This window comes from Roseivivax halodurans JCM 10272, assembly GCF_000521785.1.
GTDB lineage: Bacteria > Pseudomonadota > Alphaproteobacteria > Rhodobacterales > Rhodobacteraceae > Roseivivax > Roseivivax halodurans.
The window spans coordinates 1-45,411 of record NZ_JALZ01000020.1 but is presented as its reverse complement, the minus strand read 5'-3'; the positions used below and the strand labels follow the sequence as shown (position 1 = coordinate 45,411).

Sequence of the window (45,411 nt, the reverse complement as noted above, 5' to 3'; positions counted from 1 at the left end):
TTCCGCCAGGTGGACGATCCCAAACTCCGGCTGCGTTTAATTGGTGATGGGCCCGAGCGCGCAGCGCTGACGGCGCTTGCGGCAGGCGATTCCCGCATCGAGATCTGCCGGTTCGCCGCCAATCCCGCCTCCGCCATCGCCGGCCTCGACGTGGTCGCGATGCCCTCCCGGTGGGAGCCGTTCGGCCTCGTCGCGCTCGAAGCCCGCGCGGCCGGTCGCATGGTCATCGCTTCTCATGTCGACGGCCTCGTTGATCAGGCTTCGGAAGGTGTGGTTCCCGTTCTGTCTCCAACGCCCGAGGCCTGGGCGGCCACGATCCGCACAATCACCCGCATGGCGTTCGATCAAAAGCGTGCCATAGGCCACGAGGCTCGAACCGCCGCGAAATGGTCGACGCTCCTTGTCACAACCGGGGGAGTGCGCCCCGACCAACACGTCTCCGCTTGAGGTCTCTGAAGGTCCGGAAAGTGTCAGCAGGTTCCCTAAGTCCAAACAACTGCCGAGCTGGGCTCCGCCTTTGTTAAGAACGAACGGAGCCCCGAAAACCACGACGACCTCTGAGCTCGTCGGCATCAAACCGGTCATCTATCGACAACGCGCCACCTGGCGCATGGGTTTGAAACGGCCACGCGGCGCCGCACCGGATAACTGCACACCTCGGCACCCATGAAGTCTGTTTCCGCAGGTTGGCCGATGCTATCATGCCTTCGCAGCGACCGTCGGGTTCCCGCCCTTCCTGCCTAGGCAGGCGGCCTGTTCAGAGCTGAGCGCCAATTTCATGAATTGGCTGAGTCCGGCCCTCCCCATCACTGATCTTCAAGGTTGAGTGCTGGGGCGGTTGACAGTCAGATGGCTCTGGATATCTACTTTCTCTACCTGGGCGTCGTCGCAGTCTTCTTCGCCACGCCTCCCGACACAAGTCAGTTGCTGATCATCTCGAACAGCATCCGGCACGGCCTGCGGCGCAGCGTGTACACGGCGGCGGGCGACCTTTCGGCCAACTGCGTGCAGATGGTGGCGGCCGCGTTCGGTCTCGCGGCGATCATCGCCACGTCGGCCACCGCCTTCCACCTGATCAAGTGGTTCGGCGTGGCCTACCTTGCCTGGATCGGCCTCCAGTTGATCCTCGCGAAGGAGGACGCCACGGGAAGAACAACACGAGCTAGTGGGACGCCGGCCCGGCTGTTCCAGCAGGGGTTCGTGACCTCGATGGCCAATCTCTTCGCGGTCGTCTTCTTCGGCGCCCTCTTCCCCCAGTTCATCAATCCCGCCAGCCCGGTCGTCCCGCAACTGTTCGTCCTCGGCCTGACCTACCTTGTCATCGACGGGGTAATATTGCTGCTCTGGGGATGGCTCGGCATCCGCGCGGCGCGGGCGCTGAGGCGACGTTCACTCGGTCTCGTGAACAAGATTTGCGGCGGGTTGATGATCGCGGCCGCGGGTTTGCTCGCGGGCAAGGATCTCCAACCCCACAGTTGAGCGACGCCGGCCAGTACTGCACCTGCTCGCTGCCTGCAGGTGATAGCTGACACTCTGCGGCCGTGCGGCGCTACCTTTCGATCGCGCTGCCATCCTCGGTCCAGTCGGACCAGCCCGGAAACCGCAGGGGCTCGACGTCGTGAAGGCTTGCCAGATGCGACGCCCAGGCCCCGAGGTTGCCACGCAACCTCTCCTCCAGGCTGCTCTGATCCTCGTAGCTGTAGCCATGCCCCTGCACGCCATAGGAGATGAACGGCGGCAGGACCGAGAACCCCATGTAGTGCAGCGAATACTGCACCGGCCAGAGCATCGTCTCGAAGTCCCCGCCGCGGCTGCCCGGACCGAAAGCGGCGCGGGGCGCGCCCGTGGTGACGGACACCATCGCCCGGCGCCCTTTGAAGTACCCCGTATCGTAGCGCATGCCGCTCGTGTAGAGGCCGCCGCTCACGAAGACGCGGTCCATCCAGCCCTTCAGGATCGCCGGCGGGCCATGCCACCAGAGCGGAAACTGCAGGATGAGCAGGTCAGCCTCGTCGAGGTAAGCGATCTCCGTCGCGACCTCATCTGGCAATGTGCCGGTCTTCCAGGCATGACGCTGCTCGGCAAGCGGAGTGAAGTGATCGGGCTCCGACCGGCTAGCGTAATGTCGCCCGCTTTCCACGGGATCGAAACCCGTCGCATAGGGGTCGCTCACCGTCACGGAGCTCCCCTGCTCCAGCAGCGTGCGCTCCGCCGTGCGCGTGAGAGCGCCGTTGTAGGAGTTAGGGTCGGGATGGGCATGGACGATATGGGTGTGCATCTGCGGCCCCTTCGTATCTGGTGGCGTTGGACCTGACTTGCGCTTTCGTTTTTGATATGTCGTCAGACACTTTCGAAAGCAGGTATTGCACAGATGAACAATTCGCTCGACTGGAACGACTACAGGACCGTTCTGCGGATCGCAGAGGCCGGCTCCCTGTCAGCTGCCGCAAAGCGAACGGGATCGAGCCATCCGACGATGTTCCGGAGGATCAATGCGGTGGAGGACAAGCTCGGCGTGCGGCTCTTCGAGCGCTTTCGCACGGGCTATCGGCTCACAGCGGCGGGCGAAGAGGTCGCGGCCACCGCGCGCGAGATCGAAGGGCTCACGAACGAGACCGAGAGGCGCGTCGGCGGGCGCGACCTGCGCCCGTCCGGCGTCGTGCGCCTGGCCACAACCGATACGTTGCTCAGCGGTCTCCTGGCACCGGAGATCGCCCGGCTGAGGCACCTGCAGCCCGAGATCGTGGTCGAGGTGTCCGTGTCGAACGAGATCTCCGATCTCTCCTTCCGCGAGGCAGACATCGCGATCCGCCCGGCCGCAGCGCCGCCGGAGCACCTCGTCGGCCGGCGTCTCGGCCACATCCGGCAGGCGGTCTACGCCTCAAAGGAGTCCGGCACCGAAGGGGCAGGACAAGATTGGCAAGCCCGGCCTTGGATCGGCCCGAGCGCCTCCATGCCCTACCCTTTGCTTCAGGCGTGGACGCGCGCCAATGGATGCGACCGCTCCTGCGTGACCAGAATGGACAGCGTGCTCGGCATGCAGGCAGCTGTCCGGGCCGGTCTGGGCGTCGCGGTCTTGCCTTGCTACCTGGCCGAGCCAGACCCTGCCCTACGGCGCCTCGGCGGGTCGATCGAGGATCTCGCCATCGATCTCTGGCTTCTCACCCATCCCGACCTTAGGCAAACCGCGCGCGTGCGGGCCGTTCTGGACTACTTCGGCAGCAGGCAGAGCGCGATTAGCCTGCTGACTGGTGGTCTCGAATGATCAATGCGCTGACGTAGCAGCCACCCAGATCGGGCATTCATCAAGGGTCGCCCGAAAGGCATTTGAGCGGGACAGAGCGGACCTCTGGTCCTGCCGGCTTGCAATGTAAAACGTTCGTTTTACATTGCGGTTCAAGGACGCCAAAGGAGGTTCCCATGGACATGACCAGCCAACTCACCGCCGCCGCGGAGCGGCTCTTCGACCGGCACGGCTACATGGCCACCGGCATGGACCGGCTGACGGAGGCTGCGGGGATGTCGAGCCGCACTCTCTACAAGCATGCCGGCAGCAAGGCCGCGCTCATGGCGCGCGTGCTGACCGAGCGGCACCGGCGCTTCATGGCCCGGATCGACGTGCGGACCATCGACGCCCTGTTCGCTGCTCTCGAGGACTGGGTCCGGGTCGAGGGCTCCCGGGGCTGCCTGTTCCTTCGCTCGCGAGCGGAAACGGGTGGCGATACGCCGGAGATCGCCGAGGCGGTTGCGCTGCACAAGGAAGCGTTCCACAGACGGGTCAGCGAGGTCGTCGCGATGGACCGCGGACGCGAGGACTTGGCACTCGCAGAGCAGGTTCTGGTTCTCGTCGAGGGCGCGACCCACGCGGCGGTCTATCGAGGAGCGGATGCCGTCTCAGCGGCTCGGGCGGCGGCCGCCGTCCTGCTTGAAAGAGCGCGCGCATGAGCCCGGCCCTTCGCATCGGCGCGACAGGGTTCGCCCTCATCGCGGTCTGTTACGGCTTTGCCCGTTTCGCCTTCGGCCTGTTCCTGCCGCAGATCGACGGCGAACTGGGCCTCGGCCCGTCCCTCGGCGGGGTGATCTCGGGGGGCTCTTTCGCCGGCTACTGCGTCGCCATCGTCGCCTCGGCCATCCTGACCGAACGGCTTGGCGCGCGCGCCGTCGCGACAGGGGCCGCCCTCGTCGCGGCGACCGGCATGGCCGGCATCGCGCTCGCGCCATCGCCGCTCATCCTGGCCATCGCTGTCGTGGTCGCCGGATCGAGCACGGGCCTCGCCTCTCCGCCAATGGCCGCCGCGGTCGCCGCCGCGGTCAGCAAGGGCCGGCAGGACCTGACGAACACGGTGATCAATGCGGGCGTCAGCGCGGGCGTGGCGCTGTCGGGGCCCATCGCGCTCGCCATCACGGGACAATGGAGGCTGGCCTTCGGAGCTTTCGCAGCCATGGCCCTGGCATTGGCCCTAGCGGCGGCGATCTCGCTACCGGCCGCCTCGGGCAGCGACCGCGCAGGTGGCCTTCCCACGATGACGGGTCCGGTCCTGCGGCTGGTTTCCGCGTCCTTCTTGATGGGGGCAGCGAGCACCGCGCTCTGGTCTTTTGGCGGTCAGATCGTCTCCAGCCAGATGGGCTGGGGGCCGACCGGTACGGGCCTTCTCTGGACGTGTATCGGCATCGGCGGGTTGGCCGGAGCTTGGGCCGGAACGCTGGTTGGCCGGTTTGGTCTCGACCGTGTTCACTGGGCCTTCCTCGGCCTGATGGCAGCCAGTATCCTGTCGGTCGGCTTCGGCTTCGGCCCGATCCCCACGCTCGTCGGAGGAGCCGTTTTCGGCGCGGCCTACGTGATGCTCACAGGGATCTACCTCATCTGGGGCACTCACGCCCTACCGGACCGGCCTGCAACCGGCCTCATGGTCGGCTTCCTGACCATCGCCGTGGGCCAGACCGTCGGCGCTCCTCTCTTCGGACTTCTCTTCGCGGGGCCGGGCGTCGCGTCTGCCGTCATAGGTTTCGCCGCCGTCGCGCTGATCGCCGGGGCCTTCCGGTCAGGGTCGGCGGTCGATGGCGCAATTGCGTAGCCTGGGCGCGAGTGGAACTTCCTCAAAACGTCTTTAAAGGGCTCGAAGCCAACATGCGGCGCTGCGACACGCAGATCTTGACCTTGGAGCTTCGGCGCAATCTATCGGATGACCGCTCACAGCCCTTGCGCGACATTCGGCACAGGCACAGTGCTCGCTTTGCCGCATGCGCGAAATTCGAAGCCCATCTTCCCGGAAGCGGACGCTCGTCAAGGCAACGCCGCATACTCGGATGCGGCGGAGCGCACCAACGGCGGTAGCGCGCAGTTTTTCCTTCCGCGGCCTAAAGGTTGAACGAGCTGAGTCCACGTGATATTTGAGATTAGGATCATCGCATCCACTGTGAAAGGCCATCGCGCCTGCAGGACATAGGCCGCGTCGTCGGCACTACAAAAGGAGCCTTAAATGGCTATTCGACCTTATCGCTTTGAGGTCGCTGAAGCGCGAAGCTTCAAGCATCCTTATTTCCCCAACATTCAGAAACACGTTTTTTTGGTCAAAGCTTCTAAGCTACCAAAGGACATCCCTGAAAAAGCGAACCTCAGGGAAGCAACCGGCATGAGCCGTAGCGTCTATCGCGATGTCAGATCCAGTTTGCAGGGCAAAGAAGCTCTGGCGGGAACATTTGATCTCTTAAACTTGGGGATCACCATTATTGGGGAAGACGTAAAAACAATCGACAAGCGCATCTTTGATGTCTTCATTGATGACGAATACGGCATTGCCAACGGTGGTCATACCGCCAGACTTATCTGGGAATGCCAGGAAGACGACTCAATCGCTGAAGGGCAGCACGTCGAAGTTCGAATTATTACCGGAGTTGAAGGTGCCGACGAGCACACCTTGCGTGTCGACATCGCGCGCGCACAGAACACAGGCATAGCGGTACGGCCCGAGTCAGTGCTTGAATTGGACAAAGCGTTTCAGGGAATCAAGGACGTTATTGCTCCGTTTTCTTGGTCAAAAAACGTAGCTTACAAAGAAAGTGATCCGCAGGACATCGATGTCCGAGAGTTGATTTGTGCCATGGAAGTCATGAATGTAATCGACTTCCCGAACCGCGGAGGAAAATATCCGATCTCTGCGTACGAAAAGTGGTCTACTCCGCTGAAGAATTTCGGAAAAGATTTCAACTCGCATCGAGATAACCCTGCTGAACGAAAATATGCCAAGTTCGAACCGATGTTGCCGGAGATCCTTCATCTGTACGATATCATACGCCGCGACTTTTTGCGCGTCAGGGGCGAGATCAACGGCCAAAAGGGGGCCATCCCCGCATACATTGAAGTAGCTGGCCCCAAGTCAACGGGCTTCGAATTTCCGTTCGGGGGTTTGGACCCTCACGACAAACGGCTGACCAAAGGCGCCGCGTATCCTATTCTTGGAGCGTTTCGCAACTACGTGCGGATTAACGCTGAAACCGGTCTGGCTGAGTGGGACGGTGGCTTCGATCATGTCAAAAACGTCTGGTCCGAAATCGCCCCTGATCTGTTCAACGAAACGCACGCCACGGTGAAGGAAATCGGCGCCGCTCCTAACGTTCTGGGCAAGAACAGAAACCATTGGGCGGGTCTTTATAAAACCGTTGAGAACTTTCATCTGCGAGAACAGCTTGACCGCCTCTCCGCCGCAAAGGGGGCCAAATGATGCCTCCAGAGAAAGATAAACTGCTCATCAAAGTTGCCCAAAGCTTCGAAGCCAACGCCACCGGTCGACTGGCGATAGTGATAGTACTTATCGTGGCATGTTTGCTCACGATGCCCGCTTTTCTTTAGGCCGAAACGGAGCAGCACTGTCCTGTGCTGCTCCCATCCAGCTTGATCTTACATTGGGGGCAAGAAGTTGGCTTTATGTGAAGGGGCGAGCTCGCCTGCCACATTCGCCTTGGGCTGCCTGCTTACCTCGGCTCGCGTGACCGGGGGTGGACTTGATGCTCCACCGTCGGAGTCAGCGCGCTGCGTCGCCACAAGGCGGCTTCGAGCCCATAGTAACCGAGGTTTAGCCAGCTTGACTTTGCAGGTGCAGCGACGACCGCAGACGCCGCTCTAGGCAGAAAATGCTTGCTCCGCAAGCGGGGTCAGGCGAACCTCACGTCAAACGGCATGCCACTTGGGGAATGCTGGTTTAGCGCTGATAGCCGCAGCATTTTCTATCGCCCGAATTACTCGCCTCACTAATAGATATTTAGGTTTCAGATGCTTATTTACACCATCAAGAAACATGTCGCAGCAGTTCGAATAACAGCCGTACTGCTTTTCGGGATCGCAATGACCTGTTTGGCGCTTCCAAGAGCCGCAGTTTCCCAACGCGCCATCTCTGCCGACTCCGATGAGCTGGTATTCCTTGCGGCGGGAGAGCCTCGCCTTGATTTTCAAGTTGTCTATGTTCCCGATCAGGGATCGGATGCGAGCCGTCTGCAGAGCGAACTGGCTCTCGCCGGGATCAGATACTCGCAGTACGTGTCACTCTCGGACAAAAACTTGGTGCAGGCATTGCAAGCCAGGAATGCGGTTTCTCTGGTACCTGCAAAGCTGTTCGGCAATGTTGCGGTGGCAGGCCTCCTGAGTGACGACCACTTCGCATTCCAAGTTACTCAGAACGGCGCTGAATCCGTTTCAATTCCGCTTCCTGGAGGCGGGGAAATCGAGGCTCTGGAAGAGGGTTCATTTCCTGAGGGCAACCGTCCCACGGTAACAGCGAGCGCCGGTCAGGTTCCGATACTCATCGGGCGTGACATCCCCGACGATGGTGCGCTCGATGTCTTCCTGTATCGCATTCAGCCCAACAGGTCTCTTGTGGCAACATTCCTGCAGCGAGGAGGCTTCGAACTTGGCGCCATGACGGTCATCGACCAGAACGATTTGAGGTCCGCCTTGCAGGCAAGCGGAAGTGTCCTGATGCTGCTTGCTCAATATCAAGATGATGCAGTCATTCGAGATCTCGGATCGGACAGCGCTGAGCTTGATTTTCTGGCTGCTACCAGCTTCGGCGTGTTGCCGGTCTGGCCGGTCGTGTTCGGTGCGGAGTCCAGCTCTGGTTCCAGCGCTGAAGCGCCGGACGAACCGGTTTCGACAGGCGCCGAAGAAGATGCTGGTGAGACAGTAGATGATACGGCAGAAGCGGGTACATCAAATCCGGAATCCGTTTCGGAATCATCGGCGGCTACTGACGAGCCGCCAGCCAAAATGTGGCGCGCCATGACCGCTCAAGAAAGACATGAGACGATTCTCGCGGAAGCGCTTTCGGCGATGCCTGACATGGAGATGACTGAGGTGGATGTATCTTCGCTATCAGAGCTAGAAACGGATGTTGTATTCTCGCTCCTGAACCAGTGCCTCAGAAGCGATTTCCAAACGCTGGATTGCGGCTGCGCTGCCGTGGAAGCCTTGGAAATGGCCCAAGCTGAACCAAACCCGCTTGACCCACGTCAAAACGAGTTGGCCATTAGCTACCGGAGACACCAGAGGGTATTCGAAAAGCAGGGTGTCGGTCCAGGCGTCGGATTTAAGCTTGATCTTGATACGCAGTGTCTATCGAGGAGAAATCTGACATCGAGCACATTGTCGTTCTGCATGAACAACCAAGTGCCACAACTCAGTATGACAGGCATGCTGGGGAGTGGAGACAGCGGCGAAGGGTTCTGTGGTTGCTACGTCGACACATATCTCGAACAGTATACAGGGTTCCTCGAGGAGGCAGGCCATATTCCAAGATTTAACCGCGATACAAGATTTAAGTCTGAAGCAATCGCTGTGTGCTTGCCTAACTAAGCAACGTCGTCCCGCTGGACGGGGCAGGGTGAACGTCTGCTGTCGTACATCGCCACTTTTCTCCATTCGCGCAGCAAATGGCTGGTTTTGCTCTTCATGGCATTCGGGCGCAAATTCAACGAATCTCAGCTTTCCGACCTCACGCACGATGAACTTCGCGGCCGCGGTACATACTGAGCAAGCGCAGCGAACGGCAGAAAGGTCCGCACTTCTGCCTGTCGCGCTTCATTAGATGATGCGCTTGCAGCGATAGTCAGCTCCTGCACGCCGCATTGCGGCACGAACGGTCGTCTGAACGCGACCCGGAGGCTGAGTTTGCAAAGGTCGCTATCTGCGCATCGCCGCCGATAAGACACCGCGCAGCATCAGGCCTTTGTGACATGAGGCGGAACTGCGGGCGGGCGAAGATAACAAAGTTGCGTGCAGGCGCCTCCCGAGCAAGTGTGGAGTGGTCACGACTTTCCATGCGCCAGAACCATGAGCTTGCCCATGACCCCGGACAAACTGCGTTGCCTCTACGGCAATGTCTCGGATCGTCAGGGACCTACGCTGCTTCAGCGCTTCGTCGTAGGGCGGCAGATCCTGATCTTATAGCCCGGTGGGATGGGTCTGCTCATGCGGACCAGCTACTACACCGGATTCTCAAGAAGACTCCCTCGCTCGATCGTTTCGCAGCAAAGCTCATCGATCACTCAATGCGAGGGAGGCTATAAGGTCATTACTATCACCCGAAATCGCATCTGCCAGCACCCGGGCCGATGTGGGGCCGAGCGTAAAGCCGTGATGGCCGTGTCCGAAGTTGAGCCACATGTTGGATAGTCCGGGTGCGGGACCTACGACCGGCAGCATGTCGGGCATGCAGGGCCGCGTGCCGGTCCATTGAGGTTCGTCGATCCGAGGACCGGTCTCAAACAACTCGCCGATCTTCGTCGCGCCGTAACCCAGCTGTCTTGGCAGCGGGACCGCACCGAGATCCACTAGCGCAGCTCCGCTGGAGAGGCGTAACCCGCCCCGCATCGAGGCCGCGACGATGCCACAGTCCGTGTCGAGCATCGGTCGGCGTAGAGCGCGCGGTGCATGGTAGTGCGCGTGATAGCCGCGCTTGTAGATCATTGAAATCCGGATTCCGAAGCGGCGCAGCAGTTCGGGCGACCAGGGACCGAGGGCCACGACCACCTGCTCACCGCTAACACCCCCGTCCGGTCCGTACACGTTCCAGCTTGATCCCTCCCGCGACAGCGTCAGGGCGTCCGCTTCGACGATCCGGCCGCCGCGTTGGCGGAAGAGTTCCGCATAGGCGGCCGTCAGACCGCCGGGATCGGAACAGCTCCAGCTTTGCAACATGTGGATTGCGCCCGCGGGCTCACCGGTCAGTGCCGGCTCCTCGGCCTTCAGAGCCCCGGTGTCGAGCACGCGGGAGCTCACACCGTAGCTCTGCCGCATCCGCTCCGCCTCGCGAGCTGCGGCGTCCAGCGCCCGAACGTCGCGGTAGACGAGCGTCATCCCCTCCCGGATGATCAGGTTGTCCGCCCCCGCGGCCATGATCAGGGGCGCGTGGTCCTCGGTCGCGCAGCGGGTCAACTGGGTGTAGACCTGCGCGATCCGCCTGTGCCGCGCCGGCGCGGAATGACGGAAGTAGGACCAGAGCGCGGGAGCCATGCGAAGCACACCCGACACCGACCATGTGACGTCATTGCTCCGCCCGAGAGCGTACTTGAGCAGAGTGGGTAGATCCCGCGGGAGGGCGTAGGGCTCGGCCGCTTCTGCCTGGATCACACCGGCATTGCCGAAACTGGTCTCCTGACCCGGGGCGCGCCGGTCGACCAGAGTGACGACGTGCCCGCGCGACTGCAACTCGAGAGCGGTTGATACGCCGATCATCCCGGCGCCAAGAACGAGGAAGTATGACATACGAACCATCCCTTCAGGACCCACCGTTCGCTAAAGCGAGGTGGGTGTTCAAGGGACCGGAGGTGATAGCAGCGATGCGTTGATTTCAACAACGAGACATGTGTAAGCCATACCGGGGCGTTGTTGCGGAACCTGAGCCGGTGAGGATTCACAGCCGGAATCCGGCAAGTTAGTAGGGCGTCATGCCGAAGCCGACGCCAACCCGCTACCGCACCACGAATTGGTCCGCCTACAATGCCGCGCTCCGCATGCGCGGTGAGTTGCTGATCTGGTTCGACAAGAGCATGACATGGCTCGCGCCGCACGACGGGCGCGCCAGCAGGCCACTGATTTTTCCGAATGAGGAGGATCAGCAGAATGCGATCCAGCTCTGCATGTCGATCAAGGTTCTGTTCAGGCTCCCCCTTCGACAAACCGCCGGGATGGTCGCCGGCCTCTTGCAGCAGGCAGGGCTCGACAGACCTATACCGGACGCTTCCACGCTCTGCCGGCGGCAGAAAACCTCTCGCGGTGCAGATCCCATATCCCCGCGCCGATGGCCCGCTGAACCTGCTCGTGGACAGCACCGGCATCAAGTTTCTCGGCGACGGTGAATGGCAGGCGCGCAAGCACGGCGTGCAGGGCCGCCGTCAGTGGCGAAAGGTTCATCTCGCCATGGACCCTGCCACGTCCGACATCCGGGCGGTCGAGTTCACTTCAAGTCGGGACGGAGACAGCCCTGTGCTGCCCGAACTGGTCGATCAGGTACCTCTGGCGGAACCCATTGGCACGGTGACAGCCGACGGTGCCTACGACACGCGCCGCTGCCACACGGCCATCCTCGAACGCGATGCCGTTCCGTTCGTCGGGCGATCCGTCCCCCGGACGGATCGCTGATCCTCCTCACTCCCAAACCGCAAGAACGGCAGACCTTGGAAGGACGACGGCCCGGCGGCCCGCGTCAGGAACGCGACCCTGCGCCACGCGTCACTACGGCAAGGCGTTCTGGAAGCGGTGGACCGGCCACCATATCCGAACTCGCGTCGAGGCGAGGATGCGGTGTTTCAAAGTCTTCGGCGAACGAATCGCTGCAAGAGACCCAGACCGCCAAACCGCTGAAACTCAAATACGCGTCGCCCTCATGAACCGCTTTTCCGCGCTCGGCACTGCCGAGATCGTGCGCGTCTCCTGACATCAAACGGGAAAGGGACGGGTGTGCCTGAGATAAGTGTTCCGCAACAAGGCCCCGTCAGCACCAACGCGTCTTTCCACAGTAGCTGGGGGAAGACGCCAACCATGCCCCGTCTCTCGAAGACAATCGTCGCATCGACCGCGGCACGCTGGCGCTTGTTACAGTGTCGAGGGCCCTCGGGTCACAAGTTAATCGCCATTGGAAGAGCTACTGGCAAAAGGGGGTGCGCGCCATTCCATGAAAAGTTTAACTTCGCTGATTATTCCGGCCCGTTCCTGTTCTTGGCCGGAAGTTCAGGAACACTTCCGGGCGGTTCAGGACGAGGTAAGCGGTAGAGGATCAAGAGCTGTTTCGAGCCCCATTGCGGGTCTTCGAGGATCAGGTCGTCCGGACCTGCCTCTCTGCGCATGGCTTCCCTTGTTTCCTCTACTACCTCCCGATTTGATGCTGGCTCGCCCAGTCGACGAAGAATGTCGAGGCAAGCAACCATCATCACGGACTCTCCTGAGGCCTCATAACGCCGAGCCATCTTACGAAGTTCATGGATGCCTGTACGCGTGAAGTCTGAGTGGTCACCCATGTCGTCGGCCTAAAGAAAAGACGCCTTTGCAGGAATGGTAGCACTCGTGTGGGCGGCTTGCTACTGACTTGCGTCCTACTTCATAAAAGGGTCATCGATGGCGTTAACGGCCTCGCGTCTTGTGGATGCCTAACCTCACAATCTCGATCCCTCAGGCAGGAACGGCCACGGCTCGCGGCTCGTTGCGGTCGTGCGAGCTCACAACCGCACGACGACCCATGCCGACACCCGAACCAAGAACGGAGTTCCGACGCCTCCTAGACGAGTGGCTGAGGGACTACCCCTCCCATCCGGCATCACTTGAGATGTTGGAGTACTCCGATTTCCGTCTTTGGCTGTCGACTGAAGGCCATGCGGATCTGGTGCGGAATGCTTCGCTGGCAGATGGCGAGCGAAAGTTCAGGCAGTACTTCCGTGAAGAGCTATCATCTGCCATCGCGAGAAAGCCGCGCTGGGTCTGATCTCCAACCCATGATCTCGCCCATGGCCAGATGCATTTTACGCTATTGTCGCCGTCGTGCCCCCATGCTTGCGCCCCTGCCATTCGCCCTCGCCGTGGAGCTTGACCCCGGTGCTGTCCACGGGCAGCTTCAGCGGTTCCTTGACGCAGCGATAAGGGACTTGGTCGGCCTGCGTCTCCTGGCTGCGACACGGCGCGAAGAAGTCCGGAGGGGCCAGTCCAGCCCTGCAATTTCCAGCAGGCTAGCCACCATCCCAGACGTCTGGCGAAGCGGCAGCTAGACCATGCCTTGATCGACAAGCAGTGTGGGATGACCGCATCGGAAATCACCGCCGGACATAAGAGACGTCCTTCAAATACGGACCGGTTAACCGATTGGATTCGAACAGTTAATACTGTGTCGTCGGCGATGTGCAACAACGCCTTCCACGTGCTATCCGCGTGGCCTGCCGAAGCCGTGCATCTCTTTGGCCCATTGGTAGCCGACGATCATCCCCTTTATTCGGGGCAGCATGAACAGAGAGAGCGCTCTGGCGAGCCTGCAGAGCAGGAGAGCGAGAATGGACCGAAATCAGGGAAAAGATGAGCGGCAGCTTTAAACATGCGATCTCGGAGCGTTGTCGATTTTCGGATTTTCGGAATATTATAGAGAATTTAACTGCATCGGCCTGTCACGAGGCGGAGTAAGCGATGAACTCATGTCGCCTGCTCCACGGGTGCGTTTGATCCCGCAGACAGGCACGAGGCCAACGCAATCGCGCCGAGGATGAGCAGAGCGAGGAAAACGCCCATCGCGGGGATCAGCCCCATGGTTTCGGCAAGCACGCCGCTCCCGATGACCGGCAGGGAGAACCCTGCATAGGCGTAGACGAACAGCCCCGCGGTGGCGCGAGACCTGTCCCGGCCTGATCGGTCCGAGACCTGCGACAGCGCGGCGAGGTAGACGAAGCCGTAGCTGGCGGCGCTCGAAAGAGCCGTTCCGGCCAGAACGGGCGCGATCGCCTGCATCCAGTTCCCGAAGAGGATGAGACCGAAACCCGACGGGATCAGGGCAAGCCCCAGCGCCAGCGATGTCTCGTCGCTCAGGCATTTGGCGATGGGCTGACAGAGAAAGCCGATGAAGATCGCGAGGAAGATCACCGCACCGGTCCATCCCGACAGGCCCTGCATTGCGAGTTCGAGCGGGACGACGGCGATGATCATGCCTGTGGCCGACCAGGCAAGCGCGAGGGTCGCGCCGAAGATCCACGTGCCTTTCGGAAACACGGGAAGACGCAGGAGCGCCCCGCTTTGCGGCTGCGCGACTTTCGGCGCGCAGATGATGCCAAGCGCCAGGAGCGGCGCCAAGACGAAGAGAACCGCGAAGCTGGCGGGAAAGAACGACGGACCGGCCAGCGACAGGCTGATCCCGGTGGCGAGCGCGCCGCCGCCGAAGCCGAGCGAGGTTGCCGATGTGACCGCGAGCGCCGCGCTGCGGCTCCGCTCGGTGCCCATCAGTTCGATCATGAACGCCGTTCCTGCCGTGGTGGCGAGGCCGGTGCCGATCCCGAGGAGCGTGCGGGCGAGAACGAGCGTCGTCCAGGACGGCGAGACGACAAGCAGGGCTGTCGCCGCCGCGCCGAGAAGGAGCGCCGTCACCACGGGAATGCGCCGTCCGATCCGGTCCGACAGCCCGCCAAGAAAAAGCACGGTCGGCATCAGCCCCGCCACATAGGCCGCGAAGGCGATCGTGACGGCCGCAGGTCCGCGCCCGCTGGCCGCGGCGTAGGCGTCGTAAAGCGGAGCCTGAAGGTTGACCGCGTAGGTGACGAGGAAGAGTGATAAGGCAAGGCAGAGCGCAGCGGCGGAGCGGGACATGGGCGAGCTTTCGGCTGGTTGTTCGCCGATCGTTGACACCCGCAGGGATTCGATACAATATTTTTATTGTACTAATTACAGTTGCCCCCATGCCCCGCACTCAGTTCATTGCCCTCGCCGACCATGTTGCGGCACAGATTGCCGGCGGCAGCCTGCCGCCCGGCGCGAAGCTGCCGCCGCACCGCGCCTTTGCTGAACGGCACGGCGTCGCGCTCGCGACCGCGACGCGCGCCTATCGGGAGCTCGAGCGCCGCAATCTGATCGTCGGCGAGCGTGGCCGCGGCATGTTCGTGCGGGACGCGGCGGTCCCTGCGGGCGTCGGCGTGGAGCAGGCGGCCTCCGACGGGCTGATCGATCTGATGTTCAATATGCCGGGTGGCGCCGCCGACGCCGATATGTTGCGCGCAGGGCTGAAGCGACTGGCCGCGGGCGGCGATCTCGACGCGATGCTGCGCTATCAGCCACATGAGGGGCGGCCACACGAGCGCAAGGCCCTTGCAGACTTGGCTTCCGCGCGCCTCGGACCGGTCGTGCCAGAGACCCTGCTGGTCACCTCGGGGGCGCAGCACGGTCTGTCGCTGGTCATGCTGGGTCTGCTTGGACCCGGCGACGCGGTCGGGACCGACCCGCTCACCTATGCGGGGATCAAATCGGTCGCGGCCTTGCGCGGCACGCCGCTGGTGCCGGTCGAGGGCGACGCGGGCGTGATGGACCCGGACGCGCTCGATCACGCGTGCCGGACGCGCGGGCTGCGCGCCGTCTACATGATGCCGAGTGTGCAGAACCCTCTGGGCGCGGTCATGGACGAGGACACGCGGCGGCGGATCGTCGAAATCGCCTGGCGGCACGACCTGCTGATCATCGAGGACAGCGCCTACGCCTTCCTCGAGACCGATCCACCGCCGAGCCTGCGTGCGCTTGCGCCCGAGCGGACCATCCATGTGGGCGGCGTCTCCAAGAGCCTCGGAACGGGGCTGCGTGTCGGCTTTCTGATCGCGCCCGAGACGCATCTTGGCCCGCTGACGAGCGCCATCCGGGCGACGACGTGGAGCACGCCCGCGCTGATCACCGCGCTCGTCACCGCCTGGATCGAGGATGGCACGCTGGAGGCCAGCGAGGAGACACGGCGGCGCGACGGAGCCGAGCGTCAGCGCCTCTGTCGGGAGATGCTCAGTGATCTCGCCCTTGTCGCACATCGCAACGCGGGCTTCGCCTGGATACCCCTGCCCCGGGGGCAACGCGCCGACCCGCTGGTGGCCCGACTCCGGGAGCGTGGCGTCGCGGTGTCCCCCGGCGCACCCTACGCTGTCGGCGACCCGCCGCAGGCTATCCGCATCGCCTTCGGGGGTGTGCCTCTGCCTGATCTCGAAGCCGCCCTGACGACGCTCCGCCAGGAATTGACCCATTCGCAGGAAACACGGGCATGACACTCTTTCACGGCCTCTCGGCCTTTCCGATCACGCCGACCGATGCCAGCGGTCGCGTCGATGCCGAGGCGCTCGGCCTCGTGCTGGATCGCCTTGTCGCGGCACGGGTCGACTCAGTGGGCCTTCTGGGCAGCACCGGCGGCTACATGTATCTCAGCCAAGACGAGCGGCGGCGGGCCATCGACACAGCGACCGACCGGCTGGCGGGCGCGATCCCGTTGATCGTCGGCGTCGGCGCGCTCCGCACCGATACAGCCGCGGCGCTGGCGCGCGACGCAAGGGATGCAGGGGCGGACGGACTGCTGCTGGCCCCTGTCTCTTACACGCCGCTCACCCACGACGAGGTCTTCGCACATGTGCGAGCCGTCGCAGAGGCCGGAGACCTGCCGCTCTGCCTCTACAACAATCCCTCGACCACCCATTTCACCTTCACGCCCGAACTGATCGAGCGATTGTCCCGGCTGGACCACGTCGCCGCGGTGAAGATGCCCCTGCCCGCGGATCGCATCATCGCCGACGAGCTCGACGACCTCCGCGGCCGTGTGCCACACGACTTTGCCATCGGCTACAGCGGCGACTGGGGCTGCACCGAGGCGCTGCTGGCTGGCGCGGACGCCTGGTTCAGCGTCCTCGGCGGCATCCTCCCGGGGCTGTCCATGCAGATAACGCAGGCGGCACGGCGCGGCGATGCCGAGGCGGCGCGGGCGATGGACGCGGGGCTCACCCCCCTCTGGGATCTCTTCCGCGCGTTCGGCAGCCTCCGCGTGGTCTACGCCATGGCGCACGAGCTGGGTCTCACCGACGCTCTTCCGCCGCGCCCTGTTCTGCCTTTGCCGCGCGACGAAGCAGCGAAGGTTCGCGGGGCACTGAAGGAGATCGAGGACGTCGAGTTCAGGTCGCAGACGATTTGAGTCCGGCGACGACACCGCCGGGCCTGGGGTCAGCCGCCGAACCCGAGGACAGGGTAGAGCGATCCCACCAGCAGTGCCGCCATGGTGATGTTGAAGACCTTGAGCCGGGTGGCGTTGGACAGCCACTGGCGGACCATCGTTCCCATCCATGTCCAGATCGAGATCAACGGAAAGCTGACCAGCGCGAAGGCGCCCGCCACGATGACGACCGACAGCAGCGAGCGGTCGGGCGCGTAGAGCGTGATGGCCGACAGGCACATCGCCCAAGCCTTCGGGTTCACCCACTGGAACATCGCCGCCTGCAGGAAGGTCAGCGGACGGCCATCGGCATCTCGATCTTCCATCGGCGCGGCGGTGGCGACCTTGAACGCGAGCCAGAGCAGGTATCCCACGGACAGGACCTTCAGCACGAAGCTCAGAGCGGGCACCGCCTCGAAGAGAGCCATCAGTCCCGCCCCCACGAGGAGCGCCATCAGCGCCACGCCTCCGACGATGCCGAGCATATGGGGCAATGTGCGCCGGTAGCCGAAATTCGCACCCGAGGCCATGAGCATCAGGTTGTTCGGCCCGGGCGTGACGGTGGCGACGAACGCGAAGCCCAAGAGCCCGCTCATGACGGTGAAATTCATGGTGATCCCCTCCGATTGCGTGGCCGCAACATTATCAGGGGTGGCTCGCAACTTCTGATCTTCTTCACTATGATGCACCTGGCTTGCGCAACTATTCACTGGCCATGGACGAGATAGATCAGAAAATATTGCGCGAGCTACGGCGCGATGGCCGGATCAGCAATGTCGGCCTGGCCGAGCGCGTCAGCCTCTCCCCCTCTGCCTGCCTCAGGCGCGTACAGGAACTGGAGCGTGCGGGTGTGATCCGGGGCTACCGCGTCGTGACCGACCCCGAGCAAATGGGGCGCGGCTTTGCGGCCTACGTCATGGTCGGCCTGTCCTCCCACACCAAGGCAGCGCAGGAGGGCTTCGAGCGCGCGATGGCCGTGGCGCCCGAGGTCGTCGAATGCCACAACATCGCGGGGGCGTTCGAATACCTGCTGCGGGTCGAGAGCGCCGATCTCTCCGAGTACAAGCGTTTCCACACCGACGTGTTGGGCACGCAGTCCCACGTGAACGCCATTACGTCCTACATCGTGATGGGATCGCCCAAGGATGAGCGAGCTACGTGATCTAACGCTCTCTTCGACGGAGCGGCTTTAAAGTTCGCCAGAGGACCAGAACTCTAATCAGGGCTAGCTATCGCAACAGTTTGTTTAGAAAGGGCCATCAGGTCGTTGATCCCGCCAAACTTATAAAAGCTACGGTTTCGAATGCAACCAAGGCAGCACCGAGCACGTCACCGGTGTAGCCGCCGATCCGCCGCCACGCCAAGAGGATCACGACCGCGACTGCTGCCATAGACGCCAACACCGCCATGGCGGACGATAGCCCCGCGCCGACTAGAAGCGCAAAAGCCATTCCGCACCCGACGCATAGCGATTTCATGGTCCCGCCTCCGGCCAAATGCCCAAGTCCGTCGCCGCGCGCCGGCGGGAGGATTTGCATCACCCCCAGCATCGCCAATCGGCTGCTGACAGAGATCGCCAGCACGGGCAGCAGTGTCAGGACCGGTCCCATGGAAGAAAGACTTGCGGCCTGGCATCCGAGCGCGAGGATCAGAGCGATAACGCCGTAACTGCCGATACGGCTGTCGCGCATGATCGCGAGGCAACTCACGGCGTCACGTCCCCCGCCGACCCCATCGGCGAAATCTGCCAGCCCGTCATGGTGCAGCGCGCCGGTGATCAGCGCGTTTGTCACGAGAAACAGCATGGCCGCGACGGGCTCCGGAATGCCCGCCTGAAGGCTGCCGGCGCAGATCACCCAGCAAACCAGTCCCACGGGGAGCCCGACGAGCGGATAGGCCCACTGGGCCCGGGACAAGGACGGCACCGCTTCGGGGAGCCTGCCGGCGGGAAACCGCGTCAATAGCATGACCGCCACCTGCAATTCGGCGACGCGACGGCGCAGGCTCATGCTCCGCCGATCCCCGCTTCGGCGAAGGTTGCCATGCCGTTGTGGCATTCGAGCGCGCCGCGGAGGATCGAGAGGGCCAGCGCGGCGCCGGTTCCCTCGCCGAGCGCCATGCCGAGATCGAGAAGAGGCGACTTGCCGAGAGCGGCGCAGAGGCGGGCATGCCCGGGTTCGGCGCTGGCATGCGAGACGATGCAATGATCAAGCAGCGCGGGCGCCGCGGCGTAGAGAGGCGCGGCGGAAGCGGAACAGATGAAGCCGTCCAGAAGGACCGGGATCCGGGCGGCGCGCGCCGCGAGCACCGCGCCGCAGATGGCCGCCTGCTCGCGCCCGCCGAGCGCCGCAAGGATCCCGAGCCCGGTCGCGTCCGCATGCGCCTGCCGGCCCTTGGCCACCACGCTCGATTTCAGCGCGACCCGCTCGTCATCCGCGCCGGTGCCGCGTCCGACCCAGTCGCCCGGCTCCCCGCCGAAACAGGCATGCGCCAGCGCCGCAGCCACGGTCGAGTTGCCGATCCCCATCTCGCCCAGCAAGATCACATCGGCCGCTGGATCCACCGCCTCGGCGCCGTGCCGCATGGAGTCGAGGCACTCCTCCTCGCTCATCGCGGGGCCGGTGGTGAAGTCCGCCGTCGGGCGCTCGAGATCGAGCGCCACAACCGACAGCGTCGCCCCCGCCGCCCGCGCAAGCTGGTTGATCGCGGCGCCGCCCCGCTCGAAATTCGTCACCATCTGCGTCGTGACCTCCTGCGGGAACGGATTCACGCCGTGGCAGCAGATACCGTGGTTTCCGGCGAAGACGAGCGATTGCGCGGACATGACACGGGGGCGCGGATCGCCGTGCCAGCCGGCCATGAACACCGCCAACTCCTCGAGCCGGCCGAGCGATCCGGGCGGCTTGGTGAGCTGCGCCTGCCGGTCCCGCGCGGCATCGGCGGCGGCTTTGTCGAAGGCGGGCATCGCATCGAACCAGCCGGTAATGGCGGAGAGGCTGTCGAACGCGGGAAGATTGATCATTACGGTTTCACCTTGATGGGGTATCCGGCGACGCAGAGATGGACCTCGTCGCACATTCTCGCCACCCGCTGGTTCACGAGTCCCGCCGCATCGCGAAACCGGCGCGCGAGGGCATTTTCCGGCACGATACCGGCGCCGACCTCGTTGGTCACGATGACGACCGGGGCCCGCTGGGCCTCGATCGTTCGGACCAGCGCGTCCGTGGCACCGTCCCAGTCGAGATCCGCAAGCATGAGGTTCGACAGCCACAACGTGAGGCAATCGACCAGCCGCGGAGCCTCGCCGTCGCTCGCGTCGAGTGCGTCCGAGAGCTCCACCGGCGCCGAGATCGTCCGCCACTCGGCGCCACGGCGCGCCTGGTGGCGCGCGATACGCTCGGCCATTTCGGGATCGTGCGCCTCCGCGGTGGCGATATAGATCGCCCTAGGTCCCAGCGCGAGCGTCGTCTGCTCGGCGTGGGTGCTTTTTCCGGAGCGTGCGCCACCGGTTATGAGGATCGACTTGCCCATGACGACGTGACAAAGCAGAAACCCGTTCGGGGGAAAAGGGCTTACCGAAATGCGACCCGTGCCGGGTGACCTTCTGCTGATCCGCCATGCGCAGGCCGACCATGGCGACCGGCTCTGCGGACGCACGGACGTCCCGGCGATCCTGCCGCCGGCGCAGGAGCTCGCCGGATTGTCGGGCTGGCTCTCGGACTGCGAGATGGTGGCGAGCCCCGCCGCGCGCTGCGTCGCGACCGCCCATGCGCTTCGCGCAAACGGTGACATCGCCACCGACGCGCGGCTCTGGGAGCAGGATTTCGGCGATTTCGACGGGGTGCCCTTTGAGGGTCTGCCCGCTCTCGGAGAGATGAGCCGCGAGGCGATCGCCGCGCATCCCTGGCCGGGCGGAGAGAGCTTTGCCGACATGGCCGCGCGCGTATCTCCGGCCCTGAAGCGATTTATCGAGGCCGCCGCGAGACCCCCCCTGGCAATCGTCGCGCATGCCGGCACCGTGCGGGCGGGGCTCGGGCTCGCCCTCGGCGCGCCGGCGCATGGCCTCGCCTTCGACATCCCGCCGCTCTCCGTCACCCGGCTGCGCTGCACGGCCGGTGGGATCGCGATCCTCGGGGTCGCCCTGCCGCCCTCGGCCTTCGCATGATCGAGGTCGCGGGACATTTCGGCGAATGGCTGCAGGGGCGGCTCGGACAGGGGGGCCCGGTCGCGCTCGTCACCATGATCTGCACGGCGCTCTCCGTCCGCCTTCTTCCGGGCGACAGTACTCTCGTCCAATGCCCAGAAGTCCTCGGGGAGGCGCGGCTCGGACGCCTCGCCGCCGCCCTCGGAAAGCCCGTTCCGGGCGGCCGGCTCGAGGCGGACATGCCGCCGGGCGGAGGCGCCGGGGCCTCGACAGCCGCGCTCGTCGCTCTGGCCCGCGCCGCCGGGTGCCGGGATGCGGAGATCGCCGCGATCTGCCATGCGGTCGAAGGCGCGAGCGATCCGCTGATGCTGGAGGCGCCGGATTCGGCTCTCTGGGCACCTCGGGAGGCGCGGAGGCTGGAGACGCTGCCGCCCCCGCCCCGCGCGCGTATCGTCGGGGGCTTTTTCGGTCCGCCCTGCCCCACGGATCCCGCCGATCACGACTTCCCGGATATCGGCGATCTCGTTGCGGAGTGGCGAATGGCGCCGACGCTCCGGATTGCGGCCCGACTTGCCGGCCTATCCGCCGAACGCTCTACGGCGCTCCGCGGGCCTGCGGGCGACCGAACCGCAGAGATTGCCGCCGAGACCGGTGCGCTCGGGCACCTCAGAGCGCATACCGGCTCCGCCCGCGGCCTGATCTTTGCGCCCGGGGCGCAGACGGACGAAGCGGAACGGGCGCTCGCCCGGGCGGGGGCCAGCTCGGTGGTCGTTTTCGACACCGGGAGCCGGCCGTGAGTTTTGCCGGCATCATGCTCCTCGGCGCGCTGATCGACATAGGCGTGGGCTGGCCGCGCCGGCTCTTTGCCCGGATCGGCCATCCCGTGACCTGGATCGGCAGGCTCGTCGCTACGCTGGACGCGCGGCTCAACGATGACGCCGCGCCGGACGCGCGCCGCCGGGTCATGGGAGCCATCACGGTCGCTGTGGTGCTCGCCGCAGTGGTCCTTCCCGCGATCATCGCGCAGCTCGCGCTTCCGGGCGGCATACCCGGGCTCCTGCTCGGTGGCCTTCTTGCCTGGCCGTTCATCGCCATACGCTCGATGCACGATCACGTGGTGGCGGTCGCGCGCCCGCTCGGCTCGGGCGACACGGAAGGCGCGCGCGCCGCCGTGGCCATGATCGTCGGCCGCGATCCCGCGCGGCTCGGCGAGGCCGGCATCGCGCGCGCCGCCATCGAGAGCCTGGCGGAGAACACCTCGGACGGGATTGTCGCGCCGATCTTCTGGGGCGCCGTCGCGGGCCTGCCGGGCATTGCGGTCTACAAAGCGATCAACACGATGGATTCCATGATCGGTCACCGGACGCCGCGGCACGAGGCGTTCGGATGGGCGGCGGCGCGACTCGATGATCTGGTCAACCTAGTGCCCGCCCGCCTGACGGCTCTGCTCTTCGCGCTCGCCTCCGGCCGGCCGCGCCGCGCGGCATGGGTGATGTGGCGCGACGCCGGCTTGCATCGCTCACCAAATGCAGGCTGGCCCGAGGCCGCCATGGCAGGCGGCCTCGGCATCCGCCTGTCGGGCCCGCGGATCTATGTCGCGCGCGTCGCGCAGGAACCATGGGTCAACGAAGGCGCTCCCGATCCCGGAGCGGGCGATATCGTCCGCGGCCTTGCGCTCTACCGCCGGGCGATGCTTTGTCTCGCGGCATGCCTGGCCGGCCTAGCGCTGGCATAACTTGGCGAGGCAAGAATGAGGGATCACGGCGGGGATACCGACGCGGCGGTGGCGCGCTACGGGGCGGGCGACTGGCTCGACCTCTCGACCGGGATCAACGCGCGCCCCTACCCGATGCCCGAGCTGTCCTCCCGCGCCCTGACCGCCCTGCCGACCCGGGCCGAGATCGACGCGCTCAAGACAATCGCGCAGCAGGCTTACGGCGCGAGCGTTCGGCCCGTTCCGCTCGCCGGGGCCCAGGCGGCGATCCAACTCGTTCCGCGCCTCGCGCGGCCGGGCGAGGCGCGCATCCTCGGGCCGACCTACAACGAGCATGCCGGGGCACTTTCCGCCGCGGGCTGGCGGGTATCGGAGGTCCGAGAGACGGGCGCGCTCGAAGGCGCGGACCTCGCCGTCGTCGTGAACCCCAACAACCCCGACGGACGGCGACACGATCCCGCCCGTCTGCGCGCGCTGTCGCGGCGTGTCCGCCTCCTGATCGTCGACGAGAGCTTTGCCGATCCCGAGCCCGAGGTGTCGCTCGCCGGCACGCTCGGCGCCGCGGAGGACCGGATCGTCGTCCTGCGCTCCTTCGGCAAGTTCTACGGCCTCGCGGGATTGCGGTTGGGCTTCGCGATCACCGGGGCGGCGCTGGCGGTGCGGCTGCGCAGCCTCGCGGGCCCGTGGGCCGTCAGCGGCCCCGCGATCGCCGCAGGCTGCGCCGCGCTCGGCGATGCGGCATGGCAGGCGGAAACGCGCGCGCGTCTGCGCGCCGATGCGGCCCGGCTCGACGCCATGGTGGCCAGCGCCGGCTGGAGCCTCGTCGGCGGCACGCCGCTTTTCCGCACATACGAGGTGCCGGATGCCGCCGCCGCGCAGGATGCGCTGGCCCGTCACCTGATCTGGACGCGGATCTTTCCCTATGCGCCCCGATGGATCCGCCTCGGCCTGCCGGGCGACGAGGCCGGCTGGTCGCGGTTGCAAGCGGCGCTGTAACGACGCCTTACCGCGCCGCGGCGATCAGCCCGCCGACATCGAGATGCGCCTCCACATGGGCCGCAAGCGCGTCGAGCACCCCCTCGACCCCCGCATCGTAGGCAAGATCCGAGCCCGTGCCGTAGGCGCCGAGCCACGCCGCGCGGAAGGCATCGTCCCGAAACATGCCGTGCAGGTAGCTCCCCGCGACACGACCGCTCGCCCCCGTCGCGCCTTCGGGCGTGCCATTCACATGCGCGAACGGGCGCGCGCGGTCCGGGCCTTCCGTGCGGCCGATATGGATCTCGTAGCCGGTGAAATCCGCGCCGCTCGCCGCATGCCGGGCGGAGACTTCGGTCAGCGTCTTGTCCGCGTGCATCACCGTCTCGACATCGAGCAGCCCGAGCGCCGGATCGGTGCCGGGCGCGCCCTCGATGCCGGCCGGATCGGCAATGGCGCGGCCGAGCATCTGGTAGCCGCCGCAGATCCCGAGCACGTGGCCGCCGCGCCGGACATGCGCGGCAAGATCCAAGTCCCAGCCCTGCGCGCGCAGGAAGGCGAGATCGCCGCGCGTGGACTTGCTGCCCGGCACGATCACCACGTCCGCGTCGCCGGGCAGCGCCCGCCCCGGCGCCAGCATCTTGAGCCGCACCCCCGGCTCCTGCGCCAGCGGGTCTAGGTCGTCGAAATTGGCGATCCGCGAGAGCTGCAGGCAGACGATGTGCAGGCCCTCGGTTCGGCGCGGCGCGGCCACGTCGAGCGCGTCCTCGGCCGGCAGGCGCCAGGCGTCCGGGAACCAGGGCAGCACGCCGAAGCCGCGCCAACCCGTCCGCGCCTCGATCATCGCGTAGCCATCGTCGAAGAGGCTGGGATCGCCGCGGAACTTGTTAATCAGGAACCCGGCCACGCGGCCCGCATCCTCGGGCGACATAACAGCCTGCGTGCCCACGATCTGCGCGATCACGCCGCCCCGGTCGATGTCCCCGGCGAGGATCACCGGGGCATCAGCCGCCGCGGCGAAGCCCATGTTGGCGATGTCATTCGCGCGCAGGTTCACCTCGGCGGGGCTTCCCGCGCCCTCGACGAGGACAAGGTCGTGCGCAGCGCGGAGCCGCCGGTAACTCTCGAGCACATGTCCCAGCAGCTTCGGTTTCAGCGCCGCGTAATCCCGCGCCCGCGTCGTGGTCAGCCGCCGGCCCTGCACGATCACCTGTGCGCCCACATCCGTCTCGGGCTTGAGCAGCACCGGGTTCATGTCGGTGACAGGCGCAAGGCCGCACGCCATGGCCTGCAGCGCCTGCGCCCGGCCGATCTCTCCGCCATCGGCGGTCACAGCGGCGTTGTTCGACATGTTCTGCGGCTTGAACGGCGCGACGCTGAAGCCACGCGCCCGCGCCGCACGGCAGAGCCCCGCGACCAGCATCGACTTGCCGACATTCGAGCCGGTGCCCTGGATCATCAGCGCGGACGACATGCGCGGCGCCCTCAGAACTCCACCCCGGCCTGCGCCTTCACGCCCTCGCGGAAGGGATGCTTGACCATAGCCATCTCGGTCACGAGGTCCGCCGCCTCGATCAGCTCGGGCTTGGCGTTCCGGCCGGTCAGCACCACATGGGTCATCTGCGGCTTCTCGGTCAGCAGGAAGTCCACCACCTCGTCGATGTCGAGATAGTCGTAGCGCAGCGCGATGTTGATCTCGTCGAGCAGCACGAAGCGGATGCCGGGATCGCGGATCTGCTCCTTGGCGATCTCCCAGCCGTGGCGGGCGGCGGCGATGTCGCGCTCGCGGTCCTGCGTCTCCCAGGTGAAGCCCTCGCCCGACACGAAGAAGCGGCATTCCTCGCCGAATCTCTCGCGCAGGAAGGTCCGCTCGCCGGTCTCCCAGTTGCCCTTGATGAACTGCACCACCGCGCAGGGCATGCCGTGCGCGATGCAGCGCATGATCATGCCGAAGGCGGACGAGGACTTGCCTTTGCCCTTGCCGGTATGGACGACGATGAGGCCCTTTTCCCCGGTCTTGGTGGCCATCATGCGGTCGCGGGCCTCCTTGATCCGTTTCATCTTTTCGTTGTGGCGGGCAGTGATGTCGTCCACGGGTCTCGGCTCCTCGCTCTTGACAAGATCGGCGTCTCGCGCGCATGTCAGCCAAAGCTGGTGCCCGTGTAAACGGGTGAAAATGGGAATGCGTAGCCCGGGCCACCCGGGACAGGCGCAGCCGCCCCCGCGACCGTAACCGGAGAGGTCGCCCAATGGTCACTGGCCCCGCATCGGGCCGGGAAGGCCGGGCAACCGCAGGATCGCAACGCCGCGATCCGGGATCCGCAAGCCGGGAGACCTGCCAGCGCGATACGACGAAACCGGACGGGGTGTTCCGGTGTCGGGAGGCCTTTGCGGTCCGCGCCCGATGCTTTTGCGCGACGACCCCGTGATACCGCCCGTCACCCGGCCCGCGTCCCACCGACGGAAGTGGGGCCGAATTGACCGAAACCGACGAGGCGAAACCCGCCGAGCTCTTGGTCTGCATCAAGTGCCGCCGCGGCACGGAGATCCCCGAGGACGACCGCCGCCCCGGCGCGCGGCTCTACGACAACCTCAAGTCGAGCGATGTGCCCGACGGCGTCACCGTCACCCCGGTCGAGTGCCTGCAGAACTGCGAGGGCGGCTGCACAGTCGCGCTGAGGGGGCCGGGGCGGTGGACCTATGTCTACGGCGCGCTTCACGAGGACACCGACGTGGAGACGCTGCTCGGCGGCGCAGCGCTCTACCGCGAAACGACCGACGGCCTCATCCCGTGGCGCCAGCGTCCCGAGCATTTCAAGCGCAACTGTGTGGCGCGCGTTCCGCCCCTCACCCCCGCTAAGGAGGCCGCCAATGGCTGATCTCGAAAAACTCCCCGTCACCGTCGTCACCGGCTTTCTCGGCTCGGGCAAGACCACGCTGATCTCGCACCTGATGCGGAACCCCGGCGGCAAGCGGCTCGCCGTCGTGGTCAACGAGTTCGGCGACGTCGGCGTCGACGGCGAGATCCTGAAGGGCTGCGCGATCCCCGAATGCCCTGCCGAGAACGTGCTGGAGCTGGCCAACGGCTGCATCTGCTGCACCGTGGCCGACGATTTCATCCCGACGATCGAGGCGCTCCTGAAGCTCGATCCGCGCCCCGAGCACATCCTGATCGAGACGAGCGGGCTTGCCCTGCCGAAACCGCTCCTCAAGGCGTTCGACTGGCCGGATATCCGCTCGAAGATCACCGTGGACGGGGTCATCGCGCTCGCCGATGCGGAGGCCGTCGCGGCGGGCCGCTTTGCCCCGGACGTCGCCCGCGTCGACGCGCAGCGGCTGGCGGACGAGAGCATCGACCACGAAACGCCCCTGTCGGAAGTCTTCGAGGACCAGATCTCCTGTGCGGACATCGTGCTGCTCACCAAGCCCGACCTCGCCGGCCCCGAGGGCGTCGCGAAGGCCCGGGAGGTCATTGCCGCCGAGGCGCCGCGCCCCCTGCCGGTGGTCGAGGTGGCCGAGGGTGCGGTCGATCCGCGCGTGATCCTCGGCCTCGGCGCTGCCGCGGAGGACGACATGGACGCGCGCCCGTCGCATCACGACGAACCCCACGACCACGATCACGACGACTTCGAGAGCGTGGTGATCGACATCCCCGAGCTGGGCGATCCGGCCGACCTCGTGGCCCGGATCGAGGCACTGGCCCGGTCGCGCAACATCCTGCGGGTGAAGGGCTACGCGGCGGTGGCGGGCAAGCCCATGCGGCTGCTCGTGCAGGCGGTCGGCGCGCGCGTGCGGCATCAATACGACCGCCCCTGGCGGCCGGACGAGGCGCGGCAGGGACGGCTCGTGGTCATCGCCGAACACGACGACATCGACCAAGCGGCCATCCGCGAGGCGCTGACCGAGGCGCGCGAGGCCGCCGAGTAGACGCGATGCACGTCGTCTTCCGCGAAAGCCACGGCCTCGAAGAGAGCGAGACGCCGACCGATCTCGGGCAGACGCCCGGCGATCTGGTGGTGCTGTCGTTCTCGGACAGCGACCTTGGGGCCTTCGCGGCGGGATGGGAGCGCGGGGGCGGGCGCGACGGGCACATGCCCTCGCTGCGTCTTGCCAACCTCGCGGCGCTGAAGCACCCGCTCTCGGTCGACACCTACGTGGAGCAGACGCTCGCGGGCGCGCGCGGCATCCTGATCCGGCTGATCGGCGGGACGTCCTACTGGTCCTACGGCCTCCAGCAGGTCGAGGCTCTCTCCCGCGCCCGCGGCATCGCGCTCGCGGTGCTTCCTGCCGACGGCCGCCCCGATGCGCGGCTCGACGCGGTCTCGACCGTGCCGGTCTCGACCCTGCGGCGACTGGCGCATCTCACCGACACCGGCGGGGCCGTCGCGGCGCAGGCGGCACTCGCGCAGATGGCCCTCGCCGCCGGGCTCTATGCGGCGCCGGTGCCTGGGATCAAGGCGCTGCCGCCCGTCGGGGCATGGACATTGCGGGACGGCGTCTGCTGCCCCGTGCTCGGCCATGTCGGCGAGGCCGGAGGGGGGCTTTCCGCCCCCCGCGCCTGCGGCGCCCCCCCGGACGTTATTTCGGTCAAGAAGAAGCCGCTGGCGCTGGTGGTGTTCTACCGCTCCTACCTCGTGGCGGCCGATCTCGAGCCCGTCGAGGCGCTTTTCGCAGCGCTCGAGGCGCGGGGCTTCCGGGTGCTTGGCCTTTTCGTACCCTCGCTCAAGGCGCCGGAGGCGGGCGCATGGCTCGCGGGCCAGATGGGCGCGCTCGGGGCCGCCGCCATCGTGAATGCGACGGCGTTCTCAGGGAGGAGCGACGGTGGGCGCTCGCCGCTCGATGCCGGGGGCGTGCCGGTCTTCCAAGTGGCGCTTGCCACTTCAAGCGAGCCGGACTGGGCCGCGTCGGAGCGCGGCCTCTCGCCCGCGGATCTCGCGATGCACGTGGTGCTGCCGGAGGTGGACGGGCGACTGTTTGCCGGTGTCGCCTCGTTCAAGGAGCCGGGCGCGCGCGATGACGCGCTGCAGTTCTCGCGGTTTCGGCACGCGGCTTGCGCAGAGCGCGTGGAGGCGATCGCTGATCGCGTGGCGGCATGGTGCCGGCTCGCTGCGACCCCAGCCGGGAAAAGGCGCGTCGCCCTCGTGCTTTCGACCTATCCCGGCCGGGAATGGAACCTTGCCCATGCGGTGGGGCTCGATGCGCTCGCCTCGGCCGAGGCCATCCTCGAGGATCTGCGCGGCTGCGGCTACGACGTTTCGTCCGGCGCCCCTCTCGACCAGGCACTCCGCGGCGAGCGGATCACTTGGCCGCTCGAGGGGTACCGGGCCGCGCTCGACCGCATGCCTAGATCGCTACGGGACGATCTTGAAGCCGAATGGGGCGCGCCCGAGGACGATCCCGACGTCGGAGCGGAGGGCGTCAGCTTTTCCGCGGTGAGGTGCGGACACGCGCTCGTCGCGCTGCAGCCAGAGCGGGGGATGCCGGACGCCCGCGGGGACGAGTATCACGACCTCTCGCGGACGCCGCGGCACGCCTACGTGGCGTTCTACCTGTGGCTGCGGGAGCAGGTCGACGCCATGGTCCATGTCGGCGCGCACGGCACCCTCGAATGGCTGCCGGGCAAGTCGGTGGCGCTGTCGGACACATGCTGGCCCGAGGCGCTGACCCGCGATATGCCGGTGATCTACCCGTTTATCGTCAACGACCCCGGAGAGGCCGCGCAGGCCAAGCGCCGGATCGGCGCGGTCACGCTCGGGCACGTGCCGCCGCCGATGCGCCGGGCCGAGACGCCGGATCGCCTCGTCCGCCTCGAAGCCCTGCTCGACGAGTTCTCGAATGCCGACGGCCTCGATCCGAAGCGCCGCGGCCGGCTGATGGACGACATACGCGAAGAGGCCCGGGCGCTCGGCGTGGAGGGCGACCTCGGGATCGATGCCGCGTCCTGCCCGGCCGACGCGGTCACCCGCATCGACCGCTTCGTCTGCGACGTGAAGGAAAGCCAGTTCGGCGACGGTCTGCATGTCTGGGGGCGCAGTCCGGCGGCCGCGGCGCCGTTCGATGCCGCGCATTCCGCCCAATCGGAGCGGCAGGCGCTACGCGACGCCCTCGCCGGGCGAAGCATCGAGGCGGGCCCCTCCGGCTCGCCCTATCGCGGCCGGACGGACGTGCTGCCGACGGGGCGCAACCTCTACACGACCGATCCGCGCAGCGTGCCGACGCGCGCCGCTTACGCGCAAGGCGAGCGGCTTGCCGATGAGCTGATCCGCCGGCACCTGCAGGACGAGGGCGACTGGCCGCGCGGGCTGATCGTGGATCTCTGGGGCTCTTCCACCATGCGCACCGCGGGAGAAGATTTCGCCATGGCGCTCGCCCTCCTCGGCGTACGGCCCGTCTGGGACGCGGGCTCCGAGCGGGTCTCGGGGATCGAGGTCGTGCCGATCGCGGAACTCGACCGTCCGCGGATCGATGTCACGCTGCGCATATCGGGCCTTTTCCGGGATGTCTTCCCGACCCTCTCGGCGCTCTTCCAGCAGGCGGTCCGGGCGCTTGCCGCCCGCGACGAGGCGGCCGACTGGAACCCTTACGTGGACGCGCCGGGCGCGCGGGTTTTCGGCCCGGCGCCGGGCAGCTTCGGGCTCAGCATGGGCGCGGTGCTGGGCGACTATTCGGACGACGGCCGGCGCGCAGCGGGCGAGGCCTGGCTCGCAGCCTCGTCCTGGGCCTTCGACGGCGAGCATGCGGCGGCGGATCGCGCGGGGATTGAGGCGCGGGTCTCTGCGGCGGACGGGTTCATCCACGCCCAGGACCTGCCCGAGACGGACCTGCTGCTGGCTGAGGATTACTCCAGCCACGAGGCCGGATTTGCCGCGGCTCAGGGCGTCGCGGGGGGATCGGCGCGGCTCTGGCACCTCGACAACACCGATCCGGCTCGACCCCGGGCGCGGGCGCTCACCGAAGAGATCGCGCGCATCGTGCAGGCCCGCGCCGCGAACCCGGCCTGGATCCGGGGCATGCGGCGGCACGGTTTCCGCGGCGCGGCCGAGATCGCCGCCACGCTCGAGAACATGGCGGCCTTCGCGCATCTGGCGGATGTCGTGCAGGCGCATCTCTTCGATCTCTATCACGAGGCAACGCTCGGTGATCCGGACGTGGCGGAGTTCATGGCCGCCGCCAATCCCGGCGCGCTACAGGCGATGCAGGACCGGTTCGAGGCGCTGCACGAAGCGGGGCTCTGGCAGACCCGGCGCAACTCGATCCTCGCAAGCCTCGGGGATGCGCCATGAGCGCTCCCGTGGTGAAGGGCTGGTGTCCGGGGGCGCACCGGCCGATGATGTCGGGGGACGGGCTCGTGGTCAGGGTGCGGCCTTGGTGCAGCACGCTATCGGCGGGCGAGACGCGCGGGCTGGCTGAGCTTGCGGCGAAACACGGCAACGGCGCGGTGGATGTCACGAGCCGCGCGAACCTGCAAATCCGCGGCGTGAGCGAGGAGCGGTTCCCGGCGCTCCTCGAGGGGCTTGGCGCGCTCGGCCTTCTCGATCCCGACGAGGGCAGCGAGGCGCGGCGCAACATCGTGCTCGATCCGTTCCGGGGCGATGACGATCTCCAGGACCGGATCGGGGCGGCGCTGACCGATTGCCTGACGCGCGCCGAATTCGCGGACCTGCCGTCAAAATTCGGGTTCGTCGTCGATACCGCACGCCCGCGGCGGCTCGGAGATGTCAGCGGCGATATCCGGATCGAGAGTGGCTGCTGCGGCCTGATGGTGCGCGCCGACGGGACTCTCGCGGGGCGCCAGGTCGCTGACGCCGAAAATGCAACACAAGCGGCGCTGGCGCTGGCGCGATGGTTCCTCGCGTCGGGGGGCGTCGGGGCCGACGGTCGCGGCCGGATGGCACGGCACATCGCATCGGAGGCAGAACTGCCTACGGAACTCGCCGGATCCGAAGCGCCTGCACCGGCGGCCCCGCGCCCCGACCCCGGGCCCGTCGCGGGCGGACTCGCGGTCGGCGCGCCGTTCGGACAGTTCACCTCGGCGCAGCTGACCCTCATCGCGGATTCACTTTTGCCCGGCGGGGAGGTGCGCGTGACGCCCTTCGGCCTTCTGTACCTCACGACCCCGCCCGAGACTGACGCCTTCGCGGGGTCCGAGCTCGTCACCGCACCCGGCGATCCGCTGCTCCGCGTGGCGGCCTGCGTCGGGGCACCTCACTGCAGCCAGGCCGAGATCGCCACGCGGGACATCGCGCGCCGCCTCGCCGCGGACCTTCCCAAAGGCGCTCGCGCGCATGTCTCGGGCTGCGCCAAGGGCTGCGCCTGGCCCCGCGCGGCCGATCTGACCCTCGTGGGACGGGCCGGCCGCGTCGATCTCGTCCGGAGCGGCACCGCCCGCGACACCCCCGAGCGGCGCGGGCTGAACCCTGCCGATCTCGACCAGCTCCTCGGAAACTGACATGCCCTACACCTACGAAACCGACGGCGCGGCGATCTACGCCGAGAGCTTCGCGACCATCCGCGCGGAGGCGGATCTTGCCGCCTTCGACGCCGAAGCCGAACCCGTCGCCGTGCGGATGATCCACGCTGCGGGTCTCGTGGGGCTCGAGCGCGCTATCCGTATCTCGCACGGCATGGTCGCGCGGGCCCGCGAGGCTCTGACCGCAGGAGCCCCGATCCTCTGCGACGCCCGCATGGTGAGCGAGGGCATCACCCGGCCGCGCCTGCCCGCGGCCAACGAAGTGATCTGCACGCTCCACGATCCCTCGGTGCCGGGGATGGCCGCAGACATGAAGACCACCCGCTCGGCGGCCGCGCTCGAGCTGTGGCGCCCGTTTCTTGCCGGCGCTATCGTCGCCATCGGCAACGCGCCCACCGCCCTCTTCCACCTCCTCGAGATGCTCGAGGATTCCGCCTGCCCGCGCCCCGCCGCGATCGTCGGATGCCCCGTCGGCTTCGTCGGCGCCGCGGAATCGAAGGACGCGCTCTGGCGGGCGCAGCCCGCCCCGGCGCTGATCGTGAAGGGACGCCTCGGCGGCAGCGCGATCACCGTCGCCGCCATCAACGCCATCGCGAGCCGCGCGGAATGACCGCGCCCGGCACCATCCGCGGCGTCGGCCTCGGCCCCGGCGATCCCGACCTGATGAGCGTGCGCGCCGACCGGCTGGTGCGCTCCGCGCGCAACGTCGCCTTCTTCCGCAAGGCGGGGCGCCCCGGACGGGCACGCGCCATCGTCGCGGGCCTGCTGAGCGAGGACGCACGCGAGATCGCGATGGAGTATCCGGTCACTACCGAGATCCCGCTCTCCGATCCCGCCTACAACGCCTGCCTCTCGGGGTTCTACACCGAGCAGACCGGGCGGCTGCGCGCCCTTGCCGAGGCTGGCGAGGATGTCGTCGTTCTCTGCGAGGGCGATCCGTTCTTCTACGGCTCGTTCATGCATCTGCACGACCGGCTGCTGGGTCACGTGCCGGTCGAGGTCGTGCCCGCGATCACCGGCATGTCGGCGGCCTGGACCGCGACGGGCCGGCCGATGACCTGGGGCGACGACCTGCTGAGCGTCGTCATGGGCACCCTGCCCGAGGCCGAACTTGTGCGCGCGATGCTGAACGCCGACGCGCTCGTCGTGATGAAGGTCGGGCGCAACCTGCCCAAGATCCGCGCGGCCTTGGCCCAGGCGGGCCGCGCCGACCGGGCCGTTCTGGTGCAATATGCCAGCATGGAGGGCCAGAAAGTGACCCCGCTGACCGAGGCCGAGGACGGACCGGCGCCCTATTTCTCCATCGTCGTCGTGCATGGCGAGGGGCGGCGGCCGTGAGCGGGTCGGTCGTCATCGCGGGGCTAGGGCCCGGCGCGGAGGCGCTCGTGACACCCGAGGTACGCGCGGCCCTCGATGCCGCGACCGACGTGGTCGGCTACATCCCCTACGTGCGGCGCATTGCGCCCCGCGCGGGCCTGACGCTCCACGAAAGCGACAACCGGGTCGAGGTCGACCGCGCGCGTCACGCCCTGACCCTCGCCGAAGGCGGCGCCCGCGTGGTGGTGGTCAGCTCCGGCGATCCCGGCGTCTTCGCCATGGCATCCGCGGTCTTCGAGGCGGTGGAGCACGGCGCGCCCGCCTGGCGCGATCTCGATCTGCGCGTGCTGCCAGGGATCACCGCGATGCTGGCGGCGGCGGCCCGGGCCGGCGCGCCGCTCGGGCACGATTTCTGCGCGATCAATCTCAGCGACAACCTCAAGCCCTGGACCCTGATTGAGCGGCGCCTGCGCCTCGCGGCGGAGGCCGATTTTGCGATGGCCTTCTACAACCCGCGCTCCGCCTCGCGGCCCGAAGGGTTCACCCGGACGCTCGAGATCCTGCGGGAGTGCTGCGAGCCCGGCCGGGTGATGATCTTCGCCCGCGCGGTCTCGACCCCCGAGGAAGAGATCAGGGTCGTATCGCTCGCCGAGGCCACGCCGGAGATGGCGGACATGCGCACGATGGTGATCGTCGGATCGAGCGCCACCCGCCTCATCCCCCGCAGCGGCGCGCCGCTCGTCTACACCCCGAGATCGGCGCCCGCATGAGTGACCCAGTCCAGCACCGACGCCGCGTCATGCAGCTCCTTTCGCTCTGGCTGGGCGGGCCTGTCGATCATGACGACCGGAAGACCCAGCTCGCGGGCCGCGGCGATCTTGGCGTAGGCCCCGGTGCCGCCGGAATTCTTCGACACGACGATGTCGAGCCCGTGCTCTTCCATCAGCGCGCGGTCGCTGCCGGTATCGAACGGCCCGCGATCCACGATGACCTCGTGGCGCGGAAAGGGCGGCGGGGTCTCGGGCGGATCGACCAGCCGCAGAAGGTAGCGATGCTGCGGCAGGCCTGCGAACGCGCCGAGATGCATGCGGCCGATGGCGAGCATGACCGACGCGGCCGGCCTGTCGAGCGCGGCGACGGCGCCCGCGAAATCCGCAACGCGCGTCCACCGGTCGCCGGGCTGCTCGGCCCATTCGGGGCGGGTGAGCGCCACGAGGGGCAGGTTCTCCGCGGCGCAGGCCGCGACCGCATTCCGGCTCATCGCCGCGGCGAAGGGGTGCGTTGCGTCGACGACATGCGTGATCCCCTCGGCGCGCAGGTAGGACCGCAGACCCGCCACGCCGCCGAAGCCGCCCGTCCGTTGCGGCAGGGGCTGGCGCAGGGGGCGGGCCACCCGTCCGGCGAAGGACACCGTCCCCGCGAGCCCCGCCTCGGCGGCGGCGCGGGCAAAGGCGGTGGCTTCGCTCGTCCCCGCGAGGATCAGAAGGTTCACGCCCATGTCTGAAGGTCCCTGGCTCACGATCGTCGGTCTGGGCGAGGATGGACCGGACGGGCTGCCGGCCGCAAGCCGGGCCGCGCTCGACGCCGCCGAGGTGGTGATCGGCCCGCCGCGCCATCTCGCCCTCCTGCCCGATCTCGTGGCCGACCGCATGACCTGGCCCGTACCGTTCTCGAAGGGTCTCGATCTGCTCGAGAGCTACCGCGGACGGCGCGTGGTCGCCCTCGCCTCGGGCGATCCCTTCTGGTTCGGCGCGGGGCGGGTGATCGCGGAGCGGCTGAGCCCGCAGGAATGGTGCGCCCATCCGGGCGTCTCGACCTTCGCCCTCGCCGCCTCCCGCATGGGTTGGGCGATCGAGCGCACGCTCTGCCTGGGCCTCCACGCAGCGCCGCTGACGCGCCTGCGACCGCACCTTGCGCCCGGCGCGCGGCTCCTCGTGCTTTTGCGGGGCGGCGAGGCCGTGCCCGAGCTGTCGCGCTACCTGACGGGCACCGGTTTCGGTCGGACGCGGGTGACGGTGCTCGAGGCGCTCGGCGGTCCGCGCGAGCGGCGTACCGAAGCCCATGCCGATGCGCTCACCGGCGCGTTCGGCCATCCCGTCTGCGTCGCGCTCGAGATTACGGGCGGCCTCGGCATGCCCTGCGTGCCTGGCCGCGAGGACGACGTCTTCGAGAGCGACGGGCAGATCTCCAAACGCCCGGTGCGAGCCCTGACGCTCTCCGCCCTCGCGCCAAGGGCCGGCGAGCGGCTCTGGGACATCGGCGGCGGATCGGGATCCATCGCGATCGAGTGGCTGCTCGCCCATCCCACGACCGAGGCGGTGTCGATCGAGGCCCGGGTGGACCGCGCGACGTGCATCGTGCGCAACGCCGACGCGCTGGGAGTCGATCGGCTCAATGTCGTGCAAGGCGCCGCGCCCGAAGCGCTTGAAGGCCTCGCCCCGCCCGACGCGGTCTTCGTCGGAGGCGGGCTCAGCCGCGCGCTTCTGGACGATCTCGTCACCCGTCTGGCGCCCGGAACGCGCCTTGTTGCCAACGCGGTGACGCTAGAATCCGAGGCCCTCCTGGCGGCATGGCACGCCGAGCGCGGCGGCGATCTCATGCGCATCGAGCTGGCCGAGGCCGCCCCCCTGGGTCCGCGCCGCGGCTGGCGGTCGTCCTATCCCGTAGTCCAGTACCGGGGCGCGCTGTGATCGTGGCGGGCTTCGGTTTCAGGCAAAGCGCAACGCGGGAGAGCCTCGTCGACGCGCTCCGACGCGCCTGGGTCGCGCCCGGCCCCGCATCCCTGGCCACGGCCACGGTCAAGGCGGCTCATCCAGCCCTCGCCGCGCTCGCCGCCGATCTCGGGATCGGGGTGGAGGCCATGCCGGCAGACGCGCTGGCATCTCAGACGACCCTCACACACTCACCCAGATCCTGGGCGGCGCACGGCACCGGCAGCGTCGCCGAGGCGGCGGCGCTCGCCGCGCTCGGCCCCGGCGCGCGGCTCCTCGGCCCCCGCAGCGTCTCGGGTGACGGGCGCGCCACCTGCGCTCTGGCATGGAAGGACATCACATGAGAGTTCACTTCATCGGCGCCGGACCCGGCGCGCCGGACCTTCTGACCCTGCGCGGCCGCGATCTCATCGCCGCGTCTCCCGTCTGCCTTTACGCCGGATCGCTCGTGCCCGAAGCGGTTCTCGAGCACTGTCCGGACGGGGCACGCGTCGTGAACACCGCACCGATGGACCTTGATGCCATCATGACCGAGATCGCGGCGGCCCATGCCCGCGGAGAAGACGTCGCGCGGCTCCATTCGGGCGATCTGTCGGTCTGGTCGGCGATGGGAGAGCAGATCCGGCGGCTCGACGCGCTCGGCATCCCCTATACCGTCACGCCCGGCGTGCCGTCCTTCGCCGCGGCCGCCGCCAGCCTCGGCGCCGAACTGACCCTGCCGGAGGTGGCGCAATCGGTCGTGCTGACCCGCACGCCGGGGCGGGCCTCGTCAATGCCCGAAAGCGAAAGCCTCGCCGCCTTCGCCGCGACCGGGGCGACGCTGGCGATACACCTCTCAGTGCAGAACCTCGCCTCGGTCGTGGGCACGCTCGTGCCCCATTACGGGCCCGACTGCCCCGCGGCGGTCGTCTTTCGCGCAAGCTGGCCCGACGAGGAGGTGATCCGCGCGCCGCTCTCGGGGCTGGCCGAGGCCGTCGGGCCTGAGATAACGCGGACCGCGCTGATCCTCGTGGGGCGGGCGCTCGGGGCCACGGGCTTTGCCGAGAGCCGGCTCTATGCAGCCGGTTACGACCGCCGCTACCGGCCGCAATCTGCTGGCAGCATCTGGTCGGGCTGGAAGGACGACACCGGCCCAGCGGGAGGTGCGGCATGACACATTGGCCCCCGGGTCTTCTCGTCTCGGCACCGTCCTCGGGCACGGGCAAGACCACTGTGATGCTCGGGCTCCTGCGCGCGCTCGCCGAGGACGGCGCCACGGTGCAGCCCTTCAAGTCGGGACCGGACTACATCGACCCGGCCTTTCACCTCGCCGCGTCGGGGCGGGCGTCGTTCAACCTGGACAGCTGGGCGATGGACGACGCACTCCTGACCGCCATCGCGGCGCGGGCGGAGGGGGCGGATCTCTGCGTCGGCGAGGGCTCTATGGGCCTATTCGACGGGGTCGCGACGGCGGGTCTCTCGGGCTTCGGCACCAGCGCCGAGACCGCGGAGCGGATGGGCTGGCCGGTGGTCCTCGTCCTCGATGTCGGCGGGCAGGCGCAATCGGCGGCGGCAACGGCGCTCGGCTTTGCCTCCTACCGGCCAGGGCTGCCCTTTGCAGGCGTGATCCTCAACCGCGTCGCCAGCCCCCGGCACGAGCGCCTGACGCGCCTCGGCATGGAACGGGCCGGCCTGCCGGTTCTGGGCGCCCTGCCCCGCCGGGGCGATCTGGCCCTTCCCGAGAGGCATCTCGGCCTGATCCAGGCGGTCGAGCATCCCGACCTCGAAGCGGCCATCGCGGGCTACGCCGCCTTCCTGCGTGCGCATGTCGATCTCGGGGCGATCCGGGACGCGGCGGGCGGCGGGCCGGCCGCCACCGCGGGCGCCTTGCCCCCGCCGCCCGCGCAGAGGATCGCGCTCGGCCGCGATGCCGCCTTCTCGTTCACCTATCCGCATATCCTCGAGGCCTGGCGCGCGGCGGGCGCGGAGATCCTGCCGTTCTCGCCCCTCGCCGACGACGCCCCCGACCCCGATGCGGATCTTGTCTGGCTGCCGGGCGGGTATCCCGAGCTTCACGCGGCCCGCATCGCCGCTGCGGACACGTTCCTCGCCGGTCTGCGGCGCCATGCCGAGACTCGGCCAATCCATGGCGAATGCGGCGGCTACATGGCGCTCGGCGAGGCACTGATCGACAAGGACGGCACCCGGCATGCCATGGCGGGCCTTCTCGGGCTCGTCACCTCCTACGAGAAACGCAAGTTCCACCTCGGCTACCGGCGCGCCGTTCTCGACGCTCCTATGCCGGGCCACCCGGCCGGGGCGGCGCTGCGCGGACACGAGTTCCATTACTCGACGATCCTCGAGCAGCCGGACGCGCGGCTCGCCCGCGTGAGCAACGCCGATGGCGAGGCCGTTCCCGAGACCGGCTCGCGGCGCGGGCATGTGACCGGCACCTTCTTCCACCTCATTTCGGCGGAGGGCGCATGGCGGGCTTCGTGAGCTTCGTCGGCAGCGGGCCGGGCGATCCCGAGCTTCTGACACTGAAGGCCGTGGACAGGCTGAAGCGCGCCGACGCTATCCTCTTCGATGACCTCTCCTCCGGCCCGATCTTGGGTCATGCACGCCCGGGCGCGGATCTCGTCGGCGTCGGAAAGAGGGCCGGACGCCCTTCGCCCCGGCAGGATCACGTCTCGCGCCTGCTGGTCGATTACGCCCGCGGCGGCGGGCGGATCGTAAGGCTCAAGTCGGGCGATTGCGGCGTCTTCGGCCGGCTCGAGGAGGAGCTCACCGCTTTGCGCGCCGAAGGCATCGACCACGAGATCGTGCCGGGCGTGCCCTCGGCCTGCGCGGCGGCGGCGGCGGCCGGGCTTCCCCTGACCCGGCGCCTGACCGCGCGGCGCGTGCAGTTCGTGACCGGCCACGACGTCACCGGCGAATTGCCCGAGGAGATGAACCTCGCCGCGCTCGCCGATCCCGCCGCCTGCACCGTGGTCTATATGGGCAAGCGGACCTTCCCGAAACTCGCGGCGCTGCTCAAGGCCCACGGCCTGCCCGGCACGACGCCTGCGCTTCTCGCCGAGGGCGTCTCGACCGTCGATCAGTCCCTGACCCGGACGGACGTGGACACACTTGCGGCGCGGCTCTCGCAGGCGCGGAGCGACCTGCCGGCGCTGATCCTCTACGGGGCCTTGGCGCACGAGACCGGACATGACTGATCTGTGGCTCGTCGGGATAGGCACCGGCAATCCGGACCACCTGACGCTCGAGGGACGGCGCGCGCTGCGCGAGGCGGCGCTCGTCCTGATCCCGCGCAAGGGCCCCGGGAAGGACGATCTGGCCGCCATCCGCCACGGGATCCTCGAAGCCGCCGGAGCGAAAGCCGCCGTCGCGGAATTCGACATGCCGGTCCGGGACGAAACTCTTCCCTACGGGGACCGCGTGGATCACTGGCATGACGAAATCGCAAACTGCTGGTCGGACACGATCGCGCGCAGCGATGTTGCGGGACCGGTCGCGCTGCTTGTCTGGGGAGATCCGGGGCTCTACGACAGCACGCTTCGGATTGCCGGACGTTTGTCGCCCGCACCGCGTGTCCACGTCGTGCCGGGCATCACTGCGTTGCAGGCGCTGACGGCCGCGCACCAAATTCCCTTCAATACCGTGAACGGCGCCGTCACGATCACGACGGGGCGACGCCTCAGGGACCACGGCTGGCCCGGCAACGCGGAAACCTTGGCAGTCATGCTCGATGGCGAGTGCAGCTTCCTTCAGCTACCGCCCGACCACCTGACGATCTGGTGGGGCGCGTTTCTTGGTATGGCGGAGCAGGTGCTGGAATCCGGCCCACTCGATCTTGCGGCGCCAAGGATCGTCGAAGCCCGGGCGACCGCACGGGCACGGCACGGATGGATCATGGATACGTATCTTCTACGTCGGGACATACCATCTTGAAGTTTTGCGAACATTGCCAGTGGCGACACCGCTTGGTATCAAGATCACGTCCGAAGGTCCGTTTTTGGAGAAATTGGGAAGCCGGTGAAATTCCGGCGCTGCCCCCGCAACTGTAAGCGGCGAGCGCTCCTCCCCACGCCACTGATCCCCGCGAGGGATTGGGAAGGCCGAGGTGCGCAGCGACCCGCAAGCCAGGAGACCAGCCGGAGGACGGAGACGACCTTGCAACAGGGGCGGAGGGCCCCGGAAAGGAACATCGATGTTCATGCGTACCATCGCCGCGGCCAGCGCGGCGCTTCTCCTCGCCATTCCGGTGACAGCACATCACGACGGCGAAGCCGCTCGCGATTCCGGTATCGTAGTCAGCCATGCCTACACGATCGAAGCCGGAGCGACGGCACACTCGATCGACGTGTTCGTCACCATCGAGAACACGACCGACACGCCCGCGGTTCTGACCGCGGCCGAGGTCGATTTTGCCGAACCGGGCGTGTTCCAGGCGCCAAGTGTCGACGACAGTGGCAAGATGTCGATACGTGAAATCGCTGCTTTGGAAATTGCTCCCGGTCAGATGCTGACGATGCAGCCGGGAGGTATCCATATCGTCTTCCACGACGTGCAAGAGCGTGTAGAGGCCGGCGATCACTTCCATGCCCATCTAGAATTCGAGGGCGTCGGTGAGATCGAGATCGAAGTTGAAGTCGAGCATGCCGACGAAGAGCACGATCACGACGAGGATGTCGGCTGACACCTTGCTTGAGATGTGTCGCAGGCGATGCGGCACATCTTAAGCCCACGAGATCAGTTCCCGCCGAACAAGGCGCGTAGCTCAAGCACCATCAGTCTCGCCTGCGATGATATTTAGAAACCGCTCTCTCGCGCGCGGCGGCAAGTCGTCCGGCAGGTCCGCCGGGGACGTTTCGGCCTCGCCCACCTCGATCAGCATGACCATGCCCATCGCGAAATGAGGCGAGCACTTGATGCCGTAGACGCCCTCCTCACGGAGCGTCACCTCGATCTTTTCGTTGATGTTTCCAGTAAAGCGCTCGGTTTTCTCGGGGATCATTCCGTCGATCGTAGCCGCGTTGTGGCCGGGCTGCGCCGCCACAAACCTGACCGTATCGCCCGGCGCGATCGAGATACGCGCAGGCTCGTAGACCATCGCTCCTGTCTCTCCCCGCGTCAGCATTTCGACCTCGTGCATTTCGGCAAGCGCGGGGCCAGAAGCGAGCGCGAGCGCGATCGTAGCGAATTTAAGCATCAAGACATTTGCTCCAGTCTGTGAAATCTAAAGAGGCGCCTGCCGTCGTCTGGATCTATCATCACGCGCGCTGAGACGGCGAAAACTCGCCGCAGCCGATCGGATGTCAAAACCTCCTCCGGCATGCCGAGCGCGACCAAATGCCCCCGATGCATCAACGCAATCCGGTCGCATTCCATCGCCTGATTCAGATCGTGCAGCGCGACCACATTCGTGGTGGGCAGTTTGCGGACGAGATCGAGGATCGAAAGCTGATGATGGATATCGAGGTGGTTCGTCGGCTCGTCCAAAAGGAGGATTCGCGGCTCCTGCGCAAGCGCTCTCGCAATGTGAACTCGCTGGCGCTCACCACCCGAGAGCGTGTGCCATGGACGCCCGTCGAACGCCGTCATCTCGACCGCATCGAGCGCCCGCGCCACGATACGACTGTCGTCCTCCGACCAAGGACGCAATGCCGAGAGCCACGGTGTCCGGCCAAGCTCCACGGCGTCCCGCACGGTGATGCGGTCTGCTGTATCCGCCTGCTGCTCAACCAATGCGATGCCCCGTGCGACCTCCCGTTGCGGCAGATCACCAAGCGAGCGTTGGCCGAGCATGACCTTGCCCCTCATCGGCCGCTGGATACCTGCCAGCATTTTCAGCAGCGTCGACTTGCCCGACCCGTTCGGACCGATGAGGCCGAGCGTCTCGCCCTCGCGAACCTCGAGCGTTACGCCATCGACGATGGACTGTCCGCGAACGGACCAGCCGAGGTTTTCACAACTCAGGTTCATCGCGCCCTTCCCCGAACAAGAATGAGTGCGAAGGCAGGCGCCCCAACGAGTGCAGTGATGACACCGATGGGCAAGACCTGCCCCGGGACCAAGACCCGAGACAGGATGTCGGACACAATTAGAAAGACCGCGCCCGCCAGCGCCGAGGCTGGCACAAGTCGCGCGTGGCGTACGCCAACGACAAAACGCATCGCATGCGGAACAACCAATCCGACAAAGCCGATAGAGCCGACCATCGACACCATCGCCGCCGTCACGAGCGCCGCCAGACCGATGAGGACGATCTGAACCCGGCGCACCGGGACCCCGAGCGAAGCTGCGCTGCCTGCGCCGAAGGTGAACGCATCGAGCGACCGGACATGCCAGAGGCAGGCGCCAAGCCCTAGTGCGGCGGCCGGAACCGCCAGCCACACGTCATCCCATCTGACACCGGAGAGATTTCCCATCAGCCAGAACATGATGCCCCGCGCCTGCTCGGCGTTTGCGGACTTGGCGATGACGAAAGCGGTCAGCGCGTTAAAGAGCTGCGATCCTGCGATCCCGGCAAGGACGATCACGCCTGCGCCTCGGACTCCCATACCGCCTCCAGCCGCTCGCGCGAGCGCGGCGACAAGGAGAAAGGACAGAGTCGCGCCCGCGAATGCGCCGACCGAAAGCGAGATGACGCCCGCACCGACGCCGGCGACGGTGACCGCAACCGCCCCGGTCGAGGCACCGGCGGAGATGCCCAAAAGGTAGGGATCGGCGAGCGCATTGCGCAGCAGCGCCTGCAGCACGACCCCGGAGAGCGCGAGCCCCGCTCCGCAGCAGGCCGCCACAACTGCCCGGCTGACACGGTAGTCCCAGACGATGCCCGCGTCGATGCGCCCCACTGCGTAGTCGGTTCCAAGGAGATTGTTGCCCAGCACCTGAAGCACCGTCGCGACAGGAATCCGCGTCTCGCCGATCGTCGCGCCGGCAATAATGGCAGCGAAGAGCACCGGGGGAGTGATCCACCCCCAGTGCAGCTTCCGTCGTGCCGCCGAATAGGCCGCCGCTTGCGTCATGCGCCGAAGTCGAACCCGGCGAGCGCCTCAGACAGTGTTTCCAGCCCGAAGATGGTGCGCATGGTCGCGCTCATCGCGTGGGCGTCCATCACCACGATCCGGCCCTCGCGCACCGCAGTCATTTGGCTTGCGACAGGATCGGTGCGCAGGAACTCCATTTTCTTGTCGATGTCGTCGGCAGGGAAGCGGCGGCGATCCATCTCGGCGATCACGAGGACGGTCGGATCCGCGCGGGCGATCGTTTCCCACCCGATGGTCGGCCATTCCTCGTCCGAGGTCACGACATTTTCAATGCCGAGCTTCGACATCATGTAGCCCGGCGCACCTTTCTGACCGGCCATGTAGGGATCGATCTCGAGATCGGCGGAAGAGAACCAGAACGCCGCCGATATTCCGTCGGGCAGATCGAGTTCCTTAGCTGACGCGATTGCGTCTTCCTCACGCTGCTGCAGCTCGGCTATCAGCTCATCGCCTGCGCTCGGCACGTCGAAGATCGCCGCGAGCTCGCGAACGCCCTTGTAGACCGACTCGGGTGAGAAAGCCGAAGTGCGGGTGCCGTCGCCACCGGTTGTGTTGTCCTTGGTGTCGCAATCCGCGGGCAGGATGTACGTCGGAATCCCGAGGTCGTGGAATTGCTCGCGCGTGGCGACGATGCCGGACGGACCGACGTGCCATTCGTATTGTACCGCAACGAGGCCCGGCTCCTTGTTCGCGACACTCTCGAAACTAGGGTCGTTGTCGGCCAGTCGCTCGATACCAGCGTTGACCTCTGCGAACTCGGGTAGCACGGGGCTGAACCAGACTGATGTGCCCGAAACCCTATCGGCAAGGCCGAGCGAGTAGAGGATCTCAGTCGCCGATTGCCCGACGGTGACAGCGCTTTGCGGCGCCGCATCGAACGTTACAGCCTGCCCGCAATTCTGGACCTCGAGCGGGAAGTCTGTGGATTGAGCGACGGCCGGAAGGCCGACCGACGCAATCAGTGCCGCTGGCGCGACGATGCGATAGAACATGATTTTCTCCGGATTTCTGGAATCCGGGCGTTCGGGCTGTGAGGCAATCTGAATGCGCCGAACGGCAGAGGGCGGCTGTCCGCATCACGCGGAACCGGCATGCGATCTGAGACGGTCATCGGCATCCTTCCCCCGGGCAACCCCGCCCGGTGTTACGGTCAAATGCCGGCAGGTCTCCTGACTGGCGGGTCGTCGCCGGTCCGGCCTTCCCGGGCATGGGGCCCAGTGGCATCTTCGGACCGAGGCTCACCGCCTACAGTTGCGGGGGCAGTTCCGGTTGGCATGTCGCATGAAGCGAAATGCTGCGGATTCCCTTTTCATCTCCTCGCGGAGAACCGACGCGAGCAAAGGACACGAAAGGTACAGACCCGTCAAGCGTCGATTCCGTAACGGTTATCCCCGCCGAAGCGGAAGCGAGCGGCGTAGTTCCGCTCGCCCGCAAAGATCAGACGGAGCGGATGCGGCGCGCGCCGAGGAGCGCGAGCTCGATCGCGGCGACGACGATCAGCGACAGGCCGACGAGCGGAAAGAATATCCCCGCCGCGACCGCGATCACGAGGATGCCGCGCGGGATGCGCCAGTCGGCGGGCACCGTCGGCGCGCCGAGCCCGCCCGCCGGGCGGCGCTTCCACCACATCACCACGGCCGACACCGACATCAGCACCATCGCCGCACAGGCGAGCGCCAGCACGATCTGGTTCACCACTCCGAAGGCCTGGCCCATGTGAATGCCGATGCCCCATTCCGCGGCCCAGCCGAGCGCGCCGAGCTCGCCCACGCCCATGTCGAAGAGGATCTCGCCGGTATACTGGTCGAGATGGATCACCCGCTCCTGGCTGATGTCGTGGGGATAGACGGAGGCGGTGAAGACGCCCTC

Annotated in this window: 43 protein-coding genes, 2 pseudogenes and 3 riboswitches; of the genes and pseudogenes, 29 read left to right on the top strand and 16 right to left on the bottom strand. The window is 66.8% G+C overall.

Annotation, left to right across the window (positions count from 1 at the left end):
- On the top strand, window positions 1-447 hold a 447-nt coding region (locus OCH239_RS22140; RefSeq protein WP_157577888.1), incomplete at its 5' end, for a glycosyltransferase.
- A gap of 402 nt (window positions 448-849) precedes the next feature.
- On the top strand, window positions 850-1,479 hold the full coding sequence (locus OCH239_RS15400; protein WP_037264563.1) for a LysE family translocator: 630 nt from the start codon (window positions 850-852) through the stop codon (window positions 1,477-1,479).
- A 70-nt stretch (window positions 1,480-1,549) separates the two neighbouring features.
- On the opposite strand, the gene OCH239_RS15395 is transcribed toward OCH239_RS15400, so the two are convergent.
- Window positions 1,550-2,278: an NAD(P)H-dependent oxidoreductase gene (locus OCH239_RS15395; protein WP_037264562.1), complete on the bottom strand. Its 729-nt coding sequence runs from the start codon at window positions 2,276-2,278 to the stop codon at window positions 1,550-1,552.
- Between the two features lie 93 nt (window positions 2,279-2,371).
- Between OCH239_RS15395 and OCH239_RS15390 the strand changes: the two genes are divergently transcribed.
- The 5 genes from OCH239_RS15390 (at window position 2,372) to OCH239_RS15370 (ending at window position 8,845) form a co-directional block, all read left to right on the top strand.
- Window positions 2,372-3,265: a LysR family transcriptional regulator gene (locus OCH239_RS15390; RefSeq protein ID WP_037264561.1), complete on the top strand. Its 894-nt coding sequence runs from the start codon at window positions 2,372-2,374 to the stop codon at window positions 3,263-3,265.
- Window positions 3,266-3,420: 155 nt separating this feature from the next.
- Complete coding sequence (locus tag OCH239_RS15385; protein ID WP_037264560.1) at window positions 3,421-3,945, top strand: TetR/AcrR family transcriptional regulator; 525 nt, start codon at window positions 3,421-3,423, stop codon at window positions 3,943-3,945.
- Complete coding sequence (locus OCH239_RS15380) at window positions 3,942-5,075, top strand: MFS transporter (RefSeq protein ID WP_037264559.1); 1,134 nt, start codon at window positions 3,942-3,944, stop codon at window positions 5,073-5,075. Before OCH239_RS15385 ends, OCH239_RS15380 begins: the two co-directional genes overlap by 4 nt.
- A gap of 405 nt (window positions 5,076-5,480) precedes the next feature.
- Entirely contained in the window at window positions 5,481-6,722 is a 1,242-nt protein-coding gene (locus OCH239_RS15375) for an AIPR family protein (RefSeq protein WP_084782512.1), read from the top strand.
- Between the two features lie 548 nt (window positions 6,723-7,270).
- Window positions 7,271-8,845, top strand: coding sequence for a hypothetical protein (locus OCH239_RS15370; RefSeq protein WP_037264557.1), 1,575 nt, complete (start codon window positions 7,271-7,273; stop codon window positions 8,843-8,845).
- A 681-nt stretch (window positions 8,846-9,526) separates the two neighbouring features.
- On the opposite strand, the gene OCH239_RS15365 is transcribed toward OCH239_RS15370, so the two are convergent.
- Entirely contained in the window at window positions 9,527-10,756 is a 1,230-nt protein-coding gene (locus OCH239_RS15365) for an NAD(P)/FAD-dependent oxidoreductase (RefSeq protein WP_037264556.1), read from the bottom strand.
- 182 nt (window positions 10,757-10,938) lie between these two features.
- Here OCH239_RS15365 and OCH239_RS15360 point away from each other — a divergent pair.
- Window positions 10,939-11,927 (top strand): annotated as a pseudogene (locus tag OCH239_RS15360) (IS5 family transposase).
- Between the two features lie 1,102 nt (window positions 11,928-13,029).
- Here the strand turns inward: OCH239_RS15360 and OCH239_RS23550 are convergent.
- Window positions 13,030-13,303 (bottom strand): annotated as a pseudogene (locus tag OCH239_RS23550) (transposase); the annotation flags it as partial.
- A 360-nt stretch (window positions 13,304-13,663) separates the two neighbouring features.
- Entirely contained in the window at window positions 13,664-14,824 is a 1,161-nt protein-coding gene (locus OCH239_RS15355) for an MFS transporter (protein WP_037264555.1), read from the bottom strand.
- A gap of 89 nt (window positions 14,825-14,913) precedes the next feature.
- On the opposite strand from OCH239_RS15355, the gene OCH239_RS15350 reads away from it, so the two are divergent.
- Window positions 14,914-16,251, top strand: coding sequence for an aminotransferase-like domain-containing protein (locus OCH239_RS15350; protein ID WP_037264554.1), 1,338 nt, complete (start codon window positions 14,914-14,916; stop codon window positions 16,249-16,251).
- Window positions 16,248-17,162, top strand: a complete 915-nt coding sequence (locus tag OCH239_RS15345; protein WP_037264553.1) for a dihydrodipicolinate synthase family protein — start codon at window positions 16,248-16,250, stop codon at window positions 17,160-17,162. The genes OCH239_RS15350 and OCH239_RS15345 overlap by 4 nt, the downstream gene beginning before the upstream one ends.
- Before the next feature lie 29 nt (window positions 17,163-17,191).
- Here OCH239_RS15345 and OCH239_RS15340 read toward each other — a convergent pair whose 3' ends face one another.
- Window positions 17,192-17,791, bottom strand: a complete 600-nt coding sequence (locus OCH239_RS15340; protein WP_037264552.1) for a LysE family translocator — start codon at window positions 17,789-17,791, stop codon at window positions 17,192-17,194.
- 104 nt (window positions 17,792-17,895) lie between these two features.
- On the opposite strand from OCH239_RS15340, the gene OCH239_RS15335 reads away from it, so the two are divergent.
- A complete protein-coding gene (locus OCH239_RS15335; RefSeq protein ID WP_037264550.1) occupies window positions 17,896-18,342 on the top strand; it encodes an Lrp/AsnC family transcriptional regulator in 447 nt (148 codons plus the stop codon).
- Window positions 18,343-18,439: 97 nt separating this feature from the next.
- Here the strand turns inward: OCH239_RS15335 and OCH239_RS15330 are convergent, their stop codons facing one another.
- The 3 genes from OCH239_RS15330 to cobU are packed head-to-tail and all read right to left on the bottom strand — an operon-like array spanning window position 18,440 to window position 20,711.
- Window positions 18,440-19,189, bottom strand: a complete 750-nt coding sequence (locus OCH239_RS15330) for an adenosylcobinamide-GDP ribazoletransferase (protein ID WP_037264548.1) — start codon at window positions 19,187-19,189, stop codon at window positions 18,440-18,442.
- The gene (gene cobT / locus OCH239_RS15325; protein WP_037264546.1) at window positions 19,186-20,202 is read right to left on the bottom strand and encodes a nicotinate-nucleotide--dimethylbenzimidazole phosphoribosyltransferase; all 1,017 of its coding nucleotides are present in this window, start codon (window positions 20,200-20,202) and stop codon (window positions 19,186-19,188) included. Before cobT ends, OCH239_RS15330 begins: the two co-directional genes overlap by 4 nt.
- Window positions 20,202-20,711: a bifunctional adenosylcobinamide kinase/adenosylcobinamide-phosphate guanylyltransferase gene (cobU, locus tag OCH239_RS15320; RefSeq protein ID WP_037264543.1), complete on the bottom strand. Its 510-nt coding sequence runs from the start codon at window positions 20,709-20,711 to the stop codon at window positions 20,202-20,204. The genes cobT and cobU overlap by 1 nt, the downstream gene beginning before the upstream one ends.
- Before the next feature lie 49 nt (window positions 20,712-20,760).
- Here cobU and OCH239_RS15315 point away from each other — a divergent pair, with 49 nt between their 5' ends.
- Genes OCH239_RS15315 through cobD form a run of 4 tightly spaced genes read left to right on the top strand, consistent with a single transcriptional unit; the run spans window position 20,761 to window position 24,034 of the window.
- Window positions 20,761-21,345 (top strand): histidine phosphatase family protein, encoded by a 585-nt coding sequence (locus OCH239_RS15315; RefSeq protein WP_037264542.1) that lies wholly within the window; start codon window positions 20,761-20,763, stop codon window positions 21,343-21,345.
- Complete coding sequence (locus OCH239_RS15310; protein ID WP_051489518.1) at window positions 21,342-22,121, top strand: hypothetical protein; 780 nt, start codon at window positions 21,342-21,344, stop codon at window positions 22,119-22,121. The genes OCH239_RS15315 and OCH239_RS15310 overlap by 4 nt, the downstream gene beginning before the upstream one ends.
- Window positions 22,118-23,059 carry an adenosylcobinamide-phosphate synthase CbiB gene (cbiB, locus tag OCH239_RS15305; protein ID WP_157577887.1) on the top strand — a complete coding sequence of 314 codons (942 nt, stop codon included), beginning with the start codon at window positions 22,118-22,120 and terminating at the stop codon, window positions 23,057-23,059. The genes OCH239_RS15310 and cbiB overlap by 4 nt, the downstream gene beginning before the upstream one ends.
- Window positions 23,060-23,074: 15 nt before the next feature.
- Window positions 23,075-24,034: a threonine-phosphate decarboxylase CobD gene (gene cobD / locus OCH239_RS15300; RefSeq protein WP_037264541.1), complete on the top strand. Its 960-nt coding sequence runs from the start codon at window positions 23,075-23,077 to the stop codon at window positions 24,032-24,034.
- 7 nt (window positions 24,035-24,041) lie between these two features.
- On the opposite strand, the gene OCH239_RS15295 is transcribed toward cobD, so the two are convergent.
- Together OCH239_RS15295 and cobO are read right to left on the bottom strand one after the other, a co-directional pair.
- Window positions 24,042-25,487 carry a cobyric acid synthase gene (locus OCH239_RS15295; RefSeq protein WP_037264540.1) on the bottom strand — a complete coding sequence of 482 codons (1,446 nt, stop codon included), beginning with the start codon at window positions 25,485-25,487 and terminating at the stop codon, window positions 24,042-24,044.
- An 11-nt stretch (window positions 25,488-25,498) separates the two neighbouring features.
- A complete protein-coding gene (gene cobO, locus OCH239_RS15290; protein ID WP_084782517.1) occupies window positions 25,499-26,107 on the bottom strand; it encodes a cob(I)yrinic acid a,c-diamide adenosyltransferase in 609 nt (202 codons plus the stop codon).
- Window positions 26,108-26,148: 41 nt separating this feature from the next.
- A riboswitch (cobalamin riboswitch) is annotated at window positions 26,149-26,370 on the top strand.
- A gap of 120 nt (window positions 26,371-26,490) precedes the next feature.
- Here cobO and OCH239_RS15280 point away from each other — a divergent pair.
- From OCH239_RS15280 to cobJ, 7 genes are read left to right on the top strand one after another with little or no spacing between them, the layout of a single operon-like run.
- Window positions 26,491-26,892, top strand: coding sequence for a DUF1636 family protein (locus tag OCH239_RS15280; protein WP_037264538.1), 402 nt, complete (start codon window positions 26,491-26,493; stop codon window positions 26,890-26,892).
- Complete coding sequence (gene cobW, locus OCH239_RS15275; protein WP_037264537.1) at window positions 26,885-27,940, top strand: cobalamin biosynthesis protein CobW; 1,056 nt, start codon at window positions 26,885-26,887, stop codon at window positions 27,938-27,940. Before OCH239_RS15280 ends, cobW begins: the two co-directional genes overlap by 8 nt.
- Window positions 27,941-27,945: 5 nt before the next feature.
- Window positions 27,946-31,296 (top strand): cobaltochelatase subunit CobN, encoded by a 3,351-nt coding sequence (gene cobN / locus OCH239_RS15270; RefSeq protein ID WP_037264535.1) that lies wholly within the window; start codon window positions 27,946-27,948, stop codon window positions 31,294-31,296.
- Entirely contained in the window at window positions 31,293-32,462 is a 1,170-nt protein-coding gene (locus tag OCH239_RS15265) for a hypothetical protein (protein ID WP_037264533.1), read from the top strand. The genes cobN and OCH239_RS15265 overlap by 4 nt, the downstream gene beginning before the upstream one ends.
- 1 nt (window position 32,463) lies before the next feature.
- Window positions 32,464-33,093 (top strand): precorrin-8X methylmutase, encoded by a 630-nt coding sequence (locus OCH239_RS15260; RefSeq protein WP_037264531.1) that lies wholly within the window; start codon window positions 32,464-32,466, stop codon window positions 33,091-33,093.
- Window positions 33,090-33,821, top strand: coding sequence for a precorrin-2 C(20)-methyltransferase (locus OCH239_RS15255; RefSeq protein ID WP_037264529.1), 732 nt, complete (start codon window positions 33,090-33,092; stop codon window positions 33,819-33,821). Before OCH239_RS15260 ends, OCH239_RS15255 begins: the two co-directional genes overlap by 4 nt.
- A complete protein-coding gene (gene cobJ, locus OCH239_RS15250; protein ID WP_037264527.1) occupies window positions 33,818-34,570 on the top strand; it encodes a precorrin-3B C(17)-methyltransferase in 753 nt (250 codons plus the stop codon). Before OCH239_RS15255 ends, cobJ begins: the two co-directional genes overlap by 4 nt.
- On the opposite strand, the gene OCH239_RS15245 is transcribed toward cobJ, so the two are convergent.
- Complete coding sequence (locus OCH239_RS15245; protein ID WP_037264526.1) at window positions 34,543-35,298, bottom strand: cobalt-precorrin-6A reductase; 756 nt, start codon at window positions 35,296-35,298, stop codon at window positions 34,543-34,545. The two genes, cobJ and OCH239_RS15245, sit on opposite strands and share 28 nt — an antisense overlap.
- Here OCH239_RS15245 and OCH239_RS15240 point away from each other — a divergent pair.
- The 7 genes from OCH239_RS15240 to OCH239_RS21735 all read left to right on the top strand — a co-directional run bounded on the left by OCH239_RS15240 (window position 35,297) and on the right by OCH239_RS21735 (window position 41,189).
- Window positions 35,297-36,490 carry a bifunctional cobalt-precorrin-7 (C(5))-methyltransferase/cobalt-precorrin-6B (C(15))-methyltransferase gene (locus OCH239_RS15240; protein ID WP_037264525.1) on the top strand — a complete coding sequence of 398 codons (1,194 nt, stop codon included), beginning with the start codon at window positions 35,297-35,299 and terminating at the stop codon, window positions 36,488-36,490. The genes OCH239_RS15245 and OCH239_RS15240 overlap by 2 nt on opposite strands.
- A complete protein-coding gene (locus OCH239_RS15235; RefSeq protein ID WP_037264524.1) occupies window positions 36,487-36,855 on the top strand; it encodes a cobalamin biosynthesis protein in 369 nt (122 codons plus the stop codon). Before OCH239_RS15240 ends, OCH239_RS15235 begins: the two co-directional genes overlap by 4 nt.
- On the top strand, window positions 36,852-37,664 hold the full coding sequence (gene cobM / locus OCH239_RS15230; RefSeq protein ID WP_037264523.1) for a precorrin-4 C(11)-methyltransferase: 813 nt from the start codon (window positions 36,852-36,854) through the stop codon (window positions 37,662-37,664). Before OCH239_RS15235 ends, cobM begins: the two co-directional genes overlap by 4 nt.
- The gene (locus OCH239_RS15225) at window positions 37,661-38,989 is read left to right on the top strand and encodes a cobyrinic acid a,c-diamide synthase CobB (protein ID WP_037264522.1); all 1,329 of its coding nucleotides are present in this window, start codon (window positions 37,661-37,663) and stop codon (window positions 38,987-38,989) included. The genes cobM and OCH239_RS15225 overlap by 4 nt, the downstream gene beginning before the upstream one ends.
- On the top strand, window positions 38,974-39,705 hold the full coding sequence (gene cobA / locus OCH239_RS15220; RefSeq protein ID WP_037264520.1) for a uroporphyrinogen-III C-methyltransferase: 732 nt from the start codon (window positions 38,974-38,976) through the stop codon (window positions 39,703-39,705). The genes OCH239_RS15225 and cobA overlap by 16 nt, the downstream gene beginning before the upstream one ends.
- Window positions 39,698-40,441 (top strand): precorrin-6A synthase (deacetylating), encoded by a 744-nt coding sequence (gene cobF / locus OCH239_RS15215; protein ID WP_037264517.1) that lies wholly within the window; start codon window positions 39,698-39,700, stop codon window positions 40,439-40,441. The genes cobA and cobF overlap by 8 nt, the downstream gene beginning before the upstream one ends.
- Window positions 40,442-40,478: 37 nt before the next feature.
- Window positions 40,479-40,663, top strand: a riboswitch (cobalamin riboswitch).
- 37 nt (window positions 40,664-40,700) lie between these two features.
- Window positions 40,701-41,189, top strand: coding sequence for a copper chaperone PCu(A)C (locus OCH239_RS21735; RefSeq protein WP_051489517.1), 489 nt, complete (start codon window positions 40,701-40,703; stop codon window positions 41,187-41,189).
- An 81-nt stretch (window positions 41,190-41,270) separates the two neighbouring features.
- Here the strand turns inward: OCH239_RS21735 and OCH239_RS15205 are convergent, their stop codons facing one another.
- The 5 genes from OCH239_RS15205 to OCH239_RS15185 all read right to left on the bottom strand — a co-directional run.
- Entirely contained in the window at window positions 41,271-41,702 is a 432-nt protein-coding gene (locus OCH239_RS15205; RefSeq protein WP_037264515.1) for a pseudoazurin, read from the bottom strand.
- Window positions 41,702-42,475 (bottom strand): ABC transporter ATP-binding protein, encoded by a 774-nt coding sequence (locus OCH239_RS15200; protein ID WP_037264513.1) that lies wholly within the window; start codon window positions 42,473-42,475, stop codon window positions 41,702-41,704. The genes OCH239_RS15205 and OCH239_RS15200 overlap by 1 nt, the downstream gene beginning before the upstream one ends.
- Window positions 42,472-43,521 carry a FecCD family ABC transporter permease gene (locus OCH239_RS15195; protein ID WP_037264511.1) on the bottom strand — a complete coding sequence of 350 codons (1,050 nt, stop codon included), beginning with the start codon at window positions 43,519-43,521 and terminating at the stop codon, window positions 42,472-42,474. The genes OCH239_RS15200 and OCH239_RS15195 overlap by 4 nt, the downstream gene beginning before the upstream one ends.
- Window positions 43,518-44,534, bottom strand: coding sequence for an ABC transporter substrate-binding protein (locus OCH239_RS15190; protein ID WP_037264509.1), 1,017 nt, complete (start codon window positions 44,532-44,534; stop codon window positions 43,518-43,520). The genes OCH239_RS15195 and OCH239_RS15190 overlap by 4 nt, the downstream gene beginning before the upstream one ends.
- A 150-nt stretch (window positions 44,535-44,684) precedes the next feature.
- A riboswitch (cobalamin riboswitch) is annotated at window positions 44,685-44,889 on the bottom strand.
- Window positions 44,890-44,979: 90 nt separating this feature from the next.
- Window positions 44,980-45,411 (bottom strand): PepSY domain-containing protein (locus OCH239_RS15185; protein ID WP_037264507.1); only part of this gene is annotated, 432 nt, incomplete at its 5' end.

Bases quoted from the DNA above. Each gene is read 5' to 3' on its own strand.
- OCH239_RS15225 (WP_037264522.1), top strand. From the start codon at position 37,661: ATGACACATTGGCCCCCGGGTCTTCTCGTCTCGGCACCGTCCTCGGGC.
- OCH239_RS15255 (WP_037264529.1), top strand. From the start codon at position 33,090: ATGACCGCGCCCGGCACCATCCGCGGCGTCGGCCTCGGCCCCGGCGAT.
- OCH239_RS21735 (WP_051489517.1), top strand. From the start codon at position 40,701: ATGTTCATGCGTACCATCGCCGCGGCCAGCGCGGCGCTTCTCCTCGCC.
- OCH239_RS15335 (WP_037264550.1), top strand. From the start codon at position 17,896: ATGGACGAGATAGATCAGAAAATATTGCGCGAGCTACGGCGCGATGGC.
- cobT (WP_037264546.1), bottom strand. From the start codon at position 20,202: ATGATCAATCTTCCCGCGTTCGACAGCCTCTCCGCCATTACCGGCTGG.
- cobA (WP_037264520.1), top strand. From the start codon at position 38,974: ATGGCGGGCTTCGTGAGCTTCGTCGGCAGCGGGCCGGGCGATCCCGAG.
- OCH239_RS15195 (WP_037264511.1), bottom strand. From the start codon at position 43,521: ATGACGCAAGCGGCGGCCTATTCGGCGGCACGACGGAAGCTGCACTGG.
- cobN (WP_037264535.1), top strand. From the start codon at position 27,946: ATGCACGTCGTCTTCCGCGAAAGCCACGGCCTCGAAGAGAGCGAGACG.
- OCH239_RS15310 (WP_051489518.1), top strand. From the start codon at position 21,342: ATGATCGAGGTCGCGGGACATTTCGGCGAATGGCTGCAGGGGCGGCTC.
- OCH239_RS15190 (WP_037264509.1), bottom strand. From the start codon at position 44,534: ATGTTCTATCGCATCGTCGCGCCAGCGGCACTGATTGCGTCGGTCGGC.
- OCH239_RS15295 (WP_037264540.1), bottom strand. From the start codon at position 25,487: ATGTCGTCCGCGCTGATGATCCAGGGCACCGGCTCGAATGTCGGCAAG.
- OCH239_RS15400 (WP_037264563.1), top strand. From the start codon at position 850: ATGGCTCTGGATATCTACTTTCTCTACCTGGGCGTCGTCGCAGTCTTC.
- OCH239_RS15315 (WP_037264542.1), top strand. From the start codon at position 20,761: ATGCGACCCGTGCCGGGTGACCTTCTGCTGATCCGCCATGCGCAGGCC.
- OCH239_RS15390 (WP_037264561.1), top strand. From the start codon at position 2,372: ATGAACAATTCGCTCGACTGGAACGACTACAGGACCGTTCTGCGGATC.
- cobF (WP_037264517.1), top strand. From the start codon at position 39,698: ATGACTGATCTGTGGCTCGTCGGGATAGGCACCGGCAATCCGGACCAC.
- OCH239_RS15395 (WP_037264562.1), bottom strand. From the start codon at position 2,278: ATGCACACCCATATCGTCCATGCCCATCCCGACCCTAACTCCTACAAC.
- OCH239_RS15265 (WP_037264533.1), top strand. From the start codon at position 31,293: ATGAGCGCTCCCGTGGTGAAGGGCTGGTGTCCGGGGGCGCACCGGCCG.
- OCH239_RS15365 (WP_037264556.1), bottom strand. From the start codon at position 10,756: ATGTCATACTTCCTCGTTCTTGGCGCCGGGATGATCGGCGTATCAACC.
- OCH239_RS15370 (WP_037264557.1), top strand. From the start codon at position 7,271: ATGCTTATTTACACCATCAAGAAACATGTCGCAGCAGTTCGAATAACA.
- OCH239_RS15375 (WP_084782512.1), top strand. From the start codon at position 5,481: ATGGCTATTCGACCTTATCGCTTTGAGGTCGCTGAAGCGCGAAGCTTC.
- OCH239_RS15385 (WP_037264560.1), top strand. From the start codon at position 3,421: ATGGACATGACCAGCCAACTCACCGCCGCCGCGGAGCGGCTCTTCGAC.
- cobW (WP_037264537.1), top strand. From the start codon at position 26,885: ATGGCTGATCTCGAAAAACTCCCCGTCACCGTCGTCACCGGCTTTCTC.
- OCH239_RS15380 (WP_037264559.1), top strand. From the start codon at position 3,942: ATGAGCCCGGCCCTTCGCATCGGCGCGACAGGGTTCGCCCTCATCGCG.
- OCH239_RS15345 (WP_037264553.1), top strand. From the start codon at position 16,248: ATGACACTCTTTCACGGCCTCTCGGCCTTTCCGATCACGCCGACCGAT.
- OCH239_RS15260 (WP_037264531.1), top strand. From the start codon at position 32,464: ATGCCCTACACCTACGAAACCGACGGCGCGGCGATCTACGCCGAGAGC.
- cobD (WP_037264541.1), top strand. From the start codon at position 23,075: ATGAGGGATCACGGCGGGGATACCGACGCGGCGGTGGCGCGCTACGGG.
- OCH239_RS15240 (WP_037264525.1), top strand. From the start codon at position 35,297: ATGTCTGAAGGTCCCTGGCTCACGATCGTCGGTCTGGGCGAGGATGGA.
- OCH239_RS15340 (WP_037264552.1), bottom strand. From the start codon at position 17,791: ATGAATTTCACCGTCATGAGCGGGCTCTTGGGCTTCGCGTTCGTCGCC.
- OCH239_RS15200 (WP_037264513.1), bottom strand. From the start codon at position 42,475: ATGAACCTGAGTTGTGAAAACCTCGGCTGGTCCGTTCGCGGACAGTCC.
- OCH239_RS15245 (WP_037264526.1), bottom strand. From the start codon at position 35,298: ATGGGCGTGAACCTTCTGATCCTCGCGGGGACGAGCGAAGCCACCGCC.
- OCH239_RS15330 (WP_037264548.1), bottom strand. From the start codon at position 19,189: ATGAGCCTGCGCCGTCGCGTCGCCGAATTGCAGGTGGCGGTCATGCTA.
- cobU (WP_037264543.1), bottom strand. From the start codon at position 20,711: ATGGGCAAGTCGATCCTCATAACCGGTGGCGCACGCTCCGGAAAAAGC.
- OCH239_RS15350 (WP_037264554.1), top strand. From the start codon at position 14,914: ATGCCCCGCACTCAGTTCATTGCCCTCGCCGACCATGTTGCGGCACAG.
- OCH239_RS15355 (WP_037264555.1), bottom strand. From the start codon at position 14,824: ATGTCCCGCTCCGCCGCTGCGCTCTGCCTTGCCTTATCACTCTTCCTC.
- cobM (WP_037264523.1), top strand. From the start codon at position 36,852: ATGAGAGTTCACTTCATCGGCGCCGGACCCGGCGCGCCGGACCTTCTG.
- OCH239_RS15205 (WP_037264515.1), bottom strand. From the start codon at position 41,702: ATGCTTAAATTCGCTACGATCGCGCTCGCGCTCGCTTCTGGCCCCGCG.